The organism is Marinilabilia salmonicolor (assembly GCF_003003035.1).
GTDB lineage: Bacteria > Bacteroidota > Bacteroidia > Bacteroidales > Marinilabiliaceae > Marinilabilia > Marinilabilia salmonicolor_A.
Genome location: NZ_PVTS01000002.1, coordinates 1 through 57,671 on the forward strand (window position 1 = coordinate 1; position 57,671 = coordinate 57,671).

Here is a 57,671-nt window from a genome sequence, read left to right on the forward strand (position 1 = left end):
CTCTTAAGATACTGATTTTCAGGGATTTAACCTAATTTTTCAAGCATATATTTCATTGATTTTTAAATATTTACAAACAATAAATTGGGTTTTTTCAACCCTTAATTCGCATTACTAATTAATCCCCATCTATAAAGTCGGGAAAATTTTTAACTGAAACTGTGTCTGGTCAGAAAGTGCCAGTTGCATGGCTTGCGAAGCCGCCAAAAACGGAGTTTACCTGGGTAAATGAGTATTTTGGCGGCAAGCGTAACGACGCAAGTGGTACTTTATGGTCATACACTAATTAACTCCACACCTCACAGAAACACTGTCAGGGTAGCTCTTCAATGGGCCGGTTTTCCGGAGCAGTACCAAACTGCTTGTTGGGAGTATCGCCCATGGTCAACTCCAGAACTCCGCCATTCATAATTTCCTTGTAAGTGATATAACTTCTCTCAAGATCAGCACCATTGAGAGTTGCCGATTGAATGTAAATATTCTCTTTGCTGTTGTTATGCGCAATCATGGTAAAAGTTTTATCACCCGGAAGTTTCACCTCCGCTCTGTCGAGATCGGGTGAACCCAATACCATCACCGAACTGGAAGGATTCACAGGATAAAAACCCATGGAAGAAAAGATATACCAGGCCGACATCTGACCACAATCCTCATTTCCTATAATACCATCGGGTTGATCGGTGTAGAACTCATCCATTATGTGTCGGACTTTCTCGGCCGTTTTCCACTGCCGACCGGCAAATGCATACATATAAGCAGCATGATGACTGGGCTCATTGCCCTGTGCGTACTGACCAATAAGCCCGGAAATATCCGGAGAGGCTTCGGCGCCCATATCTCCGGACACCACAAAAAAGCTGTCAAATTTGGCTTCAAAAGCATCGTCTCCACCCATCAGATCAATCAATCCCTGAACATCATGGGGAACCATCCATGTATATTGCCAGGCATTTCCTTCGGTATAGTCGCCCACTTCATGAACTGACTGGAAGGGATTAAAGGGAGATTTAAACTCACCATTACTCATTATGGGACGCATAAACCGGGTTTCCGGATCGAAATACTTTTCGTAAGCTCTGGAGCGATCATGATAATAGGCTGCATTTTCTGAATCTCCCATCTTCTCAGCGAAACGTGCAATGGCCCAGTCAGAGATGGCATATTCCAGTGCCTTGGAAACCGACTCCTTCTCTTTATCGGCAGGAATGTACCCCTTCTCTTTCAGTTCATCCAGCCCAAACTCATCATTGTTAGAAGTTGCCAAAACAGCCTCAAAGGCAGTCTGTTCATCAAACCCGTCGAATCCTTTGAAAAAAGCATCCGAAACCACGGGAACCGCGCTGTAGCCTACCATACAATTGGTTTCATTACCCATTAGGTGCCAAACCGGTAATTTGCCCTGCTGCTCGTAAATAGCCAGCATGGAATTGATCATATCATTCACCTTTTCGGGCTGAACAATGGTAAAAAGAGGGTGATTTGCCCGGTAAGTATCCCAAAGAGAGAAAACAGAATAATTATTAAACCCGGGATTTTGATATACCTTCTTATCTGTTCCCCTGTAAGATCCGTCATGATCATTAAAGAGAACCGGAGCAATGAATGAATGGTACATCGCTGTGTAAAATTTGCGTTTGGTTTCAACATCCGGAACGTCGATCTTTATTTTTCCCAATTCATTGTTCCACTTCTCACGGGCTTCAGCTTTCACCTGAGAGAAATCCCAGTGAGGGATCTCACTTTCAATATTCTTAAGAGCTGCTTCGTGACTGACAGGAGAAATCCCCACTTTAAGCTGAATCGCCTCTTCTGCAGCCGTTGAATAAGTAAGCACTCCTACAACATCACGACCCTGTGCAAGGCTACCTTCAATTTCGCCCTGATCGGTATGTAAATCCAAATTATCGATAGGTCTGGAAAGCACAATGGCATAATAAAGTTCCTGATCCTCAGCCCATCCTTTTGAGTGCCGGAAACCTGCAAGAGTAGTATCGTTAATTTGTTCAAGACGAGTATCCACAGGAGCATCCCAGCCAATTCCCAATTCAAGATTTATGGCAATCCGGGAAGCATTGTTTTCAGGAAAAGTATATTCATGAAAACTCACCCGCTCCGAGGCGGTGAGTTTCACATTCACATCATAGTCCAGAAGATCCACCTCATAGTATCCGGGCTCCACCTTTTCGCGATCATGAGAATACATGGAGGCATATCCTGCCAAAGGCTCTTTGATCGTTCCGGGAGAAAAGAGGATGTCTCCGGTATAAGGAGAAATCAACACATCTCCCAGATCACCGATCCCTGTTCCGCTAAGATGGAGTTGGGAAAAACCGGTCATTATGCTGTCGGAGTAATGATAACCGGAACACCAGTCCCACCCCTTAATGTAATTGGTAGGTCCGGGCTGAACTGCCCCAAACGGAACATTTGCCCCCACGAAGACGTGTCCATGATAATCAGAACCAATGTAGGGATCTACATATTGTGCAAAATCATCCTCCACAACAGCTTCCTGTGGAGTAGAGCATCCCTGAATAACAGAAAGCCCGAGGATTGCCAGCAGCAAAACTCCCGGCTTTCGTATTTTTTTTAAAAGAAAAACTTGAAACATGGCTAAACAGTATTATGATTTATTTTTAATTTATTTCTTTTCTCATTTTCTGAATCTGATTCTCATCACAACTCACAGCTTGTCCAAATCCCAGCTCATCCGCCATTTTCGAATCATTGGGCAGGAACACCCGGGCAGAAGAGTGGATCTCATTGGCATCGGTTGCATCCATAATTTGCCTGATATTGTCAGCCCGAACCCCGGACCCCGGCATAATAGAAATTCGGTTGGCAGCTTTTTTCACCAGCTGTTCTATCAACTCCGGAGCATCCGTGGCCTTATCTTTTTGTCCTGAAGTCAAAATCCTTTCGCATCCGGCTTCAATAACATCCTCCAGTGCTTCAATCGGGTCGGGAGTCAGGTCAAACGCACGAATAAAAGTAACACCCATTGGATGTGCCAGTTCCACCAGCTGCTTCATTCGGATGACATCCACACGGTTATCGGGTAATAAAACTCCTGTAGCAATACCTTTGCAACCTGCATCTTTGCAAAAGAGAATATCTTCCTTCATCATTTCAAATTCATCCTCTGAATAGCAAAATCCACCACCCCGTGGACGAATAATGGGATATACCGGGATGTTGCATTTCCTGCAGGCTGCTTTTACCAAAGCAGGGTGAGGTGTTGTTCCTCCTTCCATCGGGTTACTGCAAAGTTCCAGCCGGTCTGCGCCACTACGTTCTGCTTTCAATGCCGCATCCAAAGAAAACACACAAACTTCAAGTATTTTTTTTCTCATCTCCATCATCTAAATTCAACCAGCATTACAAGCTGTTATTTTTCGTAAAGGCTACAATCTCATCGAGGTAACCAAAAGCCAGTCCTATCACCGTATCGGCAGCACCATAATAAACAGCCACCTTCTCTCCGTCACAAAGAGCTGCACAAGGGAAAATTACATTGGGCACATCCCCCGTCAGTTCATAAGTTTCGTTGGGAGCCAGTAAATATGGCTGTGTCCGGTAAAGCACCTTTGACGGATTCTCCGAATCAAGAATGGCAGCACCCATGGAATAACGGAAACCACGGCAGGTATTGATGACACCGTGATAAAAAATCAGCCACCCTTCATTAATTCTGATGGGAGCCGAACCAGCACCAATCTTTGTGCATTGCCAGGCACTGTCTTCAAAATCCGCCACTTTCATGACACATCGGTGCTCTCCCCAGTATTTCATATCGGGACTGTAACTGATGTAAATATCTCCAAAAGGCGTGTGCCCGTTATCACTTGGACGACTAAGCATGGCATAACGACCGTCAATTTTTTCAGGAAATAAAACCCCGTTGCGATTGAATGGGAGAAATGCATTTTCGCACTGATAAAAATCCACAAAATCGAAAGTGTAGGCAATACCAATGGTCGGCCCGTGATATCCGTTACACCAGGTCACCCAGTAACGATCTTCTATAAAGACCACCCGTGGATCGTACTTGTAATCCGAATCGATCATCTCCGTATTCCCGGGCTTCATATCAATGGGCGAATGATTGATGTCCCAGTTGATCCCGTCTTTACTGAATCCGGCATAGATATTCATCTGCACCGCCTTGTTGTCAGAGCGAAACACTCCGGCATAACCGTCTCCAAAAGGAACCACGGCACTGTTAAAAATGCTGTTGGAAGAGGGAATGTCATACCGACCAACTATCGGATTGCTGGAATACCGCCACATAACATCCTTGCTTTCAGCAGGACGTTCTTCCCAGGGAATTGAAATATCTTTTGCACTCATAAAACTCAATCAATATTTTTTATATGATCGTACCAGGTAAACTTTAATATTGCAGACGTTCCAACCAGTATTGCCAGCGAAATCCAGGCTGCCGCATATTCTCCCGAAAGAAAATAGAGCGGCAACACCACCATCGACATCTGCCAGGTGATACCAATCAGTACATTAAAACTGTCACGTTTAAAATCTTTATTGGGCATAAAAGACGGATCATCTTTAATAACCTCCTTTTTTACAGGTTCCCAAAATCCCCAGGGACGGGTTTGTTTATAGAACTTTTTCAGGACATCCATCTTTTCGGGTTTGGTAAGCAGGGTTCCCAAAACTGAGGCAGACATGGAAATCAGCAAAGTAACAGGAAACATATAAATATCAATGGTCCCGGGCACTATAATTCTGTAAATTGGGGGCACCACAACCGATGCGACCAGACCTCCCAACATCCCATAGAAATAGCCCATTCCGTTGAATCGCCACCAGATCCATTTTAAAACGTTTGCGGCAGCATAGCCTCCATAAAGAGAGGAGGTTATCCACAAAGTAAGACTATTCAGCGACTGGGCAAAAAGCCCAAAAATCAGTCCAATTATTACCAGCAACAAGCTGGACATATAACTGTAACGAACCAGTTTCTTATCGGAGGCGCCGGGATTCAGGTATTTCTTATACAAATCATTGATCAGGTAGGCAGGTGCGGCATTAATAAATGCAGCAAAAGTGCCCATGAAAGCTGCCAGTAAACCGGCAAGCAACAATCCTTTAATTCCTACCGGGATGAACTCCTGAATAGCCATGGGCAGTACCATTTCAAAATCCAGGTCAGCCCCCATCTTCATCAGCTCGGGTTTCAGATAAACCAGTCCCAGTACTGCAAGTCCGCCAATCATCAGGTAACGCGGGATAAAAAGAACCAATGAGGTCAGGCCACTCATCTTAGCAGCTTCTGCCGGAGTCCGGGTAGATAAGATTCGCTGCATATCATAACTTGGAACCGGCCCTGCAAGACTGGCAAAGACTCCTTTGAGAATCATCATCAACAACAACATACCAAACATTTCGTACCCGTCCTGATCTATTTTATCGTTAAGTTCAGGAAATATTCCCGACCAGTCAAGGCTCAGGTTCCACTCGGGCCACAGATTGGCCCACCCCTCGGGTGTGGCAGCTGCTATTTGGTCTGGTGTAACTTCATTAAATGCGATTACCCCGATGGAAACACAGGCAACCGTCATAATCAAAAACTGAAGGACCTCGGTACTTACCACACTATACATACCGCCTTTCATGGTATATATGGTAGTGATGGCAATTATTATCAAAGCATAAACCTGTTGGGAGGTAAGTTGCAGCCCCAGGATGGAGGCCGACAAATCCCAACTGAAAAAGGTGGTGGCAAACTTCCCGATGCCTTCTACAAAATAGGCAATAAATCCAATTACACTGACCACCGCAAAAAGTACCACGATAATATGTGACAAGCGTCCGCCCCGACCATCTCCAAAGCGGAAAGTGATCCACTGGGCCCCTGTCATGGTGTTGGATCGTCTCATCCAGACGGCAAGAAAAACCATCACAAATATCTGGTTCCAGACAGGCCACAGCCAGGGAATCCAGGCGCTCTTAAGACCATAAACAAAAACAATGGCCACAGTCCACATTGTGCCGGAGATATCAAACATTCCCGAAGCGTTTGATAAGCCCAGGTAGTACCATTTGATTTTATTCCCTCCAAGAAAATAGGCTTCCAGATCTTTGGATGCACGCTTTGACAGCCAGAAACCGATAAATAAGGTGAGGACTAAATAACCAAGAAGAATGCTTATATCTATTAGTGAGAGATTCATGAGATCCTTTAAAGGTTAAACTTATAACTAATCAACTTTAATTGTTCCTGACAACCTGATATCATCCGATGCTGCACCAATCATCAGTTGAAAGGTCCCCGGTTCCACTACCCATTCTTTTTTTTGATTGAGTATGGCAAGGTCTTTTTCATTCAAGTAAAAAGAAACCTGCTTTTCTTCGCCCTTCTTCAAGAACAATCTGTTGAAGTGTTTAAGCTGCTGAACAGGTTGAACAACTGATGCATATTCATCTCTCAGGTATAACTGAACCACCTCATCTCCATCAAAGTTTCCGGTGTTTTTCACTTTAAAGTTCACGACAAATTCCTCTTTCCCCACAGGAGCAACTTCAAGATCAGAATAGGTAAAAGAAGAATAGCTTAACCCATAACCGAAACTATAAAGTGGTGTTGCAGATAACTCCACATAGTCATGCGGTCTGGGATTCTTTTTATTATAATAAATTGGAACTTGTCCAACATCTCTTGGGATCGATACGGGCAATCGACCTGCAGGATTATAATCCCCAAAGACAACATCAGCTAAGGCATTTCCACCCTCTTGTCCCGGATACCAGGCACAGATTAAAGCATCGGCATTTTCCGCAGCCCAATTCATCTTCATAGGACGACCCTGAATGTAAACCACCACCAGAGGCTTACCGGTTTTCTTTAACGCTTTCAACAAGTCCATCTGTTTGCCGAGCAAATCCAGTGTTGCCCTGTCAAAACCCTCACCTGCATCCATGTCACTAACAGATTGATTATTGGCAACTGCAGCACCAGTCTCCAAATACTCAGTTTTAAAGTCCCTGGCACTAGAACCTCCAACCACAGCAAGAATAACGTCAGAATGCTCAGCCGCCTCCACTGCCTTATCAATATTTACATTGCTGGTATCGCGGATTGCACAACCTTTAACATACTCAACCTGTTCGGGTGATAATTTATTCAATATTCCTTCCAATATAGTAACCACATTGTCAGAATCCTGAGGAGCTGTGTAATCACCCAGCATATTGTATTGGTTGTCCGCATTGGGCCCAACAACCAGAATTTTCCCCGGATCCCTCTTTAAAGGGAGAATCTCATGCTCATTCTTCAGCAGCACCAATGTATTTTGTGCTACTTCTCTGGCCAGGGCAATATGTTCGGGACAACGAACCATTCTTTCAGCCTTTCGGGGATCAACATAAGGATCATCAAACAATCCCATTTCAAATTTCAACCTTAATACCCGGGCGACCGCTGTATCAATCAATGACTCCTTCAATTCCCCGGCATTTACCGAGTTCACAAGGTTCACAAAGGCATTAGATCCAAGATCAACATCAACACCCGCTGACAAAGCCATATTGGCAGCCTCCTGAACAGATTTGGCAACATAATGTGAGCCATGCAATCCTTCAATACTCGCAAGATCCGAAACGACAAAGCCGTTAAAACCCCATTTATTTCTTAGAACATCTGTTAAAAGGTAACGATTTGATGTGGAAGGAATACCATCTATGGAGTTATAAGAAGTCATTACCGACAAGGCCCCTGCATTAATAGCCTCTTTAAAGGGAGGCAGGTAATTTTGCATAACATCCAACGGGCCTATCGTTGTTATACCGCCATTTTGACCAGCCTCTGGAGTTCCATAAGCCAAAAAGTGCTTCAATGTTGCAATCAGACCATATTTATCATGCAGACCATCACCAGCCATTCCCCTAACCATAGCTGCCCCCATAATTCCGGCAAGCACGGGGTCCTCCCCATAAGTCTCCTCAACTCTGGACCAACGGGCATCACGTACCAAATCTAAAACAGGTCCATAACCAATGTGTCCTCCCTGGAGGCGGACTTCCCTACCAATAACCTTACCAACTTCTTCAATTAATTCAGGAGCCCAGGTGGACGCAAGACCTATCCCGGTTGGAAAAACAGTAGCCCCGATAGCCATATGTCCATGAGGAGCTTCTTCTGCCAGAAAAAGAGGGATTCCCAAACGGGTTTCCTCCATGGCATACTTTTGAATAGAATTGGCCACTTCAGCTGCCAATACCGGATTTAAACCATTCCTCAAAGTTTTTCTGGTCCATGGATCTGCCCGGAAAGTAGCCCACAACATTCCAGTATGATTCTGTTTCAAACTTTCTTTAAATTGCATTGAAACTTCCACCCCTTTCCCATTCTTCTCATACATTGGCCATCCGAGAGGGCAAAGCAGCTGTCCAACTTTTTCTTCCAAAGTCATTCGGGATAGTAAATCCTGAGTTCTCTCTTCAACACCATTGGAAGAATTTTTATAAACCTGCCCGGACATTACGCCAACACTCAGGCTCAGCAACAATGTCAAAAATATCTTCTTATTCCTCATTAATAATTTCTTATCCGGATTCTTAGAATAAATGTATTAAACACTATTTTTTATACTTTTAAAAAAATAGAAAAAACAGCACTGTTCTTTAATTTAAAAAATTGACAATGCACGCTAAACCACCTCCCATGAACTCTACATCATTTTCGATAACAACCGCTCTTTCATATTGGCACAACCAACATGCATTTACATTTTGCGGTATTTAGAATTTATTACCATGCGAATATACAAAAAATAACACAACATCATTTTCTTTTGGTATTTTTTGATAAAAGTCTTGCAAGAAAGAAAAAAAATAGTGTGCTTTGTAAAATCTAATTCACTATGTTGCAAAATAAAATGGAAAATATATTACTTAACAGTTTCTTATTTAAAACACTCTCCAATATTGAGAAGAAAAAATATAACTTATTGGTCAGAGTTTTAAAGTACCTTTATTTTAAAGGCCCAAATCCCGTTGCCGACATCTGCAGCCACCTCAAGATCAGCTCTCCAAATGGGAATGCCATTTTGGGAATGCTCATGGATCACAACCTGATAGAAAAAAAAGGCTATGGGCTTTCCAAGGGAGGCCGCAAACCCGAATTGTATGGTCTGAAAGCAGATGCCTTCTATACTGTGGCAGTGGACATGAACATCCACAAAACACGGTTAACCATTTTTGACAGCGAGAATAAGCAAATCTCGGAAACATTTATTTTCCCCCTTGAAATGGACAGTGAGTTGACCACATTAAAAAAACTCACGTCACAAATAAAGAAATACATACAAACAAAGGATATTGAGTCCTCAAAAATTATTGGCGTAGGAGTTAGCATGCCCGGACTGGTAGATTCACAAAACGGGTTTAATTATTCTTACTTCAATTATGGAGAAAAATCATTTAGAAAGCTCATGCAGGAAGAATTGGATCTTCCTGTTTTCATAGAAAATGATGCAAAGGCAGTGGCATTAACTGCATGGCGCTTCGGAGCCGCCAGAAATCAACAAAATGTGTTGGTATTATTGCTGGACTGGGGTATTGGTCTGGGAATGATCTTAAACGGGAAATTATACCGGGGGGCCAATGGGTTTGCCGGAGAATTGAGCCACATTCCCATGGTGGAAAACGGGGCTTCATGTATATGCGGAAAAAACGGGTGTCTTCAAACTATCGCCTCAGGTTCTGCACTTGTGGCCAAAGCCCGGGAAGGAATCATGGCCGGAAAAAGCTCTCTAATGTCCCATTATGCCGCCGAGAACATTGAAGATGTAGATATGACAACTGTTGTAGAGGCCGCCCTTCATGGAGATCAGTTTGCCATCAACCTGCTCTCAGAGGTGGGTGAACATCTTGGAAAAGCCATCGCAATTCTCATCCAGATTTTTAATCCCGGAATGATCATCCTGGGAGGTAAAATGGCAGAATCGGGACAATACATTACCATTCCTGTACAGAAGTCAATCAACACCTATTCTATGCACAAAATCAGCGAAGGAGTTACCATCAAAAACTCTGAGATGGGCAAAGAAATAGGCTTAAAAGGGGCTTTGGCTGTAGCCATGGAAGATGTTTTTGATGAATTGGCAGGATTACACAGCAAGAAAAAAGGTAAGATTCTTGTCTGACACCTGAACAAAACATTTTACAATTAAATAAAGCCTATTGAAGAAGCCATACCCAACAACGGGTTCAAAGAATTGGATGGCTGACCATTGGTTTTAAATTCAAACACAATTTGGTATGTTCATTAGAGTTTCCATATTGCTTATTTGCACCCTTATTATATCGGGATGCCAAACCCACGACACACTGACAGTGGATAAAAAAAAAGCACTGGAAATAAAACAAAAGAGTGAAGAAACCCAAAATCTGGCATCTGGCAGAAAAGATAAACTCTTCAACTTTGAAAATGAAAACCTCTCTCATTCCGAAAAGCAGGCATTAGACTTTCTCTATGCATGGATGCCCCTCAGCGACCTGTCAAACCATACGGGAGATTTCTACCTGCAAAACGTTCGCTATGCGCTGAAAGCAAAGAATACACTTCCATGGGGGAAAAACATTCCGGATAAAATTTTTCTGCATTACGTCCTGCCCCACCGGGTCAATAATGAATATACCGATACTTCCAGAGTCGTTTTTTACAAAGAACTTAAAGACCGGGTAAAAAACTTGTCTTTAAAAGAGGCGGCCCTCGAAGTTAACCACTGGTGTCAGGAAAAAGTAATCTATCATTCCACCGACGAGTACCGCACCAGCGCCCCGTTAAGCACGGTCAAGACAGCCTATGGACGTTGCGGCGAACAGTCCACTTTTACAGTCGCCGCCATGCGTTCTGTAGGTATTCCGGCCCGCCAGATTTACACACCTCGCTGGGCACACACCAACGACAACCACGCATGGGTGGAAGTATGGATCGACGGCAATTGGTACTTTATGGGAGCCTGCGAACCCGAACCCGAACTAAACATGGGATGGTTTGAAAGTCCTGCTACCAGAGCAATGCTTACCCATCATCGAACATATGGACACATTTCTACCAGTGAAGAGATCGTCACTAAAAACAGGTACTATACAGAGATTAATACCCTTGAACATTATGCTCCGACAAAAACAATATGGGTCAAAGTACAGGATGAGGATCAAACCCCCCTTAAAGATGCGGTTGTAAATTTTCAGCTTCCCAATTTTGCTGAGTTTTACAACATTGCAAGCATTCGCACCAACAAAGACGGAATAATTGAATTTACCACAGGACTGGGCGATCTGATGGTGCAGGTCATTCATAATCAGCAATATGCCTGGGAGAAACTTCCCGTGCCCGAAACAGACACACTCCTTGTCACTGTCAGCAACAACAGCATGCCAGCTGCCGGAACGCTAAGGGAGTTCTTGATAAATACACCCCAACCATCGTCCACTGAAGATCACAGCAATGTTGACAGAACCGGACATGCACAGCGATTAAAACAGGGAGATTCTATTCGCAATGCTTACGTCAGCACCTTCATTGATTCTCTGACATCACTGAAAATCAGCAAAGATTTGGAGATCGATCCAACGCATACCATTACCCTGTTTAAACAAAGCAGAGGTAACTGGGACATCATAAAGCAATTTTTGGAGTACGCTGCCCCCATTGATAAACAAAAAGCATTGACCCTTCTTTCAGTGGTTTCTGACAAAGACCGGCGCGATACCCCCCTTGAGGTATTTACAGACCATTTTGATCATTCCATCAATGAAGAAAATATCGATCCGAAAATCTTCAGGAGTTACATTCTGAACCCGAGAATCGCCAATGAAAAAATTTCCGCATACAAAGCTTTTATCCGGGATTATTTTGACGATCAGTTTAAAACCAAGATCCAATCGGATGTCTCTGTGTTAGTTGACTGGATTCACCACAATATTGAAGTCCGGGATTCTGCAAACGCATGGGGAGTCCCTCAGCTGCCTTCCGGGGTTCTTGAATTGAAAGTTGCGGACACCAACTCCAGAAATATCCTGTTTGTCGCTATTGCACGGAGCTTTGGTATTCCTTCGAGAATTAATCTGATTGATAAAGAGCCCCAGGTTCTGCTGAACAATAAATGGACAGATGTTGATCCGGACAATAACAAAGTGGGCAATTCCCCCAAAGGGGTTCTGAGACTGACGTTTGATGCCCCGCAGGAAAACACTTCCCTTCCAGAATATTACAAAGATTTCACACTCAACCATTTTGAGGAAAATCAATTCAAGACACTGGACTTCAGCAACACCGATGTTTTGAACAAATTCCCGGCGTCAATTCAACTTGACGAAGGCTTGTACTCTTTGGTAACTGTCAGAAGACTACCCAATGGATCATCAAAAACCAGACGCTTATTTTTCGAAATAAAAGCAGAACAAAATCAGGAAATTACCATTAAAATCCCTGAAGAGAGTGAAAATGAAAATACTTTGGTAAGGGAGATTCCCATCAACCTTAACCAGTACGTAAAATCATGGGATACTTCTGAAAAAATTAATGTGCAATCATTACACAGTGAGTCTGGACTCGTCCTTATATGGATTGATCCTGCCCGGGAACCTTCCAAACACCTGCTAAACGATCTGATCAGACTAAGAAGCAATTTCAATAACTGGGATGGAAACATTCTTCTCCTGACAGACCATGATAAAATCACCCCGGCCTTTTCCCCAGGCGAATACCCCGGATTACCCACCCGAACTGTTTTTGCCACCGATGACTCGGACTGGCTTTCAACACTTAACCAGGACGTCAAAGGCATTCGAAAAAATGAGCTACCCGTTGCCCTTGTCATCAATGGTGACAAAGAGATTATATATCACTCTTCAGGCTACAGAATCGGTATTGGAGATGATGTACTAAACCAGGTAGTGACGGGATGTGCAATACCATAAATCCTGAATATTTAATAAGCATTCTTCATTGCCCCTCAGATTAAAAGTCCCTAATCCCAACCTTATAAAAACATGGAGAAATCACGTTTTCTAAATTCAACTATGTCAAGCATGAAAAATCTACTCCTTACAACAATGGTCATACTCTTAACGGCCTATGCACAAGGCCAGGCAATATATGAAGACGAACGATACGTCCCGGAAACAGACCCACTGGTACTGGAAAAACTGGAACAATGGAAAGACTTTAAGTTCGGTCTGCTAATGCATTGGGGCCCTTATAGTCAATGGGGAATCGTTGAATCCTGGAGTATATGTGCCGAGGATGAGGGTTGGTGTCGGCGTCCACATGAGGATTATATTGCATACAAAAAAGAATACGAAGGATTAAAAAAAACTTTCAACCCCGTAAATTTCAATCCGGACAAATGGGCCAAAGCAGCCAACGATGCAGGAATGAAATATGTTGTTTTTACTACTAAACATCATGATGGATTTTGCATGTTCGACTCCAAATATACCGACTACAAGGTAACTTCCGAGGAGTGTCCGTTCCATACCAACAAACGTGCAAATATTGCAAAAGAAATATTTGATTCATTCAGGAAAAAAGATTTTTGGATTGGAACCTATTTCTCAAAACCGGATTGGCACAACAATGATTACTGGTGGAGCAATTTTGCCACCCCTGACCGCAATGTCAACTACGATCCGGAAGAATATCCTGAGAAATGGGAATCTTTTGTTCAGTTTACCCACAACCAGATTCTGGAATTAATGACCGACTATGGAGACATTGACATTCTCTGGCTTGATGGAGGATGGGTCGCAAAAAAATCTCCCCAAACCATCAAAGAAGCTTATAAACGCAAGATTGATAGCAATGAATCGGGTTTTATTAAAGCCCAAATAATAAATCAGGACATCCGCATGGATGAGTTGGTGCAGAAAGCAAGGAAAAAACAACCTGGTCTCATCGTAGTGGATCGGGCAGTTCATGGTAAAAACCAAAACTATTTAACCCCGGAAAACCGTGTTCCGGAAAAGCCACTCCCTTATCCGTGGGAATCCTGCATAATTTCAGGAGGGGGATGGTCATATACTCCTGATGCAAAATACATGAGCGGTCAGGAGGCCATCCATATGCTCATCGACATTGTAGTTAAAGGAGGAAACCTGCTATACAATATCGCCCCCGGACCGGACGGTGACTGGCAACAGGGAGCTTACGACCTGCTGGAAGACATCGGTGACTGGATAAAAGTTAACGGAGAGGCCATTTACGGAACCCGCACCATGGAACCCTATAAAACAGATAACATCGGTATTACCGAAAAAGAGGGAACTGTTTATTTTCTCTATTTAGACGAAAAGGGTACCAATCAGTTGCCTCCATCAATTTCCATCAACACCCATTGCCCTGCAGAAGGGGCAATGGTATCCCTTCTTGGAACCCAGGAGCAATTGGATTGGGAAAAAACTCAGGAGGGTTTTACAGTCAACATTCCTTCTGCTCTGCAAGAAAATCCACCCAGTAAATATGCCTGGGTAATCAAGGTTACAAAAATCGCAAAGTAGAATCTCTTTTCACACACACTCAACTTGAAGATGCAGGTTTCGCCTTCTGATAAGAGAAGCCGGAACCTGCTTCACAAGAGCATCTTAATGCTGAAAAATAAAACAGCACCAATTTGACTAAATTCTATACCGCCACTAAGCGACTCTCTCCCGCCCCATTTTGCAGTTTATTTCAACACCCCTTCCCAATCATTTTAGAAAACAAAAACAGAATAAATCACTTCAACGATGAAAAAAATATTTTGGAGTATTTGCACGCTCGCTCTGACACTTGCTTTTTCAGACGCAAAAGCTCAGGAGGTCACCAATATGACGACCCACGATCACATCACCATCACTACCGATGTCTCGCAGGGCACCAATTCTTTTACCGGATGGGGGGTATTCCCGCATCAACAGGAAAGCATTCGTCGCATCAAAATGCAGGTAACTCTGGGGCATCCGGATTCTCTGGCTATTGCCCACTGGGATTACCTGGACTTTATCAACATCAAAAAAACGGGAGGAAATTCAGGACAAACACGCGACATCGAGCTCGGACGACTGATAACTCCTTATGGAAGCAGCTTCACCAAAGACTGGAGTTACACATGGGAAGTGGATGTTACTGATTTCTCTTCAATGCTGCGCGACAGTGTACTGATTGAATTTGTCCATAATGGCTGGGAGCCCGAGAAACTGGGATGGGAACTGACGGTTAACTTTGAGATACAGAAAGGGCCGGAAATTGCAAAGCAAATTAAGTTCACAGAGTTATACAAAGGAGATTTTCCTTATGGAAATATTGATGACCCTGTAGAGAACTATCTTACACCCATATCATTCCGCTTTGAGGAGCAGACCGATTTCGGAAGAATAAGAATTCAGCATACCGGACATGGCTTTGGAAAACCCGACCTCTGCAGTGAATTCTGTACCCGCTGGCGCGAAGTGGTTTTCAACGACCAGGTAATTGACAAGCGTCACCTGTGGAAAGAGTGCGGAGACAACCCGTTATATCCCCAGGGAGGCACCTGGATTTTTGATCGCGGACACTGGTGCCCGGGAGATCTGCAGGATCCGGATGTATTTCAAGTGCCCGCCAAAGAAGGAACCAACTCCATTGACATCGATATGATGCCCTATGTGGACTCAATAGGCGAAGTGGAAGGGCGTGAAATAGTAACTGCTTATCTGATTGAGTACGCTGCTCCCAACAACAAATTTGATGTGGCCATGGAAGAAATCATGGTGCCCAATAAAAAACAAAATTACGGACGTATGAACCCGGCGGTCTTTGAACCGGTAATTCGTTTCAGAAACCTCGGTAGTGAACCACTGAAAGAACTTAAAATCAAATACGGAACTGAGGGCTTCAAGCCAAAAACCTTCAAATGGACAGGAAACCTCAACTTTAGCGAAGAGACAACGCTTTACCTCCCGGAGATGGCACAGTTCAATGCTGGACAAAATACCTACAGTGTTGAGTTGCTGCGTCCAAACGGAAAAAAAGATCAATGGCAGGGGGACAATCAAATGAAATCGGTTTTCCATGCTCCCAAACAGTTGCCCACAGAATTTGTGGTTACCTATAAAACCAATAACAACCCCGAAGAGAACCACCTGTTTCTGATCAATGCGAAAAAGGACACCCTTTATCAAAGGATGCCATCAGAATGTGAAGCCAACACACTTTATCAGGACACCTTGAGGTTAGATGCCGGACTTTATGAGTTCGAGCTAACCGACTCCGCAGGGAACGGTCTTGAATTCTGGGCCCAGCCGGAGGCCGGATATGGATATCTGCGCTTTCTGGATATTGAGGGGAACATTCTTCATCACTTTATAAGCGACTGCGGCAATGGCCGGTTCCTGTCGTTTGAAGCTACAACGGATGCAAAAAAAGACACAACCGTTTCTCAAAATGCCTTTTTCATTTATCCACGTCGCACAAAAGACAAACTTGAGCTGGATGCTTTTCTTGAGAAACCCCAAACCATGAGAGTACAATTCATGTCTGATGGTGTAGCTGTGGAAACACATGAATATTCCAACTTTAAACAGGGAACTTTTGAGTACTCTCTGAGTTATCTGCCAGCCGGACGATATGTTGTGGAGATATACGTGGACGGTAAGTTGGTGCATAAAGACCGGATCAACAGAGATTAATTAGTTTCTGTCCATAAAGTACCACTTGCGTCGTTACGCTTGCCGCCAAAATACTCATTTACGATTAGTAAACTCCGTTTTTGGCGGCTTCGCAAGCCTGGCAATTGACACTTTCTGACCAGAAACAATTTTTGCTTAGTTTATTGACGGACTCTAATTAGACCTTCATATTCAATTATTACCACTAGTAGTACGTTCGAAAAATGGTATTTCAAATATTTTGCTTTCATTTTTTCTTTCTGCAAGGCAAAATTTTGAAGCATAGCCATAGTTTTAACGATGCAGAATGGGAAAAGGGATGTAAAATATGAAATAGTATTTTGTGATCGCACTACTAGTGTCCGGAAAAACTATTTTTTCCAAAGAAGATTGCTTCGCTCTGCTCAATTAAATTTTGAGGCAGAATGTGAATATGACAGATCTGGGAGATCCCTGGAAGGGGCCGATTTGAATCGAAAATCGACGACAGTCAATAAACCCGGGTGGTTAACCCGGGGTTGGCATAACAAATGAATCAGATCCCCGAATGGGGGGGGCAATTATTAATCATCTGATTTTTTGCCTGTTACAAAGACCTGTCATTGGTAACGTAGTGAAGCAATCTCAATTTCTTAACCGGACTCCAGTAAAATTTCATCCTAATGAAACGAGCATGCCAACGATTGCCTCAAAAGAGAATGTAAACAATCAACCATGCGAGTTCCATCAGACCAATAACTTAGATAAATTATTTACTGATGAAACGAGCATGATATTTTTTAAATATAAATCACAAGAGAACATGTTTAAAAAATATTATGCGAGAGCGAAGCGGTTCCATTCGTTCTCAAATTTTTAATTAGTTTTTTATCAGATAATTACAAAATTTTAAACGAATGAAACCAACAATCTTTATAATAGCCATATTGCTCAGTTCCCTCCAGGGCTACAGTCAGGAATCACCAGACATCATTCCAACACCCGTGAAGATGGAAGTTAATGAAGGCACATTTCTTATTGATGCCAGGACAACCATCCAATACGATAAAAAGAAGAAAGAGCTGGGTGAAGTTGCAGAGTTCCTTACCAGGTACATCAGGGATATTTCGGGAATTGAATTGTCCCACAACGCCAAAGACAATAAGAAAATTATTTTCAGAGAATCAAATGATGACACACTGTTAGATGAAGGATATCATCTTCAGGTCACCCCTCAGAGCATCATCATAGAGGCTGCCAACCGCAAGGGAATTTTTTACGGCATACAATCCATACTCCAAACGCTTCCCGCCATCCGGACCAATGCCTCACTGGAGATCCCGGCCATGGAAATAACCGACTACCCCCGGTTTCAATGGCGGGGGATGATGCTGGATGTCAGCAGACATTTTTATTCGCCCGAAGCAGTTAAACAATACATCGACCTGTTGGCTACCTATAAATTCAACACCTTTCACTGGCATCTGGTAGATGATCCGGGCTGGAGGATTGAAATAAAAAAATATCCAAAACTCACCGAAGTTGGAGCATGGCGTGTAGATCATCTCGACAAAGTATGGAGCGAACGCCCACCTGCTCAGGAAGGCGAAGAAGCTACGTATGGAGGATATTACACTCAGGAACAAATCAAAGAAATTGTTGCCTATGCACAAAAGCGCAACATCACTATTGTCCCCGAAATTGAATTGCCTGCCCACTCGGTTGCAGCACTGGCAGCCTATCCCGAATATTCCTGCACCGAAGAGCCCCAATTGGTAAATACAGGAGGTATATACCCAAAAGGAATCCAGAGTGCCTATTGTCCGGGAAAAGACAAAACATTTGATTTTCTGGAAGACATCTTTCTTGAAGTATTGGAACTGTTTCCTTCAGAATACATACATATCGGAGGTGACGAACTGGACAAATCGCAATGGGAAAAGTGCGATGCCTGTCAGTCCCGAATTAAGAAAGAAAATCTGGAAAACGAAGACGGCTTACAAAGTTACATGGTCAAAAGAATCGAAAAATTCCTGAATGCACACGGACGAAAACTCATTGGGTGGGATGAAATCCTGGAAGGAGGCCTGGCTCCCGGCGCCACCGTAATGAGCTGGCGCGGTGAAGCAGGCGGTATCAAAGCTGCCCAAATGGGACATGATGTGGTGATGACTCCCGGCTCACCCTGCTATTTCGACCATTATCAGGCCGGGCCCGAAGGAGAGCCGGCAGCCATAGGAGGTATGAATACCCTTAAAGATGTCTATGAATATGAACCCATCCCGAAGGAACTTAATACAGAAGAAGCACAATATGTGCTGGGAGCCCAGGCAAATGTATGGACGGAATACATTGCCACCCTGTCGCATCTCGAATATATGGTTCTCCCTCGTATGCTGGCATTATCGGAGGTGGTTTGGTCGCCTTCAAAACATCGTGACTGGGAAGATTTTAACAAACGACTGCGCGGTTGGCATTTCCGGGCATTCGATCAAAAGGGATATCATTACAATAAAGGAAACAGCAAAGTGGTGATTACACCCCAATCTGTTGATGGCAAACTCCTGGTGGAACTTGAATCCGAAATCGTAGGGGCAGAAATTGTTTACACCCTGGATGGTTCCCGGCCGCAAAGAGACAGCCAAAAGTATTCAAAACCTGTCGAAATCAGAGAATCATCCACCATCAAAGCATCCACACTGCTAAATGGAGAAGTACTCGGGATGGTACCTGCATCACAGTCTTTTGAAATTCACAAAGCGGTTGGACAAAACGTCGATTACAAAAATCCTGTGAGCCGGTATTATATGGCCGATGGACCCAACTCCTTAACCGATGGTGTTCGGGGTACCTTCACAGTAGGAAAATACTGGCATGGATTTCACGCCACAGATATGATCGCCACCATCGATTTAGGGACCATCACAGACATCAATCGTTTATCGGTGGGAATCTTGCAAAAAAGAAAAGACTGGATATTTCCGGCCTCTTCTGTAACATTTGAAATTTCTACGGACGGGAAAACATTTTCCCGAATGGAAACTGTGGATTTGCCGATAAAACGGGACAATAAAGAAAACAAAATCCTGAATTACACCACTGATAAGAACACCTCTAAAGGCCGGTTTATCAGAGTAACTGCCGAAAATTTCGGAGTTTGCCCGGCAGGACATCCGGGAGAAGGAAAACCCACCTGGCTTTTTGTTGATGAAATTGTTGTTGAATAAATCCGGAAAAAATGAAATTTGTATTACTCGCATTTACACTTATTCTTTTGACCGCCTCAATTCAGGGAAAAACAAAAAACAAATACTGGCACAAAGATGCACCCGTACCTGAATTAAACCGGGAAAAATATGTTTGTTACCGTACATCTGACTCCATAAATATTGATGGAATTCCGGATGAATACAGCTGGACAAAAGCAGAATGGTCCGGTGAATTTGTGGATATCAGAGGGGCTGGATTTCCCACCCCTGCTTATGCAACCAGAGTCAAGATGCTCTGGGACGACAACTATTTTTACGTAGCCGCACGTCTGGAAGAACCTCATATCCAGGGAACCATCACCCGACATGATGCAGTTATTTTTCGTGATAACGACTTCGAGGTTTTCATTGACCCATCCGGCGACACACACCTCTATTACGAGTTGGAAATAAATGCACTCAACACCATCTGGGATCTCCTACTGGTCAAGCCATACAGAGTTGGCGGGCCTCCAATAAACAGTCTGGAATCTCCCGGGATAAAAACAGCAGTTCACATCAACGGAACTTTAAACCATCCTGAAGACAAGGATTCCTGCTGGTATGTGGAGATGGCCATCCCCCTTGCCACCCTCGCCGAGCTTGACGGAAAGAAAAAACCTACAGAAGGAACCCAATGGAGGGTTAATTTCAGCCGTGTTCAGTGGCACACCAGATTAGTGGATGGCGTCTATGAGAAAATAACAGACCCCGAAACCGGAAACCCACTGCCTGAAGAAAACTGGGTATGGTCTCCGCAGGGAGTAATCGATATGCACCGACCGGAGACATGGGGATATGTCCAGTTTTCGGAATCAGAGTCCGGAGCCGGAAGCTCAAAATTTGAAAATCGCTTAGAAGAAGAGACCAAATGGGCCCTTAGGAATATTTTCCTGGCCCAAAGAAAGTATCATGGCCTCCATGGTCATTTTGCCGATTCTCTAAATCAGCTCAGAGAGGTGGGATTTAATACTGATGCGTTAAATGAATCTTATGAAATTCGCACGGGATGGCACACCTTTGAAATAAAATCATCCCTAAGCAACTCCGACTGGTTCATCAACCAGGAGGGCCGGGTGTGGTCAGCAAAAATGAATAACTAATCGTTCTTAAAACATTCAGCTATGATTCGCAAATCAACTCTGTTTTTAATATCTCTCCTCATGGTTTTATTCACCGTTGAGGCACAAGAAACAAAAGAAGAAAAGGCCGATAGAATGGAATGGTTCAAAGATGCCAAACTGGGTATTTTTGTTCATTATGGGATTTATGCCGTAAATGGGATTGATGAGTCCTGGTCTTTCTTCAACGGATATATCTCCCACGAGGATTACATGAACCAGCTTAACGGATTTACCGCTTCCAACTTCGATGCCGAACGATGGGCTAAACTTTTCAAAAATGCAGGGGCTAAATACTCGGTCATCACCACCAAACATCATGACGGGGTGGCTCTCTGGGATTCAGAAACAGATCACTACAAAGTGACAAAACACACCCCTGCAAAAAAGGATCTGATAACCCCCTTTGTCAATGAACTTCGTAAAAACGATCTTAAAGTGGGACTCTATTACTCACTAATAGACTGGTCGTACCCGGATTACCCGGCATTCAAACGCGACAGCGTCAGATATTCGAACAATCCGGAGCGATGGGCCCGTTTTGTGGACTTTTACTTCGAACAACTGGATGAACTCTCCTCCACATTTAATCCCGATCTTTACTGGTTCGACGGAGACTGGGAACATTCTGCCGACGAATGGAGGTCAAAACAGGTAAGAGAAAAGTTGTTTTCCTATAACGAAGGGGTAATCATTAACAGCCGACTCAATGAATATGGCGATTACATGACTCCGGAACAAGGAGTCCCGGTGGCTCAGCCCGAAAACCCATACTGGGAACTTTGCCTTACCATGAATGACAGCTGGGGATATCAGCACAACGACCACAATTATAAAACGCCTTACCAACTGCTGCGAACCTTTGTGGATTGCATCAGCAAGGGAGGAAACCTGTTACTGGATGTTGGTCCTATGCAGGATGGTACGATCCCAAAACCACAAATCGAAATCCTTGAAGAGTTCGGCCGGTGGACAAGCAAGCACAGTGAAGCCATTTACGGTACCAGAGAAGGTCTGCCCGAGGGGCATTTCAATGGCCCCACGGCCCTTAGCAAGGATCACAAAACACTATACCTGTATCTGGATTACACTCCTGAAAGCCCCATTTTTGTGCATGGCATCAACGGGAAAGTTGAGAATGTAAGATTGGTTGGCAGGAAAACCAAAATCGATTATCAATATAATCAGGAGCAGGCCAACCTGGCGGTTAACATTCCATCAGAAGTATGCGATCCGGCAATCACTGTTATTGCAGTTGACTTTGCTGATCAGGTAAAACCCGGAGAACCGGAGACCAATCAGGCAATGGAGGAATTCGCTAAACTTGCGAAAAACCAGGCATGGAACCAAAAACACCTCCCCCTGATGGGAAAAGTAAAACCCGGCATCTCTACACAGCATTTTGCAGGAAACTCCCTGTTGTCTAAAGATGAAAACATTTTGTATCTCCTGCTTGATGGAAAACCAAACGGACCGCTAATGATTAAAGGGTTGCGCAATAAGATAAACCGCATCTGGGTCGTTGGCAACGCCACTAAATTATCACACCAAATTCTTGGAAAACTGTATTGGAGTGATGTTCCTGGAATTGCCTACATCCCCGTTCCTGAATCTGTACTTGATCCGGAAGCTACAGTCATAGCCGTTTTGCTCGACGGCCCCGTGTCCCTGTACACTGAAGAAGGACAAGTAATTGAAAGTAATTAAATATGGACTATTCCTAAGGTTTGGTTATGAGCTTCTTTTGTCATCATGAGTGCCTACCTCAAAAGAGAGTAGCGCATAATGCGGAGATGACAAAACTGACTCATCCCTACAAGGGGCAAACGTGAATCGAAAATCAACGTCAGTCAAGAACCCCGGTTGCAAACCCATATCATAAAAAACTTCCTCAATCAGAAGTTTAGCTCCTGACATACAAACAGTTAACAATAAAGCAAAGGCAAAACAATAGTTAATTTTTGTCTTTTATTGTAGTTTTTTGTATTAGCCATTGTTCGCTAAACAACAAAAACAAACAAGAATAACCCGACCAACAAAAGAAACTTTTGTAAAAAAATAATAAAAGAATGTGCAAAAGAAATAAAAAATAATACATTTGCACAATATAAAACACCATTAAAGAATTAACTCTATTCTTTTTTAACAAAAGAAAGTTAATCACCAAGGTCATTTTATGTAAAAATTTGTAAATTGAATGAAATTCAATTTGAAAGTCAGGTTTATGTTTTACTTAATTATTAATTAAAAATCTAGTCTATGAGGCGATTAAAAAGTTGTTTCCCCCTGGAAACGGGGAAATGGAACAGCAAAATTGGGGCTTTAACATTAGCCGGGTTACTGGCTTTTGGAGGAGCTGCTTCAGCTTTTGCTGATGAGAACAATGAAAAAGTCATTTCAAGCCTGCAACAGCAACAAACAATTACAGTTTCAGGTAATGTCCAGGACACACAAGGAATGCCTGTTCCGGGAGCAAACATTGTGATACAGGGAACTACCACAGGAACCATTACCGACATGGATGGTAACTATAGCCTGGATGCCCCCGAAAACGGCACCCTGGTATTTTCATTTATCGGATTTAACACTCAGGTTATTCCGGTGGAAGGCCGTTCGACCATCAATGTAACTCTTGAAGAAGAGAGTCTGGGCCTTGACGAAGTGGTAGTAACTGCGCTGGGGATTAAGAGAGAGACCAAAAAACTGGGTTACGGAATGACAGAAGTGGCTGGTGATGAAATCGCATCCACAAACACCGTCAACCCTGTACAGGCACTTCAGGGTAAATCAACCGGTTTGACCATCGGTGCTTCTGATGGTGGCCTGTTTGGAAACTCTAAGATCCAGATTCGGGGAGTATCTGTTATGAATTCAAAAAACAACCAACCAATTTTTGTTGTTGATGGAGTCATTCTTGACAACAATATTACAGATTCTTCTGCCGACTGGGCTGCCAGCTCCAACGATTTTGGAAACATGTTGAAAAACCTAAACCCGGATGAGTACGAGTCTGTATCGGTACTAAAAGGTGCCGCTGCAACAGCATTGTATGGATCACGTGGTATTAATGGCGCCGTCGTAATCACAACAAAAGATGGTGAAGGTGCCAAAGGAATAGGTGTTTCAGTAAGTCAAACCGTTGGTATTGATCATGTGTATAACACACCTGATCTTCAATACGAATACGGTCCGGGGGTTATGCCTGGCTATATCGATTATGGAGAGAAAGATGCCAACGACAGATATTATCGATTTGATTCTCAGCAATTCTACTTAAACAGCAATGGAGATCCATCATTCCGAAGCCATCCATGGGGCGGAGGCTACGGATTCGGGCCAAAATATGATGGCCGGATGGTAGAACATTACGATGGGGAAATGCGTCCATACCTGCCTGCAAAGGACAATATGCTTGATGCTTATGATTTGGGAATAAACAGTAACACATCTGTTGCCTTGAAGGGTGGAAATGAGGATGGTAATTTTTACCTCTCTCATTCTTACAACTACAGGAATGGTACCTTACCAAAAAACACCTTTAGCAGAAATGCAACTAAGTTTTCCGGCTCATACAATTTAGCCAGTTGGCTTAGAGCTGAAGCATCAATCTCTTTTACTACATCCACGCCCAAGAATCCGCAAAACGACCTTGCACAGCAATTTGCAACAGGTGGTCTAAACAATCTCTATGACACCGAGCGCTGGAAAGAAAGAGAAATTTATCAGGCTTCACACGGAGGAGTTCCAAGCAGTGCATATGGAGACAAATACGCTTATGTTCCCGGAAACTCCATTTGGTTTTCATATAACATGAATGAGAATGTTCGAAAAGAACAGGTAACCCGTCCGATTGTAAGATTAACAGCGGATCTCTCCGATTGGGTTTCCATCACAGCCGAAGGAAACATGAACCATTATACCATGGAACATGAACTTAAGCAACTGGGACAAGGATATGCCAATGAAGGAGGATATTACGAGTTGAAACATGACCGGAATGTTAGTCGCACCGGGAAGTTAGTAGCCAACATCAATGGTGACATCACTGAAGATATCTCAACCAGTGTAATGCTCGGCGGGGAAATTTTTGACCAGGAAATGTCAATGACCCGTGCCTGGACTGACGGAGGACTGATTGTTCCCGGTAAATTCTTTCTGGACAACTCCAAAAAGACCAAGCTCAGCGAAGGACGTGTATATGGAACAAAGCAGATTAATTCGCTTTACTTCCTGGCAAATTTTGGATGGAGGGATCAACTATTCCTTGACATCACAGGACGAAACGACTGGTCTTCTTCTTTAGTTTATACCGATGGTACAGGAAACTACTCCTACTTTTACCCTTCAGTAAGTTCATCATGGATTTTCACCGAATCATTTGACACACCGGCATGGATGACTTTCGGAAAAGTTCGTTTATCATGGGCACAAGTAGGTAATGACACAGATCCTTACAATATCAACAAGGGATATTCTGTCGGAAACCACCAAATCAATGAGTCAAGCTTTGCTTATTACAATACAAGGTCAACAACATCTGTAGATCCTGACATTAAACCGGAACGCAAAAACTCATTTGAAGCAGGTTTGGATTTAAGAATGTTACAGAACCGGGTTGGCTTGGATGTCACCTATTACGATGAAACCATTGAGAACCAAATCGGTAATGTTCCTATCCCTTATGAATCCGGAGTTAATGAATTATTAACCAATGTTGGAACATTGAACAATTCAGGTCTTGAAATAAGTTTGAAACTAACCCCGGTTAAAACATCAAACTTTAACTGGACCACAACCTTCAACTATTGGGACAACACAACCAAAATCACTGAGTTGCACGAAGATTATGGTGCATATCGTGTGCTTGGTGGTTATGTTGATTATGGAAACTTCCGGATTGGCTCGGTGGCATACGAAGGCGGTGAGTATGGCGTTCTGATGTCTGACAGCAAACCAAAAGTATGGCAATCTGAGGATGCCAATGATCCCCGGAACGGAATGAAAGTTCTTACCTGGAGAGATGACTGGAGAGGCGCATATTATACACGCAGTTATGAGGTGGAAGAAGTTGGTAAGATGCAGCCAGACTTTGAAGGCTCCTGGGACAACAGTTTCAGCTTTAAAGGGCTCACCTTGTCAGTTCTTCTGGATGCCAGATATGGAGGGCACCTTGCATCATATGCAAACCGTTATGGTACTGCTTACGGATGGCTTGAGACATCTCTAGCCGGACGTGACCCTCAACATGGTGGTGTAGAATGGACTTCAGAATATTCTGATACCGAAGGAAGAACATATTCAGATGGGGTAATACCTGATGGGGTTTTCCAGGAAGGACAAACGGTAACAGCTCCTAACGGAAGCACCGTTGATGTTGGTGGAATGACCTATCAGGAAGCTTTTGATGCAGGGTATGTTGAGCCTACACATGCTGGCACCCACACTTATTTCAACAACTCATGGGGAAGCGGAGTCGTAAACGATGATTGGTTTGAAGAAGTTAAATACATTGCTTTACGTAATATTTCTGTGGGATATAACCTCCCAAAAAGTATAGCTCAATCCATCAAAGCTCAAAACCTTTACCTTGCATTTAACGCACGAAATCTGGGATATCTTTACAACTCAATGCCCAACAATCTAAATCCCGAAGGATTCCGGGGAACCACCAGTACAGAAAGCTTCCTGGAGCGTTCGTTTATGCCTTATACCGCAAGCTATACTTTCACCGTAAAAGTTGACTTCTAAGAATAACTAAAAGTATTAATTGTTATGAAAAATATATCATTTATCCTATTAGGTCTTTTCCTTATTACGGCCATAGGCTGTGATAAAGATGAGTTTGCCGAATTGAATACTGATCCGGCAGTCCTGGATGAACCCGATTTGCGTTTTTCTCTTACCAAGGCCGTTGAGCAAATGTATGAGAATGACTACACAACCTGGTTCTACAACAACTTTCAGTACATCTTCCCATGGTCTCAGTTGACATCCGAACAGGGAGGTAATGGCCCTGACATAAACGAAATGGGGCCCTTTGGCACTCAGAATATTTATCGTGCTCTTTTCCCTCAAACAAGAGATATTCAGTATCGGATTGATCAAATGAGTGACGAAGAAAAGGCCAGACATCAGGTCCTCAAAGCAATCACTTACCCTGTTCAGATATTGCCGGCAATGGCAAATTCTGACCTCGTAGGTTCAGTAATTTATGAAGAGGCAGGTATGGCTCCTTTCACCAACCCTCCGTTAATTACTCCCGAGTATGACAACCAGGAGGAGCTTTACAATCTTTGGTTAAATCAACTGGATGAAGCAATCAACATTCTTTCGAATGCTGAAAACCAGATTGACTTTGGAACTCAGGATTTAATATATAACGGAGACTACTCAAAATGGGCAAAATTCTGCAACCTTCTGAAGCTGAAGATTGCAGCCAGGATGATTAACATTGACCTGCCCAAAGCTCTCCAAATAGCAGAGGATGTTGCCACATCAGAAGCAGGCTACATGAATGCTCTGGGTGATGACTTTATATACCATCGTGGAATAAAGTATTACGGAACTCTGGAAGGAATGTGGATTGGTTATGGAGGTCAGAACGTAATCAACTTTTTACGTGACAACCTGGATCCGCGCTTGCGTTTCATTTTCGAGAAAAACGGTTTCAATGCTGAGGTTGTACAAGCTTTTATAGATGCAGAAGTTGATCTTCCCCCATACGTGGAGCAATATGTCACCTATGATGGAGATGGCAATTTCGCAGGATGGGCAGGTCCCGGTGAACCCTGGGTTCGTTATCATGGAATTCCATTAGCCCCGGATGCTCAGCTTGAAGGCGAAAATGACATCTACTTCAACCAGGGATCACTGTTTAGAATTTCAGCCGGAGACGCAGAAAAATCGTATGCAGGAACCTCTTTGTATTCAGAAAAAGTAGTCAGAACTTCTTACGATTACACCTACCCCACAAAACCAGGGGGAAGAGTAATCCAACTGAAAGACAACGACCCTCCTCTGAATGTAGTATTAGGATCATCTGCTGAAACCAATCTTTACCTGGCTGAGTTCAAATTATTGGGAGCAAACATCCCGGGAGCTGCACAGGATTATTTTGACCAGGGAGTAAGATTGTCTGTTAGAAGAATGGATGCCGTTGCGGACAACAACCAAATGCCATATTACAATAGTGATCCCGTTTATGCTTTGGATGCAGAAGCTGAAGCTGCTTCTACTAAATTAAAGGAAGGAGAAATTGATGCGCTGCTAACTCAACCGGCATATGACTTAACAACAGATGGTCTGGAAAAGGTTTACATCCAACAGTATATCAACTTTGCAAACACACCAAATGATATGTGGACACTGGTGCGCAGAGCTGGAATTCCTAAAAAGAACAGTAACTATCTCGCTTGGGAAGATTTGTTATCATCCGGTAATGAGATAACATTACCACGTCGTTTTAGAATTGGCACGCCCACTGAAGATAGCAAAAACTACGAAAACGAGTTGAATTCTGTTACTGAACAAGGATTTACCACAGGAACATTAGATCCTCAAGTTCTGAATTCTGAAAGATTGTGGTTCGACAAAAACAACCCACAATACGGAGCCGGTTCAATTAACTAGTACCATTCTCCTAAATAATTACAAAAGGGGCTGCCTCTCGCGAGGCAGCCCCTTTTTATTTTATCTGATTGATCTTATCGGTTACTCGACCCTCACTTCATCAAACCCAATCCGTCCCGGATCATTTTCCAATACATGTCCTTCCGGCATTATCCCGGTTGCTTTGAGGAGGATCTTCACATACTGTGCATTAACCTGATCCAGGTTAAACCCAACCATTTCATGCTTAATTCCCTCTGATAGGCGTTCATGTTCTGATAATTTTCGATCGACCACCAAACGATATTTTCGTCCATTTTCACTTACTGAAACCTGAATTTCGGAAGGTAGATGCACTGCTCGACCATAATTGTTCAGAAAACTGAACGTAACCTTTGAAAATGACTTCTTTTTACCAAGGTCAATTACAAATTCACCACCACGATTGTAAAGATCAACATACTCCCCGTCAGTAAGCTTCTCACTTCCCAATAAACCATTGGTTAAAACACCGGCATTGTGCTCCTCAGACATCACACTGGCTCCGGTAGCTTTATTGTACCTCAGATTCAGTGTCAATATCTCCCCTTTTCTTTCTGCTCCAACAAATGAAGCAGCCCGGACAATCTCTCCATCCTCCACTTCAAATGGGGCATCATATATCGTTGAAGAGGCATCCGGTTCATCCCGGTCAGTGGTATATCTGACATCAACATCAGGCCGGATACAGGATAAGTCAATTTCAAGATTCCCATCCAAGGGACGAACAGAGTGGAACAGGTTGAACATTGATTTGGAAGCATAATTCACTCCCAGATGATCATAAATTTCAGTGAGATGATCCAGTCGTGGAAGAAATTGATCCCAATAACGGTTTTCGGGGTTACTCCATGCAACCTCAGAGAATGCTGCCAACCGGGGAAATATCATGTATTCTGCCTCCTCCGGATCATCAATAAACTCACTCCACAAACATGCCTGAACACCTTTCAGTAAATTAAACTGACCGGAATTCATGTCATCCGAAGGTTCATAATTGTAAACATCGCGCAGCGTATTGTTGCCAAAATAAGTAAATGGCTCAAACCACTGCGGCCCCTGATATCGGATAAAATAAAACGGAATGGCGGGAGACATAATAAACGGGAATCCCTGATCTGCAGCTTTCAGGGCATGACGACCATCACCTCTCCAACCCAAAATAGTAGCTCCTTCAGGAATTTTCCCATTGGTTAGTTCATCCCAGCCCATGACTTTCTTCCCTTTACTTCTGATATAATCACCTATCCGGTTCACGAACCAGGCCTGAAGTGCTTCTTCATCTTCCAGGCCTTCCTCTTTTATCCGGTTCTGACAAAGCGGGCATTTCTCCCAGTTATCTTTCCATGCTTCATCACCACCGATATGAATATATTCTGATGGAAACAATTGGGTAACCTCATCAATGACGTCTTCCAGGAAAGAAAACACAGAATCATTGCCGGCACAGTATATCACGGAACTCAGATCCCCTCCTATTCCGGGTAACACATTGATTGGTCCTTCCACAACAGGGCAGGTGAGGTGCGGAAATGCGGAAAGAGAAGAGACCGTATGTGCCGGCATTTCAATTTCCGGTATCACCTCTATTTGCTTGTTGGCAGCGTACGCCACAATATCCCGTATATCTTTCTGTGAGTAGTAGCCCCCCACAGGCGTTGGTTCTCCATCAACAGGATTCTGTCGAGCTGAGAAATAATTATATCGATCTGCCCGCCATGCGCCTACATCCGTTAATTCAGGATACTCTTTGATCTCCAGGCGCCATCCATTGTCATCTACCAGGTGCAAATGAAGATAATTGATTTTGTGCAATGACAGATAATCAATGATCTTGAGAACATGCTCCTTAGGCATAAATTTACGTGCAACATCCAACATAAAACCTCTGTAACTGAAGCGTGGATAGTCTTTAATAGTAACAGCCGGAACTTCCCATTCAATATCTTTTTCCCACTTGCTCGAATAAATCTCAGGGGGTAGCAGTTGCATCAGGGTATTCATTCCATATTGAAATCCTGAAGGGGAAGAAGCCTCCAGTCTTACAACATTGTTTTTCACATCCAGCAGGTATCCTTCGTCTGGCAAGCCATTATTGGTCCGAAAAACAACCGCATTTTTCATATTTTCCCTACCAGATTCGGGACGATACCCTATGTTGGCTGATACCCTGAAATACTCCAGATAATCTGCCAGCAGTTTTTCCTGGGTCATATTTTCCGTAACCCAACGGGTATTTCCATCAAAACGGAAGACGCCGGGATGCATGGTTACCTCCCGGGGAACCGGAACAACATTTATCTGAGCTGTTTGATTTTGAGACAGAAGAGCAAAGAAAGCAATAAAAAGCCCTGTAATAATTTTCTTAGAATTGAATCGTTGACACATGAATACGAAGTTTTAATCTTGTTTTGAGTTGAGCGATCAAAGCATTTTATGTCTGGAAGTTTTCCATGGACAAAAAAATGTTTTTCTCACCTCATTTAACTTTTCCCGGTAAAGTCAAAAATAGATTTTATCAACCTCGTATTTTTCTGATTTTAACTGTTGTTTTTTCAATATTGTCTTTGTTTGAGGCTTCTTTGGCCTTTTTGGAAGGAGAATTTAAACAGCTTTATAAATACAAATACAATAATAGAAAAGGATGGGCCTGAGATGTAGTCCATTTCTCATCGGCCCGGGAAAAACATTGCAATGAAACGAGCATGATATTTTTAAACATAAATATCACGAGAGAACATGTTAAAAAAATATTATGCGAGAGCGAAGCGGTTCCATTCGTTCTCAAATTTTTAATTAGGTTTTTATCAGATAATTACAAAATTTTAAGCTAATGAAACGAGCATGGCAACGATTGCCACAAGAGAATATGTATAATTTCTTACATGCGAGTTCCATCAGACCAATAACTTAGATAAATTTTCACTATTGTCCGGAAAAAACTGTTATTATGAAAGAAGATTGCTTCGCTCTGCTACCAATGACAGATTTTTGTAACAGACAAAAAATCAGACAATTAATAGTTGGCCCCCATTCGGGGACCTGATTCATTTGTTATGCCAACCCCGGGTTACCCGCCCGGGGTTATTCAAATTGGCCCCTTCCAGGGACCTCCCATATCTGTCATATTCCTTTTATGCCTCAAAATTTAATTGAGGTGTTCACTCGCAATAACAGTGTCTAAAAGGGTTTAGCAGGGTTGGTAGGGGAAATTGTAATAACAAGAGAGGGGGCGTGAGGGATAACTATAACCCCTGGACGGTGCCCAGGCTATTGCTGTCAGGCTTTCAACCTGATTATGCCTAACCTGTTTTATGATTAAGGTAGATGGAACAGAGAATTCTTGATAACTCAATGGATGGTTTACAAACCTTACACTACAAACAGGATCATTAATAACTTTTTGTTCATTACAAAAGCATCAAGTTTTTTTACCAAACACTACTCAACCTGCCGGTACTTTTTAGGGGAATACCCTGTTTGTTGCTTAAATAGCGTACTAAAATAGCCCTGACTGGAAAACCCTAATTTAAAAGAAATCTCAGCAATTGACAGATCGGTTTCTTTCAACATCCGTGATGCAAAATTAATTTTGTACTCATTGATGTAGTTATTCACACCGGTACCCACAACAGCTTTCACCTTTGTATATAATGAAGCCCTGCTCATTGCCATACGATCAACGAGCAAGTCCACGTTCAATTCAGGATTCTCAATCTCTTTTTCTATAATTTCATTTAACTTATTCAGAAACTTTTCATCCGCATTACTAAACGTAACATCTGCAACATCCACAACATTCCTGTTTTCCCGGTATTTCTTTCTCAGGTCCGCCCTGGTATGTACCAGATTCTGTACTACCGAAGTCAGCAGATCAAGACTGACCGGTTTGGTCAGGTAATGATCGGCTCCCAGTTTATACCCGTGAACCGAATCCGCCTCGGAACTTCTGGCTGTTAGCAGAATTACAGGTATGTGACTGATTTCCGGGTCTGATTTCAGTTTTTTACATAGTGCCCAGCCATCCATAACAGGCATCATCACGTCGCTGATGACAAGATCGGGGCTGTCAGAACCAACTATCTCCAGAGCCTCCTGGCCGTTTCCCGCTGTCAGAACCTTTTTAAACATCGTTCTCAGGGAATCCTTCAGAAAACTTAAAAGCTCCCGGTCATCTTCCACCAACAAAACAGTTAAATGACGCAAAGCCTCCTTGTCAACAAATTCTAATTCCTGATACTCATGCTCCTGAACACGATCCTGAGGAATTTCTCTCTTTGCCTCACCTTCATTTTTTTTACCTCCGGAATTCATCGGCAATTCGAAATACAATTCAGCCCCACCATTCTCTCTATTCAATGCTCCTATTTTTCCCTGATGCATTTGAATAAGCATCCTTGAAAAAGCCAACCCAATTCCTGTTCCACCCTTGGTTTCTTTGTCGGTATAGTAGCGTTCAAAGATTTTCTCAACATCCCCGGCAGAAAATCCGGGCCCTTCATCTCCAACGGTTACACGAACTCTTTGATCGGAAAGCAACTGACTACTTATGGTCACAGTTTTTGTCTCAGGTGCATGACGCAAAACATTCATCAAAAAGTTATGAATAACCCGCTTAAGTTTTTCATAATCAAAGGAGGCCTCGCCAATTCTGTCATCTAACTCAAACTGAAATCCAATCCCCACATTTCTAAAAACATTCTCAAATTCTCTAACTGTTGAAAGCAACCATTGATTAAACAAAGTAGAGGATAGCTCTAATTTATTTTCAGTACTCTCCATTCGGGAGTAGTCCATCAATTGATCAATAAGTCCTTTAATATAATTTACGTTCCGGAATATATTCTGTAGCCATTGAGCCTGCTCCTCTTTCGAATTGCAAAGCCCTTTCAACATCCTTTCAAGTGGATTGTATATTAAGCTCAAAGGGGTTCTCAATTCGTGAGAGATATTAACCAGAAAATTAACCTTCTGTTCATTTAACTGGTTCTCTCTTTTTATCAGCTGCACCTGCATTTTATCCATTGCTCGGCTGTATATGAGGTGCCTGACAAGGTACAATAACCCTCCAAAGAGCAATGATGCCATCAAATAAAACCACCAGGTATTCCACCAGGCAGGCTTAACTTTAATTTCCAATAGATTTTCAGCCTTTCCCCACACCCCCTCCGATGTTTTTGCAAAAACATAAAGGGTATAATTACCATGCTCCAAATTTGAGAAACTAAGATTCATCGATGTGGTTTCGATGGTATCCATCATTGCTCCCTTAAGCCAATATCTGTAATATTGCTTATTAAAAAGTTCCTCATCATTCAAAAACAAATGAATTTCCAGATTATTGAAATCGTGTGGCAAAACAATATTACCCTGTTCAGAAAAACGTTGGAATTGTTTTTCATCCAACAATCGCCCATCCTGCTTCAATTTGATGATAGAAGGTTCAGCAACGGATTCCGCATCTTCATATAATCGTTCTGCTCTAATTCTGACAAAACCAGCAACCCCTCCCATGTACACATCTCCGTTTTGGGCTCTCAACACCGGTTTATGCAAAAACTGATTGGGTCGGACTCCATCTGACGGTCCGTAAGATTGGATGACATCCAACTCTTTATGGTAACTAAACAAGCTGCCGGAAGTACCAAACCAAATACGATTCTTGTGATCTGCAATAATACTGGTCACCTTTCTAAAAACATCAGACTCTTCACTACTAATAACACGTCCCGACTGGGTAACCTGGTAAATCCCTCTGGCCCCTCCAATCCAAATCATCCCATCAGGTGACATACAGGCAGAGTAAATCATATCCTCAGACAACTTTTCTGCACTAAACAATAAATCAATTTCTTCCTGGTGATAATTAAACCGATAAATCCCCTGATTACCATAAAGAATAATATTCTCCATCATTCTTCCGGCAAACTTTAACTCTCCTTCAGTGGAAAAATCGCCTTCCAACTCTAATCTCCGGATACTATTATCAGGACTATTGTAAACATAAATCGAATCCTGAAAAATAAAAATACGCTCATCAACCCTATGCATGTTTACCCCTAACCGACCGGTTCCCGGCAAATCAAAGTCCCCCAGCTTCTCGGGAAGAAAATCCTTTAATTCATGCGTATCAATATCAAAAACTCTGGGTCTGTGACCATAATCATTAAGTAACAACTTGCCCCCAGGCATTGTGGACATGCCATTTACCTTTAACGATAAGGTAGATGGAAAATGCTCAAATCTGTTACTGTCCGGGTAAAAAGCATTGATTCCCCCTCCGTCTGTGCCTACCCAAATGGTACCGTAAGTCCCTTCAACCAAACTGACTACCGAAGGGTTTGTTGTTCCTAAATTTGTTCCCAGTGGAGCTTCCGAGAAAGAAGAGATGCCTGTATTTCTAACCCCAAAAACTCCTCCCCGAATAGTTCCTAACCAAATATTTGAATAATCATCCTGATAAATCTCGTAAATTGAATTCAACTGACTAAAGACTTGTTCGTGGGTAACATTTGACAAGGGAACAATTTCACCTTTGTCGGGATAAAGGACATTCACTCCACCACCGTCTGTACCAATCCAGATAGTGCTGTCAACCAAACAAATGTCTAGAATAATGTCATTCGTTAAACCTGAATCCGCACTCTTATAAGATGCCTCCAACTCACCTCGGCGATTAAACTTCATCAAACCTTGACCATATACGCTCAGCCAGACCTTCCCTTCTTGATCAATAATTAAATCCATAATTCGACTGCCTAGATCCCAATCAAGGCGCTCAACCTCACCTGTCAACAGATGACATAGAAACAATCCATTCCAAATGGATCCAATTAAAACACGCTCTTCATCCCAGGGAAGGATGGAATACTGAAGGGATATCAAACCAACCTCACCCTTAAAAGACAGTAATTTATAAGATTGGTCGTTTTTTGAGTAAATTACGAGGTGTTCAGAGCTTCCAAAAACAACCTTATCTTCCAACTCCAAAAAACCTGAATAATCACTCTCCGACTGCTCTTCTGAAAGTTCCACTCTGTCAAACCCATTGGTACGCGGGTCATACCTTGCAAGACCCTGACTCGTTCCTATCCAGAGATTCTGATTGTCATCTTTTTTTACAAAATAGATATGATTCCCGGGAATAGAGGTTGGATCTTTACTATCTCTATAGTAAGTAATCATTTCATTACCATCATACCTGTTAAGACCATCAATGGTCCCAATCCAGAGAAGCCCCTTGTCATCCCGCAAAATGGATTGAACCATGGGTTCAGAAAGCCCTTGTTCCAGAGAAATCTGCTCAAAGTGATAGTTCGCCTGCCCCCAAAGTCCGGTCAATAAGGAAGAAGAAAAAACAAGAATGATTATCAAGTTTTTCATTTCTGAAATTCAAAATAAAACGAAACCAAGCTAAGTGATAAGTTAAGAAGAAACAGAGTCGGTTCCAAACAACCGCTGAAAATGATTCTCCAGATGCATACGCATTGCTTCTCTGAATTTCTCACCATTTCCATACTCCAATATCTCTACCAATTGTTTGTGTGACATATAATTCTTCTTCTCTATAGGACGTTCAATTAACTTTGAATCATAAACATAGCTAAAAACCGGCAAAAGAAGAGTCTGAAAATTCATCATGGTCTGATTTCCGGTAATCTGATACAGCTTGCTGTGAAATTTTATTTCATGATCAATTTCAAAAAGTACATTTTCACTTGAATCCGGTTCGTTCTCCACTATTTTATGAAGTTCCCGGATATCTTCCGGCTTCTTCCGCTTGAAGATAAGATCTCCCATTCCTATCTCTAGTACCAGACGCAGTTCAAATATATCCCGAAGCGTACTGCTGTCCATTACACCCGGAATTATAGCTTTTTTTAACACTTCAAGCAAGTCAGGGCTTTTTATAACAGCTCCGCGGTGCTTAACCGATTCTATCAACCCAATCGTCTTTAAACGATTAAGAGACTCCCTCACAACAGTCCGGCTAACACCAAGAACTTCAACTAACTCAATTTCTTTAGGTATTCTGTCTCCGGGCTTAAGTTTTTTACGAATTAAATAGTCTATTAAGGTCATCTCAACCTTATCAACCAGACTTCGGGTATCGACCCTACCCAGCTCGTTATCAAATCCTTTCATAATCCTTATATAATACTTAATAAAAAATTATTTTACAAATCTTTAAAAAAAATTTTGATTTCACACCATAAATTAAATACTTTTGCAATTATGTCATACATAAAAATCTAATTTCTATGAAAACAATGGTAAATGTAACAAGAACAACCATGACTTTACTCCTGCTTTTGCTAACGGCAGGGGTATTAAATGCCCAAACCCTCATTACAGGAACTGTGACGGACGGTGAAACGGGAGAGTCGCTTCCAGGCGCTACCGTCACGCTCAAGGGAACAACCACGGGGACAATCACTGACATGGAGGGGAATTATGAAATCTCGGCCTCAGAAGGAGACGTCATAGTTTTTTCTTTCATCGGATTTGTTCCGAAGGAAGTTCAGTCAACCGGACAGACCACTATCAATGTGGCATTAATGCCAGAAGTCAGAAAACTTGACGAGGTGGTGGTCGTAGGATACGGTACTCAGACCAGAAGTCAAATGACAACTTCTGTATCAAAACTGGACACCAAAGTGTTGGAAAGCGCTCCCCGATCCAATGCCGCAACAGCGCTTCAGGGAACCATCGCTGGTCTGAAAGTAACCCAAACAACAGGACAACCAGGATCTACTCCGAGCATGACATTAAGAGGAGGAACAAGCTTCGATGGAAGTGGAACACCACTGATTCTGATTGATGGAGTACCAGGATCGTTCTATGCTCTAAATTCCGATGACATTGAATCAATGGAGGTACTGAAAGATGCTGCATCAACAGCAATATATGGAGCAAGAGCCGCCAATGGAGTAATTTTGGTAACGACAAAAAAAGGAAAAGCCGGAAAAACGAATGTCACATTTCGCTCAAAATTCACCAATAATCAACGTCGTGAAGATCCAATGGACTATCTGAACGCAGCAGAATACGTCAAATATAACAGACTTGCAATTAAACAGGCGCAGGATGTAATGGGATATGCCTGGCTCAACCAGTTTTTGACAGGAGCCAACGCAGCAGGTACCGGAAACAATACTACCAATTCCATTTATACCACAATGGTGCTTTCAGACGACAACAGATATTTATTGGACTACGAAGGCTGGCAAACAATAGAAGACCCTGTAAATCCTGGAACAATGCTCATTTTTCAGGAAAATCAGATGAACGAACTGTTCTACCAGGACAGTCATGCTCAAGACTATAGCCTTTCTGTTGATGGAGGAAATGAAAATTCCACATACTATCTGGGTCTTGGCTATTTAGATGACAAAGGATTGGTCTTTGGAAGTTCGTTCCAGCGTTATTCAGGTACCTTTAACGGTTCGTATGACATCACGGACAATCTGAAAGTGTCATCAAATATTATTTATGCACACTCAAGCCAAAACCTGCCATACGACAGCGAATACAACCTGTTTCAACGAACTGCAGGATTGGCGCCGACATCAAGAATTTACAACAATAATCCGGACGGAAGCTTATCAGAAGAATATCAACCCGGAACTTACCTGGGATTTGGAAATCCATTATACTATCGTGATAAGTTTATTCGAGACAATCTGGAACAACGTCTGACCGCTTCGGCTCAATTGGATTACAGGTTTTTGAATGACTTTAAACTAAGTTTGCGCGGAAGCCATTTCACCATTAACAATTCAAATGAGTCGTTCAACAAGGCCTATCTTAACTCGGGAACATTGATTACCGACAGAAGAGCTTCTGCCTCTCATGCCAGAACCCTTCGCGACCAGGCCACTGCAATGCTTAGATACAACAAGCGAATTGCAAAAAACCACAACATCAGCGCGCTTCTCGGAACTGAGTATTTCAGAGAAAAGACATTCAGCTTCAATGCAGCAACCCGTCTTTCTCCGACCGACCTGATACCAACCATGAACGTTGGCTCAGAAGCTGCCGGAACGCCTTCCTCTTACAGAACAGGATATGAGATTTCATCCCTATTCGGGCAGCTGAACTACGACTTTGATTATAAGTACTTGTTCGGATTCACTTTCCGCAGGGATGGAACTTCACGCCTTGGAAACAACAAATACGATTTCTTCCCGGGCGTATCAGTAGGATGGAATATCCACCGAGAAGAATTCTTTAAAGAGTCAAAGGTGAGTAATTATATCAGCAATATCAAACCCCGGTTAAGCTACGGTGTGAATGGGAACATCGAAGTTCTTTCCAATTTCGGGGTGTTCGGAACCTATGCTTCCACCGGTACTTACAACACCCAATCGGGATACGTAAACAATAACCTGCCCCTGCTTGACTTAAAATGGGAACGTTCCACAACATTCAACATAGGTCTTGATCTTGGATTATTCAACGATCGTATTACATTGATAGGTGACTACTTCGTGAGAGATGTGAAGGATAAATTGGCAGGATTAACTCTCCCGCTCTGGACCGGATTCTCATCGATTACCACCAATAACGGGACTTTGCGCAATAAAGGGCTGGAGCTCCAGATAAATGGAGACATCGTTAAAAACAATGACTGGAACTGGAACATGGGACTTACCTACTATTCAGTACGCAACTATGCACATAAATTACCAGAAAACGGGGTGGAGAAAAACCGCCAGGGAGGTCAGGAAATTTATGACCCCGCAACCGGAGAATCTAAATATGTTGGAGGGCTACAGGAAGGCGAACGCGTGGGATATGACCTGATCACCTCCTATGTATTTGATGGGGTCTATCAGACTCAGCAGGAAATTGATGAGCATGCAGGCCGAATTGTGGAATTCGCAACAAAATCTGACACCCGCTTTCTTGGAGATACCCGATGGAAAGACTTAAACGGAGACAATGTCATCAATAATCTCGACAGAGTAGTCATCGGACGAACCACCCCCGATTTCGTTGGTGGGCTGACTTCCGATCTTTCATACAAGAATTTCAACCTGTTTGTCAAAACGGACTTTGCAGTAGGGCATCATATTATTAATGGTCGCCGTGTGAAAGGAATTGCACAAACACAAGGAAATCAAAACGGCCCTGCTGAAATTGCAGATTCATGGACACCGGAAAATCCCGATTCCAACATCCCAATTTTCACTCTTGTGGACCGTCAAAACAATCACCTGGCCGGTGGTTGGGACCAGGGTTCTATAACCAGCGGAAGTTCTCGTATGATCGAAAAAGGAGATTATCTGGCCCTCAGAGAAGTTACGCTGAGCTACACCCTTGACGGAGAGGTTGCCAACAACCTGTTCCAAAGCTTAAGAATTTATGTTACAGGATCTAACCTCAAATACTTTAATAATTTTTCAGGCAGCTCACCTGAAGAGATATACAGTGGTATCGACATGGGAAGATTCCCTGTTCCCCGCACTTACACGTTGGGTCTGAATGTAACTTTTTAACAAAAAAAACAATTAGCGATGAAAATACTTAATTATATATTAATATTAATGGCAGCAATGCTGGTTAGTTCTTGCGAACCGGACATGCAGCCTGAAAGTGACTTAACCTTCAATGGGTTTTGGGAAACTGAAGAAGCAGCCCGCGCTGCTCACACAGGAATTTATGCTTCATTTCGAAATTACAATTTTACCCTCTGGCGAATGGGAGGCGTAAGGGCAGATGTATGGGGTGGAAAAACTTTTGCAAATGCCCCCAATGACATTGACCTCATTGAGAACAACATTAGTTCTACCATTGTACCTTTTGGCAACTGGGCCAACTTTTACGGACTGGTGCATTACCTTAATGATTTTATTAAGAATGCACCAGATGTCCCGTTCCAGTACGAAGAGGACAAACAGCATATGCTGGGTCAGATTTACGGATTACGTGCCTACGTCTATTATACCATGCTCAAAGCATGGGGAGAAGTACCCATCTCCACAGAACCTCTTTTGGAAGTAAACCTTGAGGTGCTGAAGAAATCAAGAGCCTCAAAAGAGGAGGTTATGACTCAAATAAAAAACGACATCGCCAAATCTCTTGAATATTTCGGAAACGATAACAGTCTTTGGGATGCCCAAAATCTCTATTGGTCAAAACCGGCCACTCTCGCTCTCAAAGGAGATGTTTATTTGTGGTCAGGAAAAGTTTTAGGAGGGGGTGATTCCGACTTCACTGAAGCAATAAATGCATTGGAACAAATCAATGGATTTACCCTGGTTGATTATTCAAGCCTTTGGGGGCAGGAAAACGAATTCAACGATGAATTCATCTTCGCCTTTGACTATCAGCAAGACCAGGCAAGCAACTTTTATGGCACCTATTTCACAACAAGGGCTGTGGATATCGCGGAATTGTTTGATGAAGAAGGAAACTCAATGGAAGGATATGTAGTCAACGGTCTGAGCCGATATGGCCCGTCAGACAAAACACTCCTGATGCTGGAAGATCCTCTTGATCAAAGACGCGAGACTTTCATCCGGGTTTACAATGATGGAGAAGCCCACATTCCTTTCCAGGCAGATAACCCCAATTATGTAGGATCCATCCTGAAAAAATTCCTTGGAATTATTGGAGATGACGGAACGCGCTGGAGCTACAACAACGTACCTCTATATCGTTATGCCGACGTAGTTCTTCTTTTGGCCGAAGCCAAAAATAATCTGGGAGAAGACCCTACCAGTGAAATCAACCAGATCAGGCAGAGAGCTTATGGAGAAAACTATGATGCCAACATTCATGGTTTTGTAAGCGGAACACAAAGCGAAAACAAAACAGCCATCCTCGATGAGCGTTACAAAGAGTTCATCGGTGAGGGAAAAAGATGGTGGGATTTGGTTCGCGCCGGAGATGGCATTGTTTTCGATGAAGTGGCCACATTGGATGAATCGGAAGCATATAAGATTTATTACCCCATATCACAGGATATGCTTTCCAATGACTCTGAACTGGAACAAACAGATGGATACGAGCAATAGACATCTCAATAATTTAAAATAAACTAAATACAGGTAAGCCTTTTTTAGAGGCTTACCTGTATTGCTCATATTCGAAATTTATCTTTTTAGTTAAATTTTTCCCTGTCAATAGAAACAAAAACAATATCATGATCAAAAAAATTATCGCTGCCACTCTTTTGATCCCCATCCTAAGCGGGTGTCATTCAGAAGAAAATTATGACACGATCCCCTCCGGGATTTCTAACATAGTAACTGAAACCCGAACGGTTCCTCTGGTAAAAGAAAAAAATACGGAAGGACTCGTAAGTATCCTTTTAATGCCGGGCGAAGAGGGCAACAAAGAAATTACTGAGGTGGAATTTATTTTTGACAAAGAACTGTCCGATGTTTTTATGGAGGCGTCATTGTCAACAAAAAGTCCTGCATCAAACTCAACTCAAAAAATTTCCACAGAAACAAAATTCAGCACCGATGCAGTGCGGTTTTCCCTCACTGACCTTGCGGTTAATGACACAACTGCATTATTCTTAAACCTTACGGCATCAAAAACAATGAGCATCTCCTCTTCAGTTAAACTGGAAGAGATAAAATTAACTTTCGAAGACAAAGACATCTTCAAAAAACGCATTGAGCAAACTTTTCGTCCTGCCATTGAGGTTCGCGCGGCGGGGCAAGACAACTGTGATACTTACCGAATTCCCGGCATGGTCACAACGAAGGAGGGGACTCTCATCGCAGTTTACGACAACAGATATACGCGAAGCAAAGACCTCCAGGAACACATTGATGTGGGTATGAGCCGCAGTACCGATGGAGGTGAGACATGGGAGCCTATGCAGGTCATCATGGATTTGGGTGAATGGGGAGGAAAACCCGAATATCTAAATGGAGTGGGAGATCCTTCGGTTCTTTACGATCCAAACACTCATACCATCTGGGTGGCCGCATTGTGGATGCATGGTTTCGACCGTGATCAAATGACCTGGTGGGCTTCACAACCCGGCATGGAGCCATCTCAAACCGGACAATTCTTACTGGTAAAGAGCACCGATGATGGCAAAACATGGTCAGATCCCATCAACATCACCAAACAAATCAAAAATCCGGACTGGCAACTTCTATTGCAAGGACCCGGAAAAGGTATTTGCATGAGCGACGGCACCCTCGTTTTCCCTGCCCAGTTTAAAGCTGACATTGGAGAAAAAGCCATTGACGGGGGCCAGTTCACACCGCATTCAACCATCATCTACAGCAACGATGCAGGAGAAACCTGGACAATTGGAACGGGTGCAAAAACCAACACTACAGAAGCACAGGTAGTGGAACTGAGTGATGGTTCCCTGATGCTGAACATGCGGGACGACCGAAACAGAAAAGTAAAAGACGAAACCAACGGACGCGCAGTGGCTGTCACCAAGGATCTGGGGCAAACCTGGGAAGAGCATCCGACTTCAAATTCGGCACTCATTGAACCCAACTGTATGGCCAGCCTTATTTCCGGTAATGTGGCAGTGGAAGGAACCAATAAAAACGTACTCTTCTTCTCCAATCCTGCCAGCAAACACCAGCGCGTGGATATGACCATCAAAGCCAGTCTTGATCAGGGAAACTCATGGCCTGAAGAATACCACGTTCTGCTTAACGAAGCTCCCGGCTTTGGCTATTCCTGCATGACCATGGTGGACGACCAACATGTGGGTATTTTATATGAAGGGGTTAAAAACCTCTATTTTCAGAAGATTCCTGTTGCTGAAATATTAAAGCAATAGGTTCCCATTAAAGGATTGAACTCTATAATAATAAAACTTCGGTATCCAATGTTAAATGCAGCTCACATCAAATGGGGTTTCACCTTACTCCTTGCATTAGGATTTTTCATTTCCGCCACAGCTCAGAAAGAGAATGTGCCATATCTCCTACCTATGCCACAAAAGGTGAATTGGCATTCCGGATACTGTCCGGCATCCTTCGGTTCAATTTCCGGAGAGGATGAAGAAGGAGCTGTTAAACAGTGGCTCAATGCCATTGGACTGAAGCAAAACAATTCTTCTCCTGTCACCATCCTTGTCAACAAGGTTGGTGACATTGAGGAAGCCTCTGTGAACAAGGACGAGGCCTATCGCCTCAACATCAGAAACAACAAAATAAACATTGAAGCAATCACTGATTTGGGCGTTTACCGGGCCATACAAACGCTTCGGCAACTAATTGTTGCAGACTCTCAGACACCTGTTATCCGTGAGTGCTCAATCACCGACTGGCCTGCATTTCGCATAAGAGGTTTTATGCACGACACCGGCCGGGGTTTTATTCCTTTCGATGAACTCAAAAAACAGATTGAACTGCTGGCCCGCTTCAAGATTAATGTATTTCACTGGCATCTTACCGAAGATATCGGCTGGCGACTGGAGAGTAAAGTTTTCCCCGAGCTTACCGAAAGCGCCAATTTCGAGCGCCTCCCGGGGAAATTCTACACCATTGAGCAAGCCAAAGAACTGGTTCAGTTTGCAAAAAAACATCAGGTGCTACTCATTCCCGAAATTGACATGCCCGGACACAGTGCTGCCTTTACACGGGCCATTGGACACGATATGCAATCTGAAGAAGGGATGGAGAAACTCAAGATGCTGATGGATGAAATCTGCGAAGTATTTGCAGATGTACCATACCTTCACATCGGCACCGACGAGGTTCACTTTACCAATCTCTATTTTGTACCGGAAATGGTTAGCTACATCCGAAACAAAGGAATGAAAGCAATCAGCTGGAATCCGGGATGGGATTACCAGTCTGACGAGATTGACATGATTCATATGTGGAGCTCACGGGGAAAACTGCTACCCGGCACTCCCGCTATTGATTCACGACTGCACTACATCAACCATTTCGACTCGTTTGCTGACATCGTGGCTCTTTACAACAGCAATGTTGCAGGTGTGCGTGAAGGAACCCCTGACGTGGCTGGTTCCATAATCGCTTTGTGGAACGACCGACATGTGGAATCAACCGAAGACATCCTCTCTCAAAACGGATTTTATCCTTCAATGCTGACGCTGGCAGAATCAACCTGGCATGGCGGACGAGATAAGTATTTTTACGAACAGGGCACCTTAATAAAACCTGATGAGAAAAAAGATTATCCCTCTTTCAGCAACTTTGAAGCCCGGATGCTTCATTTCAAGGAAAAGGTGTTTGCATGCGAGCCTTTCGCTTACGTTAAGCAATCCAATGTGAAATGGCGGATCACAGACCAATTCCCCAACGAAGGCGATTTGTCAAAGAAATTCCCTCCCGAAAAGAAAATCAAAAAAGAATACCGGTGGAAAGATGACATTTTTGAAACCACCGAAGCTACAGGTGCCGGTATTTACCTGAGGCATGTATGGGGAACCCTGGTTCCTTCCTTTTATGAAAACCCCAAACCCAATCATACCGCCTATGCCTATACGTGGATTTACTCGCCCAAAAATCAGGAAGCAGGGCTGCATCTGCGTTTCCAGAACTACAGCCGGTCCGAAAAAGACATACCGCCTCCACAAGGAAAGTGGGATTACAAAGAAAGCCGGGCCTGGCTGAACGACAACGAGATAGGCCCGCCCCATTGGGAGAATCAACACAAAGAAAGAACATCTGAAATATCTCTTCGCAACGAAAATTGGGAAGGAAAGAATCCCATTCCGATTTCGTTGAAAAAAGGATGGAACAAACTGTTGTTGAAAATGCCTGTGGGGGAATTTACTTCCGAAGAGGTTCGACTGGTAAAATGGATGTTCAATGCGGTCATTGTAACCCTTGATGGGAAAAAAGCATTGGACGGAATCATTTATTCACCTGACAAAAAAAAGAAATAGGCCTGAAGCATGAAAACAAAGAAACAAAATACCTGTGTAACAAGCCCAGCCAGAGTAAGAAATCTATTGATCCTATTGCTCCTGGCGGCGGTGTCTCTCCCTGGTTTTAGCCAAAAAAACCGGGTAGCCTGCATTGGCAACAGTGTGACTTTTGGCTACAAAATTGACAACCGGGAAGAGAACTGTTACCCTTCGCAGTTACAGGAACTTCTGGGTGACGAGTATCTTGTGGGAAACTTCGGGAAAAGCGGAGCCACACTTCTGCGTAAAGGGCATCGCCCATATATGGAACAGGAAGAATTTAAACAAGCAGTGGCTTTTCAGCCGGATATCATCATTGTTTCCCTGGGACTCAACGATACCGATCCACGCAACTGGCCCAACTACCGTGATGACTTTATTGCCGATTACATGGCCCTGATCGACAGTTTCAAAAAAGCAGACGGTTCGAAACCGGAAATATGGATTGGACGAATGACCCCTATTTTTCATTCCCATCCCCGTTTCATGTCCGGAACACGTGATTGGTTTTGGCAAATTCAGGAAACCATCGGACAGATTGCAGAAAACTGTAATGCCAGGTTGATTGACTGGCACACTCCCCTCCACGTACGTCCGGACTTGTTCCCGGATGCTCTACATCCCGTAAAGGAAGGCGCCACTATAGTGGCACAAATTGCTTTTCAACACATCACCGGAAACTTTGGAGGAGTCAGAGTTGCTTCTGTTTTTGGAGATCATATGGTCATACAGCGGGACACATTAATCCCGGTGTGGGGAATTGCCAACAGAAATGAAAAAATAGAACTAAAGCTTAATAATCAAAAAATTACTACCCGGGCAGGGTATGATGGAAAATGGAAAGTGAACTTCAAGGCAATGCCGGCCGGTGGTCCCTATAAATTAAGAATAGATGCCGAATCCGGAAATATCACTTTCAAAGATATCATGATTGGCGAAGTATGGCTTTGCAGCGGCCAGTCCAATATGGCATTCAAGGTAAAACAATCGACAAAAGGACAAGAAGCCATTTCAGATGCCTCTTCCGCTCAAATACGACTTATGAATTTTCATACCATCGCAGAAACAAACAATACTGCATGGGATTCAACGACACTCAGCCAGGTAAACAATCTGAAATACCTCTCAGGAAAATGGGAGCCTGCAACTGAAGCATCGGTTGCAGATTTTTCGGCCATCGGCTGGTACTTTGGCCAAACCCTTCAGACAGAATTAAATGTGCCTGTCGGTCTCATCCAGGTAGCTGTAGGAGGCGCTCCCACGGAATCTTTCATCGACCGGAAAACGATGGAATTCCATCCCCGACTGGAAAATTATCTCTATTCCTGGAACACCAATGACCATGTAATGCAATGGTGTCGCGAACGGGCACAAAAAAACGTCAGTCAATCCAATCATAATCTGCAACGACATCCCTATCATCCGGCTTATCTGTTTGAAGCCGGAATCAGTAAAATCAGCGGCTATCCCATCAAAGGAGTTCTTTGGTATCAGGGTGAATCCAATGCACACAACATCGAACTGCATGAAATTCTGTTTCCCACTATGGTGAAATCGTGGCGAAAGGCCTGGGATAAACCAAGCCTGCCGTTCATCTTTGCCCAGCTCTCATCTCTCAACCGCCCCAGCTGGCCACATTTCAGGGACAGTCAACGACGACTTGCTGAAGAAATCCCTTATACCTGGATGGTAGTAACCAGTGACTACGGAAATGAGACCGATGTGCACCCGGTGAACAAATACCCTGTAGGAAAAAGAATGGCACTGACAGCCTTGAATCAGATATATGGTCTGAACCATATTCACACAGGGAACAATCCTATCCAATCGGTAAGGAGACTGCAAAACAATATTGAAATAAAGATCTCCCATTCCGACCAGCTTCAAACAAAAGATTCTGAACCAATCAGGGAATTAGAAGTCGCCGGCAAGGATGGCATTTTCAAACCGGTGGATGGAAGTCTGAAAGACAACAATATCATCATCTCCGACCCGAAACGAGAAATAAAACAGATCAGATACGGATGGAGGCCTTATTCCAATGGAAACATTGCCAATGAGCATGGCATTGCTGTTTCGACATTCCAGGTTGAAGTGCCTCAGGACAGCAATCATTAAGAAATTTGAAAATCAAAAAATATAAAACAAAAAATATGAAACTGGAAAAATTTAAAGGGCTGGTAGCAGCACCATTTACCCCAATGCACGAAAACGGTGAGCTCAACCTTGACAAAATAGACGATTATTACAATCTGCTATTAGAAAATAATATCTCCGGAGCTTTCATCAACGGAAGTACCGGCGAGGGAGTTTCCATGTCCATGGAAGAGAAAAAAGAGGTCACCCGCGTATGGTGTAAAAAAGCCGCTGAAAGCCCGGGTGTACGCATCATCAATCTGGTGGGTGGCACTTCGCTGACCGATTGCATTGAGTTGGCAAAGTATTCACAAGAAAACAAAACAGATGCAATTGCTGTGCTGGCCCCTTTCTACTTTAAGCCGCCAACCGTTGGACATCTGGCAGATTTTATTGCCGCCATTGCTGCTGCAGTTCCCGAAATGCCGGTATATTTTTATCATATACCTGTGCTTTCAGGAGTTAACTTCCCTATGACAAATCTTCTGAAAGAAATGGATGAAAAAGTTCCCAACTTTGCAGGAATTAAATATACCCACGAAGATTTCATGGATTTTCTCAGTTGCTTAAATTACAAAGACGGCTACTACGACATGCTGTGGGGCCGGGACGAGAATCTGCTCGCCGCACTGGCTCTCGGTGCCGAAGGAGGCGTTGGCAGTACTTACAACTATGCAGCTCCGCTGTATTATGACCTCATCAAAGCGTTCAATGAAGGAGACCTGAAGAGCGCACGAAAGTTGCAACAACAATCCATCGATATGATCGGACTGCTGGGCAAATATGGTGGCATCGGCACCGGCAAAGCATTCATGAAATACATCGGCCTGGACTGCGGCCATTTTCGTCAGCCCGTGTCGGTAATGAATGAAACCGATTTTAAAAATTTCAGTAAAGATATAGAGACGCTCGGAATGAATGAATTATTTTCCAGGCTCGGAAGTCAGTAATAATTTCTCTGACAGCAATATTTGAATAAAAAACAGGACAATGTTAAAAAAAGGATCGTTTTTAATTCTTTTGGGACTTTTGCTGGGACTTTTCCCGGCATTGTCACAAAATGTAAATATCACCAATCAGGAAGATTTTGCAACCCTGGATATTTCCGAAAATGACAAGCTCCGGGATGGGCTGTCAGGCTATTTCGGGGGGATTCACAACAATCACCTTATTATTGCAGGAGGCAGCAATTTTGCTTCCGGCAAGCCCTGGGAAGGTGGAGAAAAGCAGGTTTTTGATGATATCATAATCGGTTCCTTGTCTGATACAGGAGCAAAATGGCAATTAAGTTCAAAAAAACTACCCGCAAAGCTGACTGACGGAGCTTCGGCATCAACGGCTGAAGGATTGGTTTGCACAGGAGGAACAGGTCCTGAAGGAATTAACGACGATGCCTTTATCCTTTCCATTACCGGCGATGAGGTCAATCTCACGCCCCTCCCTCCTCTTCCTGTTCCGGTAAAAGGACACAGCATGACCGCCATCGGAACGACAGTTTATCTTGCCGGAGGGGAATCGCCGGAAGGCCCTTCTTCTAAAATGTGGTCCTTGAACATGATTTCTCCGGAAAGTGGTTGGCAACAAATGGCTGATATGCCCGAGGCCCGAACCGGAATGATTCTGGAAGCTCAAAGTAACGGAAAGGAAACGGCACTGTTTGCCATCGGTGGCCGTGTCAAAAAACCTGAGGACTCTGTCACCACTTTCAAAACAAAAGTATGGAGTTACTCCCCCACGCACAATAAATGGACAGTTAAAGGAGCCATCCGGACAGAGGATGCAAGCCAACCACTGACACTGGCCGTAGCTGCAGGTGCTCCATCAGGAGCATCACATATCATTGTTGTTGGAGGAGATCCGGGCACCCAGTACAACAAAATCGAAAAAGCCATCAACCAAATGGCAGAAAACCCGGAAGCAGCTGCTAAACGCGACAGTTTATGGATGAACCATCCCGGATTCAACAATCAGATTCTGGTCTATAATACCATCACCGACAAATGGTTCTCAACTGCTCAATGGGAAGGAAAAGCCCCCGTAATGGCCAAAATGATTCCCTGGAACAATAAATACCTTATTCCCATGGGAGAGGTAAGTCCGGGCACTCGCACCTCACAGATAAAAGCACTCACTGTATCCACCAGTCCTCAGTTCGGCTGGCTCAACTATCTGGTATTGGGGCTTTACTTTGCCGGAATGCTCTACCTGGGCTTTTACTTTGTGAAAAAAGATGGTGATGTGGATGATTACTTCAAGGCAGGGGGCAGAATTCCCTGGTGGGCAGCAGGCATCAGCATTTTTGCCACCACACTTAGTGCCATCACTTTCATATCTATCCCGGCCAAGACTTACGCTACCGATTGGCACATGCTGGTTTTTCAGCTCTGCATCATTCTGATTGCTCCGTTTGTCATTCGGTATTTTTTGCCCTTTTTCAGGCGGTTCAATCTTTCAACGGCTTATCAGTATCTGGAGCTGAGATTCAACAGCACCATCAAATGGCTGGCATCGGCCCTCTTTATCCTGTTCATGATCACCCGAATTGCGGTGGTACTTTACCTGCCGTCACTGGCACTAAACGCAGTTACCGGGTTCGACATTTATCTTTCCATTATCCTGATGGGGGTGGTTACCATTATTTATTGCACCTCCGGAGGAATTGAAGCAGTGGTTTGGGGAGATGTCATTCAGGGTATCATTTTGATGGGAGGCGGAATCGTGGCCTTCATTTTCATGCTCACGGGTATTGAAGGCGGGTTTTCAGGTTTCACGGAAATCGTCATCAGCCATGAAAAGTTACGCATCTTCGATTTCAGCATGGATCTTTCGAAACCTGTTTTCTGGGTTGTATTACTGGGCGGCATTGCAAATACGCTCATCCTCTATACCAGTGACCAGTCGGTAGTACAAAGATACATGACTACCAAAGACGAAAAGGAAACCGGAAGAAGTATCTGGCTCAACGGAATCATCAGCATTCCCGTTTCAATAACTTTTTTCCTGCTTGGAACCGGCCTTTTTGCCTTTTACTATTCCAATCCCGAACGCTTGGCAGCCACCAATCCCAACATCGATTCAGTTTTTCCTCAGTTTATCGTAGGTGAACTGCCTGCCGGGGTTGCAGGATTGCTGATTTCGGCCATCTTTGCTGCGGCCATGTCCACCTTATCGTCCAACATCAATTCGGTAGCATCGGTATTCACCTCTGATTTTTACATCTCCATTGTCAAAAAAGCCTCCCAGAAAAGAAGCATGATGGTGGCACGCATTTCCAGCATCGTCATAGGAATACTCGGAATTGGTATGGCACTGGTTCTGGCCACCTGGAGCATTGAATCCCTGTGGGACCAGTTCAACACTTTCCTGGGTCTTCTGACCAGTGGCATCGGAGCTCTTTTCCTGATGGGAATCTTCTCAAAACGTATTTCTCCACAAGCAGCATTAAGCGGACTTATCGGGGGTCTGATCATTACACTGATGATCAAACAAATGACCGATGTATCATTCCTGCTTTACGGGGCCATCGGACTTATCTCCAGTCTTGGAATTGCATTACTGGTAAGTCTGGTATTGCCCAACAAAAAGGATATTAACCGTCTGACCTATCGTTCTCTTATTGGAAAAAAATAACACCTATGGACTTTAAAAACTTAAGCACTCAATATAAAAATGAACTACTGGATAATGTAGTTCCCTTTTGGCTCAACAAATCCCAGGATCAGGAGTTCGGTGGTTATTTCACCTGTCTCGACAGAGAAGGCAATGTTTATGATACCGATAAATTCATTTGGCTTCAGGCACGCGAGGTCTGGCTGTTCTCAATGCTTTACAACAGAGTGGAGCAAAAACCGGAATGGCTGGAGTGTGCCAGGCAGGGAGGTGAGTTCCTGAAATTGTATGGTCACGACGGGAACTACAACTGGTATTTCAGTCTCACAAAAGAGGGAAAGCCACTGATTCAGCCCTACAATATTTTCTCATACACATTTGCTGCCATGGCATTTGCCCAACTGGGACTGGCAACTGGCAGCGACGAATATACACACATCGCCAAAGCCACCTACGACCGGATATTAGAACGCCAGATCAATCCCAAAGGACGGTACAATAAGGCCGTTCCGGGTACTCGCAACCTCAAAAACTTCGCGCTTCCCATGATTATGTGTAATCTCAACCTGGAAATGGAACACATTCTGGGGAAAGAGTTTGTGGAGCAGTCAGCCGAAAAACTCATTGACGAGGTAATGAATGTATTTTATCGTCCGGAACTGGGACTTATCGTGGAAAATGTAAACGCCGACGGCAGTTTTTCCGACACCTTTGACGGCAGACTTCTTAATCCGGGACACGCCATCGAAGCCATGTGGTTCATTATGGACCTGGCCGAACGGATGAATAAAAAAGATATCATCACCAAAGCATCGCAAATCACTCTCCAAACCCTTGAACATGGGTGGGATCAGGAACATGGCGGTATCTTTTATTTTATGGATGCTAAAAACCACCCGCCTCAACAACTGGAATGGGATCAGAAACTTTGGTGGGTACATCTGGAAACGCTGATTTCAACCCTTAAAAGTTACCGGCTCACCGGCTCGCAGGAAAGTCTCGAATGGTTCGAAAAAGTGCACGAATATACCTGGGCGCACTTCAAAGATACCCAACACCCGGAGTGGTTTGGCTACTTAAACCGTCGCGGCGAGGTATCGCTCAGCCTGAAAGGGGGCAAATGGAAAGGGTGCTTCCATGTACCACGAGGGCTGTATCAGGTTTGGAAAGAGTTGGAAATCTCCTGAAAGCACCTGTTATTGGATTATTGATAAAGAATGCTTCTCGTAACCGGGAAAACTCATTCTTAATAAAGATTGCTTCACTTCGCTCAATTATTGAAAGCCAAGTGAAGCAATCTTTTTTTTACCGAAAGCTAAAAATGGAAAATTCTATTTCGTTTTTTCTACTAACGATAATCCATAAACGAAATTCCATAGCATCAGATAAAAAAGCAAAATTCTTTAAAATCCTACTGCGAAATCTACATTATAAAAAAACCCAGAAATATAATAGCTCGTTTTTATTATAAAAAAATTAAACCATACGAAATATCCATACTCAACGAAACAATTTTAACCATAAAAAACAAAAAACGCCAAATCTTCTGGACGATTTCTGAAAAACCCCTAATGCCTCAACTCTGTTTTTTACAAAATTGTCCAAAAAAACACCAATATAGCTTCACAAAAACCCTATAAAAGAGATTATTGGACGATTTTAAAAACATTTTATAGAATTGTGAAAATTTACTAATTCTTCTTGCAATATCTTTGTGAAAGATCTTAATGATTTAGCAAGAACTTCAATGAAGTCCACGGACCTAAATCCAGCGTTTAAATCAATAAAACAAAGTGTTTTCAGAATAATTGATCCCTGAATCAAACAGCAATCTAACAAAACAACACATTTGTCTTTCCTAAACTCACTTTAAAGAAACAGTTGATTTTGTCGTACATAATTCACACATGCATTTTATAATTAAGTCAAAAAGAGATGACATACAGAAGTTCAATTTTAATTAAACGCTCAGTTTTATGAAAAAAAGACGATTATCAAATTTCACTCCACTTACAAAAAGGTGGAATGAAGGTTTAATTTGGAGACCAGGTTTATTGCTGGCCTTCATCATGCTTTTTTCCCAGGGAATAAAAGCAGAAATGTCAACCACACCGAAAGAGAATCAGATTCTTCAGTCAACAGAAAAAACCATCACAGGTACTATTATTGATGAGCAGGGAGAACCAATACCCGGCGTATCAGTCGTTCTAAAAGGAACAACTAAAGGTACCATTACCGATATTGATGGAAACTTTACCCTTCCGGGGGTAACTTCCGAGGATGTTCTGGTTTTATCATTCATTGGGATGAAAACACAGGAAATCCTTATTGGAAACCAGTCAAGCCTCAACGTAACGCTCATGGAGGAAAGCCTCGGATTGGATGAAGTTGTTGTGGTAGGATTCGGTAGTCAAAAGAAAGCCAACCTAACAGGGTCGGTATCATCTATTGATTCGGAATCTTTGGAGTCACGGCCTGTAAAGAATGTGGGCGAAGCACTTCAGGGAGTTATCCCCGGACTAAACATGTCTGTTTCAGGCATGGGAGGTGAGCTAAACCAATCCATGAGCATTAACATTCGTGGTGCCGGTACTATTGGTTCAGGTTCATCAGGAAGTCCGCTTGTTCTCATTGACGGCGTAGAGGGGGACCTCAATTCCATAAATCCAAACGATATTTCCGATATCACAGTCCTTAAAGATGCCGCAGCCTCCTCTATTTATGGTTCGAGAGCAGCCTTCGGAGTAATTATGATTACAACCAAAGAAGGAGTAGCCGGAGACACAAAGGTAAATTACAACAACAACTTCCGCTGGACTTCACCGCTGAACCTGCCGTCCATGATGGACTCTCACACTTTTGCCTTATACTATAACGAGGCAGCAGCAAACGCAGGCCAGGGCCCTAAATTTTCTGAAGAGGTACTGGAGCGGATCGTCCAATACCAAAACGGGGAAATTGACTATGGAACTGTTCCAACCAACACAGGAGACAGATACCAGTATTACACAGGGTCAAATGGTAACACAGACTGGTTCAAGGAACAATATAAGGATGCTGCCTTCGCGCAAGATCACAACGTAAGCGTAAGTGGAGGTAATAAAAATTCTCGCTATTATACATCAGCCGGATATATGGATCAGGAAGGATTGGGTCGTCACACCAATGATGACCTGCAGAGATACACTTTAACAGCAAAATTAAATGCTGACCTCTCTGAGCATGTGAAGCTTAACACCAGCACAAAATTCGTACGCACTGATTATCAGAAGGCAACTCACATGACTGGTCTTTTCTATCACAACATTGCGCGCCGCTGGCCTACCGTACCGGTAACGGATCCCAATGGCTACTACACGGATCCCAGTGAGATTGCACAGCTGAGGGATGGAGGAGTTACCAGTGATCAAAACGACTGGCTTTATCTTCAGGGACAATTGGTCATCACTCCAGTTGAGAATTGGAACATCTATGCTGAGGGGAATTACAACATCCAGAACTACAACAATCACAGCGACGTAACACCTGCCTATGCTTATGACGTTGAGGGAAATCCCTATCCGGTAGCAGTTGGATGGAATGCACCAGGCTATACTTACGTTTATGAATACAACCGGAAGTCCAACTTCTTCGGCTCAAACATCTACAGTGACTATGAATTTGATATTGCCGCTGCACACAACTTTAAGGTAATGGCAGGTTTCAACTCTGAGTTGAATAAGTACAGGACCATTGGTGCTTCACGAACCAACCTCATTACCCCAAGTCTTCCAACCATAAACACTGCCACGGATGACAGTAAGGCTACTGAAGGACAGTATCAACACTGGTCAACAGCAGGGTTCTTTGGACGCCTGAACTACAACTACAAAGAACGTTACCTATTGGAGGTTAATGCCCGGTATGATGGAAGTTCACGCTTTCTGGACGAAAAAAGGTGGAACCTTTTTCCCTCATTTTCTGCAGGTTGGAACATTGCCAAAGAAAACTTCTGGACATTTGATGATGTGATTCAGATGTTAAAAATCAGAGGTTCTTATGGTGAGCTCGGAAACCAGAACACCAATAACTGGTATCCATTCTACTCCCAGATGCCCGTTGGCGTAAACAACGGATCATGGCTCATCAACGGAGAAAGACCTACAACCGCCAGCGCGCCTGGCATTGTAAGCTCTCTGTTAACATGGGAACGCGTTACAAGCTGGAACGTTGGAGCCGATATTGCTTTCCTGAGCAATCGTCTGAATGTTAATTTCGATTATTTTGAGCGTACCACTTTCGACATGGTAGGACCTGCACCCAAACTCCCAACAACTCTGGGAACAAGCGTGCCCCAAATAAACAATGCTGATATGAGATCCTATGGTTTCGAATTGGAAGCGCTCTGGAAAGACAAAATCGGAGATTTCAGCTATTCAGTGCGTGGTGTTTTATCTGACGACCAGCAGGAGGTTACCAAATATCCCAACCCCACTAATGACATTGGTCAGTGGTACGAAGGAAGAAAATCAGGTGAGATCTGGGGGTACGAAACCGTGGGACTTGCGCAAACCCAGGAACAAATGGATGCCCACCTCGCACAGGTTAACCAAAGTACCATGGGAAGTAACTGGCAGGCTGGAGACCTTATGTATGCTGATGTAAACGGAGACGGAGAAGTTAATTCCGGTTCTTACACAACTGATGACCCGGGTGATATCAAGATCATTGGTAACTCAACTCCCAGATACCGGTATAGTATCGACCTCAATGCATCCTATAAAGGTTTTGATATGAGAGCTTTCTTTCAGGGAATAGGAAAACGTGACTGGATGCTTAATGGCCCTTATTTCTGGGGTGCAACCGGAAATATGTGGCAAGCTACAGGCTTCGAAGAGCACATGGACTTCTATCGTGATGAAAATTCGGTTATGGTCCAGGCAGGTATAGCAGATGTAAATAAAGATGCATATTTCCCAAAGCCATACTTTGGAAATACAAAAAACACCTATACGACGACCCGTTACATTCAGGATGCATCCTATTTAAGATTAAAAAACCTTCAATTTGGCTATACACTTCCTGAAACCATAACTTCCCGCGTAGGAATTTCCAGAGCACGATTCTTTGTATCAGGTGAAAACTTACTGACATTCACAGATTTGTTTGAGGTCTTTGACCCTGAAACAGTTGGTCTGAGCGGATGGAATGACGGAAAAACTTACCCTCTGGCAAAAGTGATTTCCTGTGGTGTAAACATTAACTTCTAAAATCTAAGGCAATGAAGAACAAACATAACAATATATTATGGCAGGTCTTTTTGCTACTGACAGTCATATCATTCAGTAGCTGCGAAGACTATCTGGACAGAAAACCTCTGTCGGATGTAACACCGGCAGATTACCTGTGGACCGAAAGCGATCTTGCTGCTTATGCAGTTGGACAGTACAGTTTCCCAACCCATGGAGGATGGGGACCCGGAACATTTGGAAACGACAATCACACAGACAACCAGGCTTCCTCAGGTTACAGCAACCGATGGGTTCCCGGTGAGTGGCGTGTTCCACAATCCGGCGGAGATTGGGATTTTACCCAGATTCGTGACTGTAACTATTTTTTAGAAACAGTACTTCCCAGGTGGAAAGCAGGAGATCTTAGTGGCTCACAAGAAAATGTTGACCATTACATTGGTGAGATTTATTTCCTGAGAGCATACGAATATTTCAACAAAGTTCAAACGTTTGGTGATTTCCCAATCATCAGAAACACACTTCCCGACCAAATGGATCCTTTGGTTGAGGCGGCTAAACGTGAGCCCCGCAACGAAGTGGCAAGATTCATCATTGCAGATCTTGATTCAGCCATCATGCTCCTAAAAACAGATGCTCCGGGTGGAAAAAACCGCATCTCAAAACACGCTGCACAGCTTTTCAAATCAAGAGTTGCCCTTCACGAAGCTACCTGGTTAAAATATCACCGGGGAACTGCTCATGTTCCGGGTGGACCGGGATGGCCGGGAGAAGGAAAAGTGGAAAACTTCAGTATTGACATTGATGCTGAGATTGACTTCTTCCTGACCGAAGCAATGACTGCTTCTGCTGCAGTTGCCGACGAAGTGCCGTTAACCACAAACACCAAGGACAACGGATACAACTCCTCAGACAACCCGTATTTCACGATGTTTGGAGATTTTGACCTAAATGGTTATGAGGAAGTTTTGCTTTGGCGTGACTATGATGCCTCCAAGAGTATTACACACAACGTAAACCATTATATCAATCAAAACGGTGCAAACACCGGATACACCCGTGGGTATGTGGATAATTTCCTGATGGCCAACGGACTGCCTATTTATGCTGCAGGTTCCGGATATCAGGGAGATGATTCCATTAGCATGACTCAAATTGACCGTGACAACCG

27 protein-coding genes (1 of these 27 running past the window's edge) are annotated in these 57,671 nt (G+C 43.3%); 19 read left to right on the forward strand and 8 right to left on the reverse strand.

Annotation, left to right across the window (positions count from 1 at the left end):
• Positions 1-313: 313 nt before the first annotated feature.
• Genes BY457_RS01765 through BY457_RS01785 form a run of 5 tightly spaced genes read right to left on the reverse strand, consistent with a single transcriptional unit; the run spans position 314 to position 8,555 of the window.
• Positions 314-2,611, reverse strand: coding sequence for a GH92 family glycosyl hydrolase (locus tag BY457_RS01765; protein ID WP_106151626.1), 2,298 nt, complete (start codon positions 2,609-2,611; stop codon positions 314-316).
• A gap of 25 nt (positions 2,612-2,636) precedes the next feature.
• Positions 2,637-3,353: a copper homeostasis protein CutC gene (locus BY457_RS01770; protein WP_106151911.1), complete on the reverse strand. Its 717-nt coding sequence runs from the start codon at positions 3,351-3,353 to the stop codon at positions 2,637-2,639.
• Positions 3,354-3,378: 25 nt separating this feature from the next.
• A complete protein-coding gene (locus BY457_RS01775) occupies positions 3,379-4,350 on the reverse strand; it encodes a glycoside hydrolase family 130 protein (protein WP_106151627.1) in 972 nt (323 codons plus the stop codon).
• A 5-nt stretch (positions 4,351-4,355) separates the two neighbouring features.
• On the reverse strand, positions 4,356-6,194 hold the full coding sequence (locus tag BY457_RS01780; protein ID WP_106151628.1) for a sodium:solute symporter family protein: 1,839 nt from the start codon (positions 6,192-6,194) through the stop codon (positions 4,356-4,358).
• Between the two features lie 27 nt (positions 6,195-6,221).
• Positions 6,222-8,555 carry a glycoside hydrolase family 3 N-terminal domain-containing protein gene (locus BY457_RS01785; protein WP_106151629.1) on the reverse strand — a complete coding sequence of 778 codons (2,334 nt, stop codon included), beginning with the start codon at positions 8,553-8,555 and terminating at the stop codon, positions 6,222-6,224.
• A gap of 342 nt (positions 8,556-8,897) precedes the next feature.
• Between BY457_RS01785 and BY457_RS01790 the strand changes: the two genes are divergently transcribed.
• From BY457_RS01790 to BY457_RS01840, 9 genes are all read left to right on the forward strand, one after another.
• Entirely contained in the window at positions 8,898-10,166 is a 1,269-nt protein-coding gene (locus BY457_RS01790) for an ROK family protein (protein WP_114436644.1), read from the forward strand.
• Positions 10,167-10,281: 115 nt separating this feature from the next.
• Positions 10,282-12,951, forward strand: a complete 2,670-nt coding sequence (locus BY457_RS01795; RefSeq protein ID WP_106151631.1) for a transglutaminase domain-containing protein — start codon at positions 10,282-10,284, stop codon at positions 12,949-12,951.
• 111 nt (positions 12,952-13,062) lie between these two features.
• A complete protein-coding gene (locus BY457_RS01800; protein ID WP_106151912.1) occupies positions 13,063-14,529 on the forward strand; it encodes an alpha-L-fucosidase in 1,467 nt (488 codons plus the stop codon).
• Between the two features lie 228 nt (positions 14,530-14,757).
• Entirely contained in the window at positions 14,758-16,677 is a 1,920-nt protein-coding gene (locus BY457_RS01805; protein ID WP_106151632.1) for a peptide-N-glycosidase F-related protein, read from the forward strand.
• Positions 16,678-17,552: 875 nt separating this feature from the next.
• A complete protein-coding gene (locus tag BY457_RS01820) occupies positions 17,553-19,862 on the forward strand; it encodes a glycoside hydrolase family 20 protein (protein WP_106151634.1) in 2,310 nt (769 codons plus the stop codon).
• Between the two features lie 11 nt (positions 19,863-19,873).
• Positions 19,874-20,986: a carbohydrate-binding family 9-like protein gene (locus BY457_RS01825; RefSeq protein ID WP_106151635.1), complete on the forward strand. Its 1,113-nt coding sequence runs from the start codon at positions 19,874-19,876 to the stop codon at positions 20,984-20,986.
• Between the two features lie 21 nt (positions 20,987-21,007).
• Positions 21,008-22,711 carry an alpha-L-fucosidase gene (locus BY457_RS01830; protein ID WP_106151636.1) on the forward strand — a complete coding sequence of 568 codons (1,704 nt, stop codon included), beginning with the start codon at positions 21,008-21,010 and terminating at the stop codon, positions 22,709-22,711.
• A 552-nt stretch (positions 22,712-23,263) separates the two neighbouring features.
• The gene (locus tag BY457_RS01835) at positions 23,264-26,752 is read left to right on the forward strand and encodes a SusC/RagA family TonB-linked outer membrane protein (RefSeq protein ID WP_106151637.1); all 3,489 of its coding nucleotides are present in this window, start codon (positions 23,264-23,266) and stop codon (positions 26,750-26,752) included.
• 24 nt (positions 26,753-26,776) lie between these two features.
• Positions 26,777-28,633, forward strand: coding sequence for a SusD/RagB family nutrient-binding outer membrane lipoprotein (locus BY457_RS01840; protein ID WP_106151638.1), 1,857 nt, complete (start codon positions 26,777-26,779; stop codon positions 28,631-28,633).
• Positions 28,634-28,714: 81 nt separating this feature from the next.
• Here the strand turns inward: BY457_RS01840 and BY457_RS01845 are convergent, their stop codons facing one another.
• From BY457_RS01845 to BY457_RS01860, 3 genes are all read right to left on the reverse strand, one after another.
• Positions 28,715-31,039 carry a beta-N-acetylhexosaminidase gene (locus tag BY457_RS01845; RefSeq protein WP_106151639.1) on the reverse strand — a complete coding sequence of 775 codons (2,325 nt, stop codon included), beginning with the start codon at positions 31,037-31,039 and terminating at the stop codon, positions 28,715-28,717.
• Between the two features lie 1,053 nt (positions 31,040-32,092).
• Positions 32,093-36,034, reverse strand: a complete 3,942-nt coding sequence (locus tag BY457_RS01855; protein WP_106151641.1) for a hybrid sensor histidine kinase/response regulator transcription factor — start codon at positions 36,032-36,034, stop codon at positions 32,093-32,095.
• 42 nt (positions 36,035-36,076) lie between these two features.
• Positions 36,077-36,796: a FadR/GntR family transcriptional regulator gene (locus BY457_RS01860; protein ID WP_106151642.1), complete on the reverse strand. Its 720-nt coding sequence runs from the start codon at positions 36,794-36,796 to the stop codon at positions 36,077-36,079.
• 116 nt (positions 36,797-36,912) lie between these two features.
• Here BY457_RS01860 and BY457_RS01865 point away from each other — a divergent pair, with 116 nt between their 5' ends.
• The 10 genes from BY457_RS01865 to BY457_RS01910 all read left to right on the forward strand — a co-directional run.
• Positions 36,913-40,152 (forward strand): SusC/RagA family TonB-linked outer membrane protein, encoded by a 3,240-nt coding sequence (locus tag BY457_RS01865; RefSeq protein WP_219885122.1) that lies wholly within the window; start codon positions 36,913-36,915, stop codon positions 40,150-40,152.
• A gap of 18 nt (positions 40,153-40,170) precedes the next feature.
• Positions 40,171-41,673 carry a RagB/SusD family nutrient uptake outer membrane protein gene (locus BY457_RS01870; RefSeq protein WP_219885123.1) on the forward strand — a complete coding sequence of 501 codons (1,503 nt, stop codon included), beginning with the start codon at positions 40,171-40,173 and terminating at the stop codon, positions 41,671-41,673.
• A 128-nt stretch (positions 41,674-41,801) separates the two neighbouring features.
• A complete protein-coding gene (locus BY457_RS01875) occupies positions 41,802-43,424 on the forward strand; it encodes a sialidase family protein (RefSeq protein ID WP_106151643.1) in 1,623 nt (540 codons plus the stop codon).
• A gap of 48 nt (positions 43,425-43,472) precedes the next feature.
• A complete protein-coding gene (locus BY457_RS01880; RefSeq protein ID WP_106151644.1) occupies positions 43,473-45,506 on the forward strand; it encodes a family 20 glycosylhydrolase in 2,034 nt (677 codons plus the stop codon).
• Between the two features lie 9 nt (positions 45,507-45,515).
• Complete coding sequence (locus tag BY457_RS01885; protein WP_106151645.1) at positions 45,516-47,645, forward strand: GDSL-type esterase/lipase family protein; 2,130 nt, start codon at positions 45,516-45,518, stop codon at positions 47,643-47,645.
• A gap of 35 nt (positions 47,646-47,680) precedes the next feature.
• Entirely contained in the window at positions 47,681-48,613 is a 933-nt protein-coding gene (locus BY457_RS01890; RefSeq protein WP_106151646.1) for a dihydrodipicolinate synthase family protein, read from the forward strand.
• 40 nt (positions 48,614-48,653) lie between these two features.
• On the forward strand, positions 48,654-51,293 hold the full coding sequence (locus BY457_RS01895; protein ID WP_106151647.1) for a sodium:solute symporter family transporter: 2,640 nt from the start codon (positions 48,654-48,656) through the stop codon (positions 51,291-51,293).
• Positions 51,294-51,298: 5 nt separating this feature from the next.
• Positions 51,299-52,459 carry an AGE family epimerase/isomerase gene (locus BY457_RS01900; RefSeq protein WP_106151648.1) on the forward strand — a complete coding sequence of 387 codons (1,161 nt, stop codon included), beginning with the start codon at positions 51,299-51,301 and terminating at the stop codon, positions 52,457-52,459.
• A gap of 789 nt (positions 52,460-53,248) precedes the next feature.
• Positions 53,249-56,521 (forward strand): SusC/RagA family TonB-linked outer membrane protein, encoded by a 3,273-nt coding sequence (locus tag BY457_RS01905; RefSeq protein ID WP_106151649.1) that lies wholly within the window; start codon positions 53,249-53,251, stop codon positions 56,519-56,521.
• 11 nt (positions 56,522-56,532) lie between these two features.
• Positions 56,533-57,671, forward strand: the 5' portion of a protein-coding gene (locus tag BY457_RS01910; protein ID WP_106151650.1) for a RagB/SusD family nutrient uptake outer membrane protein. It continues 856 nt past the right edge of the window; 1,139 of the gene's 1,995 nt are visible here — the first part of the coding sequence; the start codon lies at positions 56,533-56,535; its stop codon lies beyond the right edge, outside the window.

Coding starts and splice junctions, on each gene's coding strand:
- BY457_RS01765 (WP_106151626.1), bottom strand. CDS start 2,611: ATGTTTCAAGTTTTTCTTTTAAAAAAAATACGAAAGCCGGGAGTTTTG.
- BY457_RS01770 (WP_106151911.1), bottom strand. CDS start 3,353: ATGAGAAAAAAAATACTTGAAGTTTGTGTGTTTTCTTTGGATGCGGCA.
- BY457_RS01775 (WP_106151627.1), bottom strand. CDS start 4,350: ATGAGTGCAAAAGATATTTCAATTCCCTGGGAAGAACGTCCTGCTGAA.
- BY457_RS01780 (WP_106151628.1), bottom strand. CDS start 6,194: ATGAATCTCTCACTAATAGATATAAGCATTCTTCTTGGTTATTTAGTC.
- BY457_RS01785 (WP_106151629.1), bottom strand. CDS start 8,555: ATGAGGAATAAGAAGATATTTTTGACATTGTTGCTGAGCCTGAGTGTT.
- BY457_RS01790 (WP_114436644.1), top strand. CDS start 8,898: ATGGAAAATATATTACTTAACAGTTTCTTATTTAAAACACTCTCCAAT.
- BY457_RS01795 (WP_106151631.1), top strand. CDS start 10,282: ATGTTCATTAGAGTTTCCATATTGCTTATTTGCACCCTTATTATATCG.
- BY457_RS01800 (WP_106151912.1), top strand. CDS start 13,063: ATGAAAAATCTACTCCTTACAACAATGGTCATACTCTTAACGGCCTAT.
- BY457_RS01805 (WP_106151632.1), top strand. CDS start 14,758: ATGAAAAAAATATTTTGGAGTATTTGCACGCTCGCTCTGACACTTGCT.
- BY457_RS01820 (WP_106151634.1), top strand. CDS start 17,553: ATGAAACCAACAATCTTTATAATAGCCATATTGCTCAGTTCCCTCCAG.
- BY457_RS01825 (WP_106151635.1), top strand. CDS start 19,874: ATGAAATTTGTATTACTCGCATTTACACTTATTCTTTTGACCGCCTCA.
- BY457_RS01830 (WP_106151636.1), top strand. CDS start 21,008: ATGATTCGCAAATCAACTCTGTTTTTAATATCTCTCCTCATGGTTTTA.
- BY457_RS01835 (WP_106151637.1), top strand. CDS start 23,264: ATGAGGCGATTAAAAAGTTGTTTCCCCCTGGAAACGGGGAAATGGAAC.
- BY457_RS01840 (WP_106151638.1), top strand. CDS start 26,777: ATGAAAAATATATCATTTATCCTATTAGGTCTTTTCCTTATTACGGCC.
- BY457_RS01845 (WP_106151639.1), bottom strand. CDS start 31,039: ATGTGTCAACGATTCAATTCTAAGAAAATTATTACAGGGCTTTTTATT.
- BY457_RS01855 (WP_106151641.1), bottom strand. CDS start 36,034: ATGAAAAACTTGATAATCATTCTTGTTTTTTCTTCTTCCTTATTGACC.
- BY457_RS01860 (WP_106151642.1), bottom strand. CDS start 36,796: ATGAAAGGATTTGATAACGAGCTGGGTAGGGTCGATACCCGAAGTCTG.
- BY457_RS01865 (WP_219885122.1), top strand. CDS start 36,913: ATGAAAACAATGGTAAATGTAACAAGAACAACCATGACTTTACTCCTG.
- BY457_RS01870 (WP_219885123.1), top strand. CDS start 40,171: ATGAAAATACTTAATTATATATTAATATTAATGGCAGCAATGCTGGTT.
- BY457_RS01875 (WP_106151643.1), top strand. CDS start 41,802: ATGATCAAAAAAATTATCGCTGCCACTCTTTTGATCCCCATCCTAAGC.
- BY457_RS01880 (WP_106151644.1), top strand. CDS start 43,473: ATGTTAAATGCAGCTCACATCAAATGGGGTTTCACCTTACTCCTTGCA.
- BY457_RS01885 (WP_106151645.1), top strand. CDS start 45,516: ATGAAAACAAAGAAACAAAATACCTGTGTAACAAGCCCAGCCAGAGTA.
- BY457_RS01890 (WP_106151646.1), top strand. CDS start 47,681: ATGAAACTGGAAAAATTTAAAGGGCTGGTAGCAGCACCATTTACCCCA.
- BY457_RS01895 (WP_106151647.1), top strand. CDS start 48,654: ATGTTAAAAAAAGGATCGTTTTTAATTCTTTTGGGACTTTTGCTGGGA.
- BY457_RS01900 (WP_106151648.1), top strand. CDS start 51,299: ATGGACTTTAAAAACTTAAGCACTCAATATAAAAATGAACTACTGGAT.
- BY457_RS01905 (WP_106151649.1), top strand. CDS start 53,249: ATGAAAAAAAGACGATTATCAAATTTCACTCCACTTACAAAAAGGTGG.